General features: G+C 60.0%; 48 protein-coding genes (1 of these 48 running past the window's edge). 19 read left to right on the forward strand and 29 right to left on the reverse strand.

Translation table 11 applies throughout. From position 1 onward, the window contains the following. A partial coding sequence (locus HKD21_RS00005; protein WP_265588968.1) for a LysR substrate-binding domain-containing protein occupies positions 1-324 on the forward strand: 324 nt, incomplete at its 5' end. Between the two features lie 154 nt (positions 325-478). Here the strand turns inward: HKD21_RS00005 and HKD21_RS00010 are convergent. The 7 genes from HKD21_RS00010 to HKD21_RS00040 form a co-directional block, all read right to left on the reverse strand. Beyond that, positions 479-1282: a YdcF family protein gene (locus HKD21_RS00010; RefSeq protein WP_194253655.1), complete on the reverse strand. Its 804-nt coding sequence runs from the start codon at positions 1280-1282 to the stop codon at positions 479-481. Between the two features lie 29 nt (positions 1283-1311). Next, complete coding sequence (gene bla / locus HKD21_RS00015; RefSeq protein WP_228120751.1) at positions 1312-2130, reverse strand: class A beta-lactamase; 819 nt, start codon at positions 2128-2130, stop codon at positions 1312-1314. Between the two features lie 162 nt (positions 2131-2292). Further along, on the reverse strand, positions 2293-3555 hold the full coding sequence (locus tag HKD21_RS00020; RefSeq protein ID WP_194253657.1) for a cation:proton antiporter: 1263 nt from the start codon (positions 3553-3555) through the stop codon (positions 2293-2295). Positions 3556-3757: 202 nt separating this feature from the next. Then, the gene (gene nagB / locus HKD21_RS00025) at positions 3758-4501 is read right to left on the reverse strand and encodes a glucosamine-6-phosphate deaminase (RefSeq protein ID WP_194253658.1); all 744 of its coding nucleotides are present in this window, start codon (positions 4499-4501) and stop codon (positions 3758-3760) included. Beyond that, positions 4498-5607, reverse strand: a complete 1110-nt coding sequence (gene nagA, locus HKD21_RS00030; protein WP_194253659.1) for an N-acetylglucosamine-6-phosphate deacetylase — start codon at positions 5605-5607, stop codon at positions 4498-4500. The genes nagB and nagA overlap by 4 nt, the downstream gene beginning before the upstream one ends. Then, positions 5604-6893 (reverse strand): glucose/galactose MFS transporter, encoded by a 1290-nt coding sequence (gene gluP / locus HKD21_RS00035; RefSeq protein ID WP_322782880.1) that lies wholly within the window; start codon positions 6891-6893, stop codon positions 5604-5606. The genes nagA and gluP overlap by 4 nt, the downstream gene beginning before the upstream one ends. Continuing rightward, entirely contained in the window at positions 6890-7906 is a 1017-nt protein-coding gene (locus HKD21_RS00040; RefSeq protein WP_194253660.1) for an N-acetylglucosamine kinase, read from the reverse strand. Before HKD21_RS00040 ends, gluP begins: the two co-directional genes overlap by 4 nt. A gap of 362 nt (positions 7907-8268) precedes the next feature. Between HKD21_RS00040 and HKD21_RS00045 the strand changes: the two genes are divergently transcribed. Then, positions 8269-10422 carry a TonB-dependent receptor gene (locus tag HKD21_RS00045; RefSeq protein WP_228120633.1) on the forward strand — a complete coding sequence of 718 codons (2154 nt, stop codon included), beginning with the start codon at positions 8269-8271 and terminating at the stop codon, positions 10420-10422. 20 nt (positions 10423-10442) lie between these two features. Here the strand turns inward: HKD21_RS00045 and HKD21_RS00050 are convergent, their stop codons facing one another. The 3 genes from HKD21_RS00050 to HKD21_RS00060 form a co-directional block, all read right to left on the reverse strand. Continuing rightward, on the reverse strand, positions 10443-11666 hold the full coding sequence (locus tag HKD21_RS00050; RefSeq protein WP_194253662.1) for a DUF1501 domain-containing protein: 1224 nt from the start codon (positions 11664-11666) through the stop codon (positions 10443-10445). Positions 11667-11669: 3 nt separating this feature from the next. Beyond that, complete coding sequence (locus tag HKD21_RS00055; protein ID WP_194253663.1) at positions 11670-12977, reverse strand: DUF1800 domain-containing protein; 1308 nt, start codon at positions 12975-12977, stop codon at positions 11670-11672. A 157-nt stretch (positions 12978-13134) separates the two neighbouring features. Beyond that, positions 13135-13926, reverse strand: a complete 792-nt coding sequence (locus tag HKD21_RS00060) for a deaminated glutathione amidase (protein WP_228120634.1) — start codon at positions 13924-13926, stop codon at positions 13135-13137. A gap of 452 nt (positions 13927-14378) precedes the next feature. Between HKD21_RS00060 and HKD21_RS00065 the strand changes: the two genes are divergently transcribed. Continuing rightward, positions 14379-16343, forward strand: a complete 1965-nt coding sequence (locus tag HKD21_RS00065) for a hypothetical protein (RefSeq protein WP_407646511.1) — start codon at positions 14379-14381, stop codon at positions 16341-16343. Between the two features lie 22 nt (positions 16344-16365). On the opposite strand, the gene HKD21_RS00070 is transcribed toward HKD21_RS00065, so the two are convergent. From HKD21_RS00070 to HKD21_RS00080, 3 genes are read right to left on the reverse strand one after another with little or no spacing between them, the layout of a single operon-like run. Then, positions 16366-19443 carry an efflux RND transporter permease subunit gene (locus HKD21_RS00070; RefSeq protein WP_194253664.1) on the reverse strand — a complete coding sequence of 1026 codons (3078 nt, stop codon included), beginning with the start codon at positions 19441-19443 and terminating at the stop codon, positions 16366-16368. Positions 19444-19452: 9 nt separating this feature from the next. Then, a complete protein-coding gene (locus tag HKD21_RS00075; RefSeq protein ID WP_194253665.1) occupies positions 19453-20616 on the reverse strand; it encodes an efflux RND transporter periplasmic adaptor subunit in 1164 nt (387 codons plus the stop codon). Beyond that, entirely contained in the window at positions 20613-21785 is a 1173-nt protein-coding gene (locus HKD21_RS00080) for a TolC family protein (protein WP_407646512.1), read from the reverse strand. The genes HKD21_RS00075 and HKD21_RS00080 overlap by 4 nt, the downstream gene beginning before the upstream one ends. 307 nt (positions 21786-22092) lie before the next feature. On the opposite strand from HKD21_RS00080, the gene HKD21_RS00085 reads away from it, so the two are divergent. Together HKD21_RS00085 and HKD21_RS00090 are read left to right on the forward strand one after the other, a co-directional pair. Further along, on the forward strand, positions 22093-22776 hold the full coding sequence (locus HKD21_RS00085) for a Fe2+-dependent dioxygenase (RefSeq protein WP_194253667.1): 684 nt from the start codon (positions 22093-22095) through the stop codon (positions 22774-22776). A gap of 323 nt (positions 22777-23099) precedes the next feature. Beyond that, entirely contained in the window at positions 23100-24857 is a 1758-nt protein-coding gene (locus HKD21_RS00090) for a putative bifunctional diguanylate cyclase/phosphodiesterase (RefSeq protein WP_194254049.1), read from the forward strand. 54 nt (positions 24858-24911) lie between these two features. Here the strand turns inward: HKD21_RS00090 and HKD21_RS00095 are convergent, their stop codons facing one another. Further along, positions 24912-27218, reverse strand: a complete 2307-nt coding sequence (locus HKD21_RS00095; RefSeq protein WP_194253668.1) for a TonB-dependent receptor — start codon at positions 27216-27218, stop codon at positions 24912-24914. Positions 27219-27453: 235 nt separating this feature from the next. On the opposite strand from HKD21_RS00095, the gene HKD21_RS00100 reads away from it, so the two are divergent. Further along, positions 27454-29778, forward strand: coding sequence for a TonB-dependent receptor (locus HKD21_RS00100; protein WP_194253669.1), 2325 nt, complete (start codon positions 27454-27456; stop codon positions 29776-29778). A 15-nt stretch (positions 29779-29793) separates the two neighbouring features. On the opposite strand, the gene HKD21_RS00105 is transcribed toward HKD21_RS00100, so the two are convergent. Continuing rightward, a complete protein-coding gene (locus HKD21_RS00105) occupies positions 29794-30447 on the reverse strand; it encodes a TetR/AcrR family transcriptional regulator (protein WP_194253670.1) in 654 nt (217 codons plus the stop codon). 129 nt (positions 30448-30576) lie between these two features. After that, a complete protein-coding gene (locus HKD21_RS00110; protein WP_228120635.1) occupies positions 30577-31050 on the reverse strand; it encodes a c-type cytochrome in 474 nt (157 codons plus the stop codon). 176 nt (positions 31051-31226) lie between these two features. Between HKD21_RS00110 and petA the strand changes: the two genes are divergently transcribed. The 3 genes from petA to HKD21_RS00125 are packed head-to-tail and all read left to right on the forward strand — an operon-like array spanning position 31227 to position 33736. Beyond that, complete coding sequence (gene petA / locus HKD21_RS00115; RefSeq protein ID WP_194253671.1) at positions 31227-31859, forward strand: ubiquinol-cytochrome c reductase iron-sulfur subunit; 633 nt, start codon at positions 31227-31229, stop codon at positions 31857-31859. Between the two features lie 12 nt (positions 31860-31871). Next, entirely contained in the window at positions 31872-33035 is a 1164-nt protein-coding gene (locus HKD21_RS00120) for a cytochrome b (protein ID WP_194253672.1), read from the forward strand. Then, on the forward strand, positions 33032-33736 hold the full coding sequence (locus HKD21_RS00125) for a cytochrome c1 (RefSeq protein WP_194253673.1): 705 nt from the start codon (positions 33032-33034) through the stop codon (positions 33734-33736). The genes HKD21_RS00120 and HKD21_RS00125 overlap by 4 nt, the downstream gene beginning before the upstream one ends. Positions 33737-33751: 15 nt before the next feature. Here HKD21_RS00125 and HKD21_RS00130 read toward each other — a convergent pair whose 3' ends face one another. Next, on the reverse strand, positions 33752-34174 hold the full coding sequence (locus HKD21_RS00130) for a hypothetical protein (RefSeq protein ID WP_194253674.1): 423 nt from the start codon (positions 34172-34174) through the stop codon (positions 33752-33754). A 122-nt stretch (positions 34175-34296) separates the two neighbouring features. Beyond that, positions 34297-34839 (reverse strand): cupin domain-containing protein, encoded by a 543-nt coding sequence (locus tag HKD21_RS00135; protein WP_194253675.1) that lies wholly within the window; start codon positions 34837-34839, stop codon positions 34297-34299. Positions 34840-35093: 254 nt separating this feature from the next. Here HKD21_RS00135 and HKD21_RS00140 point away from each other — a divergent pair, with 254 nt between their 5' ends. Beyond that, positions 35094-35444, forward strand: a complete 351-nt coding sequence (locus tag HKD21_RS00140) for a hypothetical protein (RefSeq protein ID WP_194253676.1) — start codon at positions 35094-35096, stop codon at positions 35442-35444. A gap of 12 nt (positions 35445-35456) precedes the next feature. Here HKD21_RS00140 and HKD21_RS00145 read toward each other — a convergent pair whose 3' ends face one another. The 3 genes from HKD21_RS00145 to HKD21_RS00155 are packed head-to-tail and all read right to left on the reverse strand — an operon-like array spanning position 35457 to position 38902. After that, a complete protein-coding gene (locus HKD21_RS00145) occupies positions 35457-36251 on the reverse strand; it encodes a sulfite exporter TauE/SafE family protein (protein ID WP_194253677.1) in 795 nt (264 codons plus the stop codon). Then, positions 36232-37920, reverse strand: coding sequence for a bifunctional protein tyrosine phosphatase family protein/NAD(P)/FAD-dependent oxidoreductase (locus tag HKD21_RS00150; protein ID WP_194253678.1), 1689 nt, complete (start codon positions 37918-37920; stop codon positions 36232-36234). The genes HKD21_RS00145 and HKD21_RS00150 overlap by 20 nt, the downstream gene beginning before the upstream one ends. Positions 37921-37975: 55 nt before the next feature. Continuing rightward, positions 37976-38902 (reverse strand): MBL fold metallo-hydrolase, encoded by a 927-nt coding sequence (locus tag HKD21_RS00155; RefSeq protein ID WP_194253679.1) that lies wholly within the window; start codon positions 38900-38902, stop codon positions 37976-37978. A gap of 108 nt (positions 38903-39010) precedes the next feature. Between HKD21_RS00155 and HKD21_RS00160 the strand changes: the two genes are divergently transcribed. The 4 genes from HKD21_RS00160 (at position 39011) to HKD21_RS00175 (ending at position 41699) form a co-directional block, all read left to right on the forward strand. Then, positions 39011-39658, forward strand: coding sequence for a peroxiredoxin (locus HKD21_RS00160; RefSeq protein WP_194253680.1), 648 nt, complete (start codon positions 39011-39013; stop codon positions 39656-39658). Then, positions 39655-40038, forward strand: a complete 384-nt coding sequence (locus HKD21_RS00165; protein WP_194253681.1) for an ArsR/SmtB family transcription factor — start codon at positions 39655-39657, stop codon at positions 40036-40038. Before HKD21_RS00160 ends, HKD21_RS00165 begins: the two co-directional genes overlap by 4 nt. A 127-nt stretch (positions 40039-40165) precedes the next feature. Beyond that, the gene (locus HKD21_RS00170) at positions 40166-40423 is read left to right on the forward strand and encodes a hypothetical protein (protein ID WP_194253682.1); all 258 of its coding nucleotides are present in this window, start codon (positions 40166-40168) and stop codon (positions 40421-40423) included. A 202-nt stretch (positions 40424-40625) separates the two neighbouring features. Next, the gene (locus tag HKD21_RS00175) at positions 40626-41699 is read left to right on the forward strand and encodes a LacI family DNA-binding transcriptional regulator (RefSeq protein ID WP_194253683.1); all 1074 of its coding nucleotides are present in this window, start codon (positions 40626-40628) and stop codon (positions 41697-41699) included. Between the two features lie 15 nt (positions 41700-41714). Here the strand turns inward: HKD21_RS00175 and HKD21_RS00180 are convergent, their stop codons facing one another. From HKD21_RS00180 to HKD21_RS00200, 5 genes are read right to left on the reverse strand one after another with little or no spacing between them, the layout of a single operon-like run. After that, a complete protein-coding gene (locus tag HKD21_RS00180; protein ID WP_194253684.1) occupies positions 41715-42380 on the reverse strand; it encodes an HAD family hydrolase in 666 nt (221 codons plus the stop codon). 53 nt (positions 42381-42433) lie between these two features. Then, complete coding sequence (locus HKD21_RS00185) at positions 42434-44599, reverse strand: family 20 glycosylhydrolase (protein WP_194253685.1); 2166 nt, start codon at positions 44597-44599, stop codon at positions 42434-42436. Between the two features lie 25 nt (positions 44600-44624). Further along, positions 44625-45635, reverse strand: coding sequence for an ABC transporter substrate-binding protein (locus HKD21_RS00190; RefSeq protein WP_194253686.1), 1011 nt, complete (start codon positions 45633-45635; stop codon positions 44625-44627). Further along, positions 45632-46414 (reverse strand): ABC transporter ATP-binding protein, encoded by a 783-nt coding sequence (locus HKD21_RS00195; protein WP_194253687.1) that lies wholly within the window; start codon positions 46412-46414, stop codon positions 45632-45634. Before HKD21_RS00195 ends, HKD21_RS00190 begins: the two co-directional genes overlap by 4 nt. Further along, positions 46411-47469 (reverse strand): FecCD family ABC transporter permease, encoded by a 1059-nt coding sequence (locus HKD21_RS00200; RefSeq protein ID WP_194253688.1) that lies wholly within the window; start codon positions 47467-47469, stop codon positions 46411-46413. The genes HKD21_RS00195 and HKD21_RS00200 overlap by 4 nt, the downstream gene beginning before the upstream one ends. Before the next feature lie 429 nt (positions 47470-47898). Here HKD21_RS00200 and HKD21_RS00205 point away from each other — a divergent pair, with 429 nt between their 5' ends. The 4 genes from HKD21_RS00205 to HKD21_RS00220 all read left to right on the forward strand — a co-directional run bounded on the left by HKD21_RS00205 (position 47899) and on the right by HKD21_RS00220 (position 52825). Beyond that, on the forward strand, positions 47899-49233 hold the full coding sequence (locus HKD21_RS00205; protein ID WP_194253689.1) for a cytochrome c: 1335 nt from the start codon (positions 47899-47901) through the stop codon (positions 49231-49233). 26 nt (positions 49234-49259) lie between these two features. Beyond that, the gene (locus tag HKD21_RS00210; protein ID WP_062031771.1) at positions 49260-49736 is read left to right on the forward strand and encodes a (2Fe-2S)-binding protein; all 477 of its coding nucleotides are present in this window, start codon (positions 49260-49262) and stop codon (positions 49734-49736) included. Further along, the gene (locus HKD21_RS00215) at positions 49729-52044 is read left to right on the forward strand and encodes a xanthine dehydrogenase family protein molybdopterin-binding subunit (RefSeq protein WP_194253690.1); all 2316 of its coding nucleotides are present in this window, start codon (positions 49729-49731) and stop codon (positions 52042-52044) included. Before HKD21_RS00210 ends, HKD21_RS00215 begins: the two co-directional genes overlap by 8 nt. A gap of 187 nt (positions 52045-52231) precedes the next feature. Next, a complete protein-coding gene (locus HKD21_RS00220) occupies positions 52232-52825 on the forward strand; it encodes a DUF4339 domain-containing protein (protein ID WP_194253691.1) in 594 nt (197 codons plus the stop codon). 3 nt (positions 52826-52828) lie between these two features. Here HKD21_RS00220 and HKD21_RS00225 read toward each other — a convergent pair whose 3' ends face one another. Together HKD21_RS00225 and HKD21_RS00230 are read right to left on the reverse strand one after the other, a co-directional pair. Then, the gene (locus HKD21_RS00225; protein WP_194253692.1) at positions 52829-53869 is read right to left on the reverse strand and encodes a glycosyltransferase; all 1041 of its coding nucleotides are present in this window, start codon (positions 53867-53869) and stop codon (positions 52829-52831) included. Positions 53870-53908: 39 nt separating this feature from the next. Further along, positions 53909-54448 (reverse strand): hypothetical protein, encoded by a 540-nt coding sequence (locus HKD21_RS00230; protein WP_194253693.1) that lies wholly within the window; start codon positions 54446-54448, stop codon positions 53909-53911. Between the two features lie 164 nt (positions 54449-54612). Here HKD21_RS00230 and HKD21_RS00235 point away from each other — a divergent pair, with 164 nt between their 5' ends. Next, positions 54613-57312 carry a M16 family metallopeptidase gene (locus tag HKD21_RS00235; RefSeq protein ID WP_194253694.1) on the forward strand — a complete coding sequence of 900 codons (2700 nt, stop codon included), beginning with the start codon at positions 54613-54615 and terminating at the stop codon, positions 57310-57312. 75 nt (positions 57313-57387) lie between these two features. Here the strand turns inward: HKD21_RS00235 and HKD21_RS00240 are convergent, their stop codons facing one another. After that, positions 57388-57671, reverse strand: the 3' portion of a protein-coding gene (locus HKD21_RS00240) for a CgeB family protein (protein ID WP_194254050.1). The gene runs 685 nt beyond the window's last position; the window shows 284 of its 969 coding nt (coding positions 686-969); its start codon lies beyond the right edge, outside the window; it ends in the stop codon at positions 57388-57390.

Raw genomic sequence — 57671 nt, forward strand, 5'->3', positions numbered from 1 at the left:
AACGGACGATTAGGTGATGGACGTATCTATCAGTGGGAATTCGAAGGACCTGACGGTGAATTTTCGATACCAGTCCCGACCCAGTTTGTCATGAATGACCGTCCCACGATGCTGGCCATGACATTGGCAGGCACCGGCCTTATGTATTGCGTCGAGCCGGTATTTGCCCCCTACCTAAAAAGCGGCGAGCTTCAGATTGTACTCGAAGAATGGGCCGCCCGGGGCGAAGGATATCAAATCTACTATTCCAGCCGGAGACAGGTCCCGCTGGGTTTGCGCCTGTTGATTGATCTGATTCGAGAAGTTCGTCCGTTAGGTTTGTAATTTATCTGGAGATTCATATTTTTCTATTCCACCAGGCAGCGCCTGGAGGAGAATCCATCCAGTTATCATTTTCAGAACCAGGAAACCAAAACATTCCTTTCTACTCTCTCAGCAAGTCCGCTTCAGTGCGCGAGAGAAGAGAGATGCATCTCCATCATGTCAGGACGCGGTTCTTCGTTGTTTCATGGTTTTTCAAAATCTCACGAACATGCTGATACATCATTTCAATTTCATCAGGAACGTCGACATGTGGAATGAAGCCTCGTCCACATGGGCCGTAACCATTCTCATCGTCTCGCAACCGGGGGATTTCTCCCATGATCAGAGACAGAAATCGTTCTGGACTCCACAACCCGGAAGGTAGCTCTGAAGCATACGTCGTGATCCCGTCTTGTATTTGAAGACGAGGCACAAAGGTCGGACAGCTATAAAAAACCGCTTCGCAGGACGCTTCCTTCCAAGCCTTCTGGAAAGTCACAAAAGTTCGTAACTGCATGGCCGGATCTTGAAAAAGAATAATCGTCCGGGCTTTCTGCCCCAGTTCCGAAAGAAGCGCCTTCGTAAAGATCGCGTTCTCACCACAGTTGGTAGAACGTGTTTCCAAAATCAGTTTTTCTTTCGGAAAGCCCCAGACCTGAGAAGCCAAAGCACCAAAAATCTCAGCTTCTGACCTGTTTTCCAGGCTTTCTTCTGGCAACAGGTTTTCTGCTCTGACGCTCTCCACAAGGAGAGTAGTCGAGTGTCCAATTCCACCGGAAAAAACCAAAGGACAGTTTGCTTCCAGTGCTGCCTTGCAAGCGGCATGAGCTGTTTCAAGAATGGCATTTCCAGCATGAATCACCAGATCCACTGGCGCACTGCCAGGCTGCGGCATGTCATCGAGAGCCAGAAATGCTGATATTGCATTGACGGCATCAATATCGCTCTGCGTTTTCAAGCAGGTATTGAATTCAGACATCTGGGGCTCTTTTCTCGTCGAAGGCTGCACTAAACACGACATAACGTCTCAACCGCAATACGCGCGATTCCAGAAAATGCTTCAAAAAGCTGCGTTTCATCAGGTTGTCCACCGCGTGTATAAACGCAGACAATGAGTGGTGTTCCCTGTCTTGACCACGCGACGGCGATATCTCCGACGGCATCCCGCCCGTTGTTGCCAGTTTTGTCACCGACAACCCAGGTGGAAGGGAAACCTGCGCGCAATCTTTTACTGCCGGTGTGACAGTCTTTAATCCATCCTGTCAGCAAAGAGCAGGACTCTGCTGACAGAACATGACCCAGCACCAGATGTTGCAGTATGGCCGCCATAGCCGCAGGAGTTGTTGTATTGCGCAAACCACCTGGGGGCGTTCTGTTCAGGACGGGTTCCCAATCATCCAGGCGCGTTTCGTGCTCTCCGAGCGAGCGCCAGAACCGTGTCAGTGCAGCAGGACCGCCCACCCGTGCCAAAAGCATGTTGGCGCAGGCATTATCACTCCATTCCACAGCAGCCTGACACATGGCTTTGACGGATAGACCGCCTGCTTTGACGTTGGCTTTGGCCACCGGGGCATAGGCGTCTCCCAAATCTGACGCTGTATAGGGCACGAATGTTTCAAGGTTTTCTTTACCCTGATCCGCTCGGAGTAAGGTCAAAGCGGCGAGCGACGCCTTGAATGTGCTACACATGACGAACCGCTCGTTTTCTCGCCATGCCAGGCACTGTTTGGTTTTCAGATTCCGGGCATAAACCCCGATATGACCACCCGTTGCCTTTTCGTATTGCGACGTGATGGATGCCATTCGCGTGGCGGCACATGCTGGCATTGCCAAGAGAACGGAACTTCCGACCAAGAATTTTCGCCTGAACATCACTGGAATTTTATGCCCCTTATGTTGGCAGCCCGACCGATCAGTGCGGACAATTGCTGGCTGTTCCCAACTGAAGGTCCATTCTTCTCCACTTTATCTAAAGAGGTGAAAACGGTTTTACTGAGGCGAAGGCGTGAAGGGTGGATAAAGCCTGCGGACAACCCACTCCATGGTCAGTCCCTGCACGACGATGGTAAACACCACAACGCCGTAGCAGACTGGTAACAGCAGGTCCCGCAAGTCTCCGGGCGGCAATCCAAGCGCCAGAGAGACGGAGATCCCGCCACGCAGTCCGCCCCAGGTCAGGACACCGAGAACGCGGCCACGTTCCCAGTTCCGAAGATGAACAGGGAGCGTTGAAAACAGCACGCTCAATGCCCGCACGACAATGGACAGCGGGATTACGACAAGCGTCGCCAGCATCGCAAACAGATGCGGCGAAATCTCAAGAATTTCGAAACCGATCAGCATGAACAGAAACACGTTCAGCACTTCGTCGATAAGGGTCCATGCCACGTCAAGCTCCTTGCGGGACGCTGCATCGAAAACGGAATGACTATAGCTTGTTCCAAAGCATAACCCCGCTACGACGACGGCAATCGCACCTGACATGCCGAGGTGATTGGCGATGCTGAAGGTTCCGGTTGCCAGAGCCAGCGAGGTCAGCAGGTCGATATGCGGGTCCCGCTGCCTCTTAAGCACATACAGCGCAATCCACCCGGTCAGTGCGCCTAGCAGACCGCCACCGATTGCCTCCCGACAGAGGCTTAGAACAATCTCCGAGACACCCACTCCCTGACTGTCTCCGGTCGCCAGCCCAATCGTGACGCCGAAAATGACAACGCCCACGCCGTCATTGAACAGACTTTCACCCGCGAAAACGGCTTGAAGTGGTCCCGGCAGGCCCAAGCGTTTCAACATTCCCACGACCGAAACCGGGTCCGTGGGTGCGAGAATGGCACCGAGTACAATACACCATGTAAAGGGAACGGCGTGACCCAGCAGGGGAAAAACGGACCACGCTGCAACCGCCAGAAAAGCCACGGCCAGAACAGTCCCCAGAACCGAGAGCGTAGCCACGGAGGCAAGTTTTGCCCTTAGATGCCCGACATTGACCTGCATGGCTCCAGCAAACAGGAGGAGCGACAATGCCCCATTCAGAAGTGCCACAGGAAGATTGATAGCTCCCAATACAGATCGTGGAAGAGCCTGGAGGTCATAAGCCGGGATCAACGGGTTCAGAACCATGATCAGCAGGGAGGCCAGCAATGAAAAGACCAGCACGCCAATTGTCACAGGGACGCGAAGCGTGTGGTGATTGAGAATGCTGAAAGCAGCTGAAAGACTCAGAAGCAGGGCGAGGAGGCTGATGGTGTCCATGCCTCACCGCTGGCGTCTTCCGCTTCCTGCGTCAAGAAAAACTGGAGACGCTCTGCTATTGGAAATAGCCTGACAGTGCCGAGAAGGCAGACGGAGTTTTCATCGCATTCCTGCCAAAAGTATGGACCATTCGGACGGTGTTTCGCGTTCAAAGCCTCTTTTGGTTATGCAACCACAACGCATACCAAACGACCCGACTGACCTATTCTTTATTGCGGTGCCAGATCCGAGCGGCGACCTCATCCAGAATGACTGTCACATCGTCATGAAGCCGAATGGCCGTGGCACTGACAGCCTCGCTGATCGGACCGTTCAGCGCCTCGTCAACGATCGCCGCCTTGCCCTCACCAACAGCCACCAGCACAAGACGCCGCGCTTCAAGGATCGTCCCCACGCCCATCGTCAGAGCGCGTTCCGGCACACGCTCCGGATCATCGCCGAACATGCCGCTGTTCTGACGTCGCGTTACGTCATCCAGATGGACAACCCGCGTCCGGCTGTCGAACGCGGAAGGCGGCTCGTTGAAACCGATATGCCCCGTTTCGCCAATGCCCAGAAGCTGCAACCCAAGCCCACCAGCCGTGCGAATGGCGGCCTCATAGCGCGCGCACTCAGCCTCCAGATCCACAGCAACACCATTCGGAACATGCCCCTGCCCTGCGGGCATGTTCACATGCGAAAACAGATGCTCCTGCATGTAGTGGCTGTAAGAGTTCGGGTCCGTCGGCGGCAGACCAACATATTCGTCCAGATTGAACGATGTCGTGCCGGAAAAATCCAGCGTTCCCGCTTCATGCTGCTGCACCAGAAGCTGGTAAATATTCTCCATCGTGCGGCCCGTCGCCAGCCCCAGAACAGGCGCCTGAGACCCGCGGATTTCCTCCGCAATCATGTCTGCCGCGTGCTGAAACGCCTGACCGGATGTGTCCGCGACGATGATTTTCATACCCTGCGCTCCCCGTTGACCCAGACTTCGCTGACCTGAAACCTGTCATCAAGAACCGTGAAATCCGCAAGAAGATCCGGCGCAATGGCCCCCCGGTCCTGTAATCCGAGATAAGCGGCGGCATTTGTACTGACAAGACGCGCTGCCTTCGGAAGCGACATCCTGGCATCAAGGGCATTCCGCAACGCCTGATCCAGCGTCAGAATGCTCCCCGCAAGCGTGCCATCCGGCAGCCGGACCACACCGTCGCGGATCATCACGTCCTGGCCGCCAAGCTGGCTCGGACCATCAGCCTCACCCGTACCCCGCATGGCGTCCGTCACGAACAAAAGCCGCTGCCCCATCATCCGCTCCGCCAGCCGGAAACTGGCGGGATGAACATGATGCGTATCGAAGATCATCTCCCCATACGCCACATCACTGCACATCAGCGCCGTCACCGGACCGGGACGCCTCCCCTCAATCGCCGACATGGCATTGAACAGATGCGTCCCTCCGACGGTTCCCCCCGCGGCACAGACCAGACAGATCGCCCGCTCGGCACCCTCAAAATCCGTGATGGTATGTCCCAGACTGACCCGGACACCCGCCTGCGCAAAGGCCTTCATGGCCGTCGGCGCGTGGTCCAGCTCGGGCGCGATCGTCACAACACGCACACACCCCGTCGCGACAGATTCCGCCACCCGCTCGGCGGTCGGCTCGATATTGAACGGCGGCTGGGCCCCCAGCTTGTGCGGGCTGACAAACGGCCCTTCCAGATGCGCGCCATAAACGCGCGGCCCACCCTCTACGCCCCGATCACAAACTTCCGCCACCGCCCGCAACGCGTCCATAACCTCCGCCCAAGGCGCGGTGATCGTCGTCGGCAGGATCGTCGTGGTTCCGTGACCCAGATGAAAGCGCGAGAGCGTCTCAATGGCCGCAACCCCGTCCATCATATCGGCCCCACCGCCGCCATGGACATGACCGTCAATGAAGCCCGGCAGGATATAGCGCTCCGGCACTCCGGGCTGAGGCACGATCTCGCGGATATGACTGTCGAAATCCACCCGCCCCGAAACGATACGATCGCGCAGGACGATCCTGCCCTCAAGATGCGCCATCATGGCTCCTGATCCAGTGGTAAAAGCCCCGTCCGACCATAACGTCGGGCATATAGCAGCAATGCCAGATAAGACGGCAGAACCAGCAGCGCAAACATGCCCTGAAAGCCCACGAACGGCTTGAGAATGACGTAAATCTGCGGAATAATCGCCCCGCCACTATACGCCATGACCAACAGGGCAGATGCGAGCGGCGTCCACGCCCCGGCACCCCGAATGGCGATCGGGAAAATCGAGGGCATCAGCATGGCATTGGCCGCCCCCAGCAACGCCACGCACAGAACCGAAACATATCCCTGCGTCAGAAACGCCGCGACCGTCAGCCCCGCGCCCAGAAAACAGGCCAGTTCCATAAGCCGCTCCTGCGTCACGATCCGCGGCACGACCAGAAACCCGAGAATATATCCCCCCAGCATCCCGGCCAGCGTCAGAGACGTGAAAAAGCGCGTCTGGCTGAGCGGCAAACCAAAACCCTGCCCATAGGTTCCGATAGCGTCCCCGGCCATGACTTCCACGCCGACATACAGGAACATCACGACAATCCCGAACACCAGATGCGGCCGGAAAATACGCCGGCTCCCCTCCAGAGGCACCGGCAGCGCAGGCGCCTGCAAGTCCGGCAGCGGGCAGAGCGCCACGCCGATGGCCGTCAGCAGCAGAACAACAGCCATCGTCATATAAGGCGCGTAAATCGCCTGCACGAACCCCGACAGAAGCGCATTGCGCGCCACAGGGTCCGTCGTCTCCTGCGCCCGCTGGGACAGCGTTCCAATATCGCCCATCACCACAGTCGCCAGAACGATCGGGGCCAGAATCCCCGCGCATTTGTTGCACACGCCCATGATGGCAATGCGCTGCGACGCCCGTTCGGACGGCCCCAGCAGACTGACCAGCGGGTTAATCACCACCTGCATCAGCGACAGCCCGGCCCCCATCACCAGCAACCCGGTCAGGGCACCCCCATAAAGACGCATGGCAATGAACTGTCCGAACAGCGCCACGCCCGCCGCGCACAGTACGAGCGAAACCGCCAGTCCTCTGCGCAGACCCAGCTTCCGCGCCAGAAAAGACGCAGGCAGAGAGAACAGGAAATACGAAAAATAGAACACCATCGGCACGAGAAAGGCGCTCGTATCGCTCAGCTCGAACGCCACGCGCACGAACGAAATCAGCGGACCGTTCATCCAGGTCACAAAACCCATGATGAAGAAAATGGCCGCCGCCACACTCAGCGGTGCCAGTCCATAATCCCCGGTCAGCCCCCTGCCGGACTGGACAGGCGCCGTCACGACGTCAGCCCCGCATCACGCAGCGCGACAGAAACGCGCTCAATCCACGCATCATCCACGTCCCACCCTGCCAGACGCGCGGCATTGAGCAGTCCACCCCCAACCGGCGGAAGACGCGGCGGCACAGGCGCACCATGCCGAACAGCAACGCTTTCTCGAAGAAACCGGCTCTGGAACGTTCCTCCGGCATAACTCCATGACAGGGACGTTTGAGAAAAATGGCGCTGGGCCGCTTCGATATGGGCACAGAGATGATCCGCCGCATCACACATCAGCCGCCGAGCCGGTTCCAGCCCGTCCTCAGCCAGATCCGAAACAACCCGCGCCAGAGCTGCAACACTGGCCCTCGGATGACGAAGCGTCCCATACCATTCCAGAAGCGCCATCCCACACGCCTCTTTTTCAGTCGCAAGCCCCATTGCGGTTGCAAACGGCGCGAAAAACGCATGATCCGTCTGATTGCGTCCATCCAGAAGCGTCGTCAGCAGCGCCAGCGCCTGACGCCCGATCCAGAACCCACTGCCCTCGTCTCCAAACAATCCGCCCCAGCCACCAATCTTGACCTGACCGCCCCGACCATCCGTAGCCCATGCCACCGACCCAGTACCCGACAGAACCAGAACCCCCGCCTCTCCCGCGAAAGCCCCGGTACAGGCCATCTCCACATCGCTGCTGATGCTGAAAGGCCCTGCAAAGGCGTTCCCCACAACCTCGCTCTGTTCACGCCCCAAAACCCGCGTCTCCTCATACCCCGCAAGCCCCAGAGACAGCCCAGCCGTCGTGGCGGGAAGCTGCCCTATCAAGGACTGCAACACGTCCTGCCAGTCAGTCTTGTCAAACGGATTGGACCCTTTCCCTCGAAGCACAGGCCCCAGAGATCCGTCCCTGTCCACAACAGCCAGAAGCGTCTTGGTCCCCCCGCCATCAATGGCGGCAATGCAGGGAAGCATCGGAGAGAACGCCCCGTCAGCGAACTGGTGACGGGACTGTAGGGTCGGGGGAGAGACTGTCATGTTTTAACGTTTCGCTTAAGAAAACAAAGGCAGAGAAAAAAGACCCGTCACCATGGCGGAGGAATGGCCCCATATCCAGCGTCCCAATGTTTTTTACCGCTTTTCAGATCACCCTGACAGAGGGCTTTCAGCACCAGCCTCTTCTGATTTTCCGATCATTCCTCCCGCAACAGACCTTATGCTGATTGATATAGCATATTGCATATCATAACGCTGATGCTTTAAGTCTGACCCTGCCCCCTCATTCTTGGTGGCTGAACCCCACGCCTCAGGCCGCCCGTATGCACTCCAGCAGATATAGCAAATACTATACCATGATCAGTTTACTATCGTGCCGCAAATGCTTCCGGACCTGCGGTTTGATGGCCGTCAGCTTGACCCTCATCGGCACAGCTTTCGCAAACGACACCTCATCCAAACACAAATCCCGGACCGTCAAAAAAGCTGATCCTGCGAAAAAACCCGCCCCTTCCGAACACATCAGCGTCGTCGGGCATCTCAACAGCGAACGCGCCCGCATTTTCCCCGGTCTCGGCGCCGTGGACTACACCATCGACCAGCGCCAGATCGCGACCACACCCGGCGGCCAGAACGCCGCCTTCAGCCAGATCCTCCTCCGCGTCCCCGGCGTCGTTCTCGACAGCTATGGGGAAGTCCATGTCCGCGGCGAACATGGCGGCCTGACCTATCGCGTCAACGGCGTGCTCCTGCCGGAAGGGCTGAACGGTTTCGGACAGGAACTCGACACCCGCATCATCCAGTCCGTGGACCTGCTGACGGGCACGCTGCCCGCCCAGTTCGGCTTCCGCACCGCAGGCGTGGTGGACGTCACGACCAAGACTGGTGACAGCCTCAAGCACAATCAAGTCTCGCTGTATGGCGGCAGCTACAACACGTTCGTCCCGTCCGTGCAGTTTGGCGGCCAGCATGGAAAACTGGACTATTTCACCACTCTCTCCTTCACCCGCAACAATATCGGCATCGAAAACCCGAGCGACACGTTCCGCGCCATCCATGACGTGACCGAACAGGAAAAAGCCTTCGCGTATCTATCCTACCATCTTGACGATGCGAGCCGGATCACGCTGCTGACGAGCGCCTCCTACGCGGATTTCGAAATCCCCAACTCGTTCAAGACATTCGACACAACCAGCCCGGACTACACGACCCTGTACAACGTCGCAGGCGTCAATCCGCATGACCCGTCCATGAACTGGGCCAATCTGAACGACAGCCAGACCGAACAGAACTATTACGCCGTGCTGTCTTATCAGCGCACGACCGAAAAGCTGAACCTTCAGGTCTCACCCTATTTCCGCTACGGTCGGATCGACTACACTCCGGACCGGGACCGCGACCTGATCTATCAGGGCGTCTCGGAACACGAAGTTAACGACTTCACGACCGGCGGCATGCAGGCCGATCTGTCTTACGAGATCGCCCCCCATCACACCCTGCGGGCCGGTCTTCTGGGGCAGTACACGTCCGAACGTCTGGATACGAACACGCTGGCCTTCACCGTGGACGATGCCGGAAACCAGACATCCGACATCGCAAAACGCATGATCGACAATACCGGAAACTGGTCCGTCGAAGCGGGTGCCTATATTCAGGATGAGTACAGAATCACCCGCACCCTGACCTTCAATTACGGCATCCGCTACGACCGCTTCGCCTCGTCTTTCGACAATGAAGGACAATTAAGCCCGCGCGCGAACATGGTCTGGAAACCCACCCGCACCACAACGCTGCATCTCGGCTATTCGCGCTATTTCGCCCCGCCCTCTCCGCAATATGTCTACCCGTCCACGCTCGCGCGCTTTGCGGGCACCACCAATGCGGCTGCGAACACGATCAACAACGCCACCAAAGTCGAGAAATCGAATTACGTCGATGGCGGTATCCTCCAGCGCATCACACCCGAGTTCCAGATCACGCTCGATGCCTACGCCAAATGGGCGCATGACCTCACCGATCTCGGACAGTTCGGCCGCGCGGTCATCCTCGCCCCCTTCAGCTACAAACGCGGCCGCGTCTATGGCGCGGAATTCGGCAGCTCCTGGCGCCACGGCCCTTGGTCGATGTACGGCAACTTTTCCTACGTCAAAACCTCGGCCCGCGACATCAATTCGGCAGAGTACCAGTTCGATCTGGTCGAACTCGCCTATATCCGCAACCACGCAATCCAGCTCGACCATCAGGGCGAATTCACCGCCACCGCAGGCGCATCCTGGACCACGAAACACGACATGGCCTATGTCGATTTCGTCTATGGCTACGGCCTGCGCAGCGGCTTCGCCAATCTGGAAAAGCAACCGCAATACGACGTCTTCAACATCGGCTACCAGCACACCTTCACAAAGGTTCCGTTCGGACATGACCTCAAGATCCGCGCGGACGTCATGAACCTGTTCGACAAACGCTACCAGCTCCGCAACGGCAGCGGCGTCGGCATCTATCAGGCCCAGTACGGCCAGCGGCGCGGCACGTTTTTCTCAGTCGTTTCGGAGTTCTGAACGGATGTAAGAACCCGGCCTCACACCGGAACAACCAGCCCCCGTGCAGGTTCCACAGCCGTGCCCGGAAAGACCGTCCCCACCGCATGCTGCGGCAGATGCAGATGATCGCACAGCACCCCCGCCACGACCGACCGCAGATCGGTCGTCGGCGCAAGGTCCCGGTTCTCGAACAACTGCCCGGATCGCAGACCGGGCCAGGTCCCCCCAACCTTCCCGCCTGCAACCGCACCGCCTGCCAGAAATGCGACCGTCCCCGTCCCGTGATCCGTCCCCCCCGTGCCATTGATCCGCACGGTCCGCCCGAATTCCGTCAAAGCCAGAACCACGGTGCGGTTCCAGCTCTCGCCCAGCCCCTGACGCAGCGCCCCAATGCCGCGGTCAAGCTGCGCCAGCGGCCCGCCCAGCCGCCCGAGTTGCCCGGCATGCGTGTCCCACCCCCCGATTTCCAGCGCCGCCACACGCGGACCATGCGCCGTCGCCAACATCTCTCCCGCTGCCGTGGAAAGCTGCGTAAACGCGTCGATTTTCCGCGGCTTGCCCGCAGCATCCACACCCGGCGCAGCAGCCATGCCCCCTTGCGTCATGGCGGCATCCGAAAATCCCCGTGCTTTCAGAGCATTCCGCAACGCCGGTCCCGTCACCGGGTCGGACGCATTCAGCGCCAGAATCTGGCCATACAGATCCGCATCCGGATGCTGGCTCCCCGCAGGCGCATAACTTCCAACCCGCGCCGAACCACGCAGCAGAAGCGGTACCGTCAGCCCCATCGCCAGCCCATACCCATCTGGCCGGTTCGCCTTGCCCTGAAGGACGGAAACAGCCCGGTTCAGCCATCCGCTCCCCAGACGCTCATCCGCCCCGCTCTCCAGATAATCCTGCGCCTCGAAGTGCGACCGGCTGCGATAATGCCCCGCAACGGCGTGGATCGGCAGCATCTGCCCCTGCCCGTAAAGCCCGTGCAGCGTCACGAGAGATGGATGCAGCCCGTAAAACCCACCCAGATCGAGCAGCCCGCCCTCCTGCCCCGGCTCGGGCAGAACCAGCGCCCGGCGATACGACGCCAGATCCGGATCTCCATACGGCGTCACGGCCGACAATCCGTCGAGCGCACCGCGAAGCAGGATCACCACCAGACGCGGATCGTCCGGCCCACCAGAAGAGCCCGCAAAAGCAAGGGAAGACCGCCCGAGCGTCCACGCGGACGTCAGACCCAGCAGAGCGGTACGACGGGATATCATCATGGCTCAGCGCCTCTGGAATTCAGGGGAGGAAAACAGCAGGGCCAGCGCATCCTGACGCGACCCGGCATGATGCATGGCCGTGCGGGTCTGCGGTCGCAGGGCCGGACCAAGGGCAATATCGGCGACATCCATCGGATCACCGGTCCGGACATGCGCCGCCACGCGCCAGGCCCAGTCCGTCCGCGCCAGCATGTCCGCAGGCGCGGACCAGTCCGCCGCATCGTCGCTCCAGCCATTGGGCAGCGGCGCGGTCCAGAGCGGCTGCCCGAGCGACGCAAAACCCGAAACCAGCTGATGCGCCGGAGAATGCGGATCGCCCGGCTGGCTGGGCGCGCCCCCTACGGACAACGCCCGCAAAACTGCCGTGACATAATCCATGGGGGAGCGGAATTTGCCCCCGCCCAAAGCCGGTTCCGGCAATGCCCCCAGCGCCAGAGACGCCGCCCGCAGATCCCCGCCACTGGCCTGCAAAACACCCTCGACATGCCGTACGGAGGCTGGCGCTGGCGTATCCGAAACGAAATGTCGGACCATTTGCGTCGCGATATGACGGTAGGTCGCCGGATGCGTGCCCAGAAACTGCAACGCCTGCACGCCGCCCTCCTCGCCTTCGGGGAAAGCCTGTCCCATGAGCGTTTTCACACCCGGCTCATGCGCCTTTTCGCGGAACACGAACCCCGGTTCTTCGGCTTTCAGATCCACGCCCCATCCCGTCAGGATCGCGGCAAAAGACGTCACATCCGCCTGACTGTACCCGGAAGCAGGCGAGACGGTATGCAACTCCAGACATTCGCGGGCCAGATTTTCATTCAGTCCGCGATGGCTCCTGCGCCCCGCCACGCTGTCCGGCCCGATGGAGGACGCATTGTCCAGATACATCAGCATCGCCGGATGCCGCATGACCGCCAGCAGCATGTCCGAAAACCGCCCCGTCACATGCGGGCGGATCGCCTCGCGCATATAGGCGCCCACAACGGCACGCGTACTGCCCTGCCGCAGACTGACTGTGAAATGATTGAACCAGAACCAGACGAGCCGCTCCCGGAACGGCTGCTCCGTCAGCAGCAGATTGTCCATCTGTGTTGCGACTTCAGCCTGAAAGATCGGCTTGACCAGCGGATCGCCCTGCATCTTGGCCTTCCGCTGTTCCCGCAGCGCCACCAACCCGTCCGCACACGGCCCCACACCCGCAAACACGGCCCTGTCCGGCCCGGTCAACTGACCCGCCAGCCAGTCCTGAACGGACAGACCAGAACTGGAGCCATCCCGCTGGCCCCACCCAAACCTGTTAATTGCGCTGACTGATCGCATGGCATCCTCGCGAAACGGGGCGATAACGGGAGTCGATACCCTACAGAACGCTGATCCCCCGATGTGGCGAAAGATGGGCCGTCAGATGTGAAATTTTTTAGACTTTCCCCGAGACGGTTATCGGAGGTTTCCCCCCGACAGAAACCAGAAAAACACCTTAACGGTCAACCAGAACCGGGTCAGCGAAGCGGCGGTTTTCCAAAACAGGGAGTACGCGCCGCGCATGGGCAATCCGCTCGCGGTCCAGCGTGGCAAAACCCAGAGTGGGCAATTCACCCAGCGCAAGCGCAATCACGCCCAGCGGATCGATCACCATACTGGCGCCGCAGTTGCGCGCACCGCACTCCCCAACCGCCACGACATAACAGGTGTTCTCCAAAGCCCGCGCCACGGCCATGATTTCCCAGTGCCGTTCCTTCATCGGGCCTCTGACCCAGGCCGCGGGCAACAATATGGCCTCAGCCCCCGCCAGAGCGAGATGGCGCGCCAGTTCCGGGAAGCGCACATCATAGCAGGTCATCAGACCGACCTTCATGTCACCGATCTGCACCACCGGCGGCAGTTCCAGACCCGGCGATGTCCGCTGGGATTCCTTCATGCTGAACGCATCGTAGAGATGCAGCTTGCGGTACTGCGCAATGAACGCTCCGTCGCGCAAAACAAACTGCGTGTTGTAGAAGCGTCCGTGCCCGTCCGGCACATTCACACATCCTGCTACGGCAATCCCGTGACTGGCCGCGCGCAGCCCTTCCATGAACGGTCCGTCCAGCGGCTGGGCCGTCTGGGGCAGAAGCTCCGGATTGTTGATGTCCTGCGCCAGAATACCTTCCGGCAGAACAAGCAGTTCAGCGCCGCCCGCCTTTGCCTGTGCGATCAGATCCAGACATTGCCGCTGGTTGGTTTCCCAGTCCGGCGCCACAGCAAACTGTCCCAGAGCAACTTTCATCATCGCATTCCATTTTCCATAAGAGCGGACACTCGCCCACATCCAGTCTTCGTAGCATGGCCGCCCCAGAAAACATGGTGAAGATGCTGGAAGATAATAATTTTTATTATTAGGAGAAAATTCCTCAGAGAAAGAACCATTCAAGAAAAATTTTAATATAAATTAAGCACTAATTTACTAATATAGTATATCAATAATATTTATTATAGTTAATAAACAAAACATCAAACAATTTTATCAAAATTTACTGTAATTTTCTTTTCTATTACCCCCCGAACAGCATCTTCATTCTTAAAAAAGACTTCAAGATTCCGTTATAATGCTCATGAGGCATACCAAAATATTGTCATTTTCCCGCGCATCTCCGCGGCTTTCGGGCTTCTGACATTCTTCTGAAAATATTTTTAAAAGCTATCAAGCCCGAGTTCATGCACATGTTCGTGACATCTTTTGACATGGGGGATTACTTGATTCTGCTCACCTTCCGTATGCTGCGATCCCTGCGTTATTCGGGACGTGCATCCCTGTTTCTTGGAACAGCTCTGGGCGCTCTTTCACTCAGCACGCAGGCCCGGGCCGACGACGATATTGTTTCAAGAATGGAACAGGAAATGAGCCGTCTTCAGGCTGCTCAGGCTCATGTTCAGGAAGAGCAGCGTGCCATCAATCACGACATGGCCATTCTGAAAGCAGAAATCGCCCGACACCACGCTTCTGGCCCATCAACGGCCCGCGCAGACTCTCCCCATGCCGAACAGATCGCTTCGCAGGAAAGCCATTCCGGCCATATCGCCACTGCTTCTATGCGCCGTCACGGCATCAAAACGGTCGAGCCCACAGAAATCGCCGGCTCCGGACATGACATGACGGCCACGTCCGGTTCGGCGCCAATACATGGCGCTCACACACGACGCGACAGGGTGTCCCTCTCGCCAAGCGGACGCGACCTGATCGACACCGGCAAAGGCTCGGAACTTGCCGTCGTGGGCCATCGCGCCGAAGACGTTCTGGTTCATTTCGCAGAGAACGGCGTCGGCCCTCATCCGCGTGAAACTGTTGGCGCGCAGTCTGCGGGTGCGATTGGCGATCACGGCGTCTTCCATCTCGGCCCCGTAACACTCATGCTGGGTGGATTCGTTGATACTGCCGTCGTGCTTGAAAACCGCCATATCGCCTCGGACACATTCAATTACTGGCAGGACATGCCGTATCCGAACGAGCCGCGCTATCACACCAACAATTTCACGGGCGGCGCACGCTATAGCCGCCTGTCCCTTCTGGCGCGCGGGAATATTGATTCGGAATCGACGATTTCCGGTTTCTTTGAATCCGATTTCGGCGCAGGTGCGGTCACGACCGACCCCTACGAAAGCAACAGCTATTCCTTCCGTCTGCGTCAGGCCTATCTCGCCTATGACGACAACAAGGAAGGTTGGCATTTCCTCGGCGGTCAGGCCTGGAGCCTGCTGACGCCGGGCCGTGCGGGTATCGTCGCGCGGCAGGAAAGTCTTCCGGAAACGATCGAGGCTTCCATGCTCGCAGGCCAGACATGGTCGCGGCAATGGCAGGTCCGCATCGTGAAGGATTTCTTCCACCATCGCCTGTGGACAGGCCTTTCCATCGAAAATCCGGCCACGCTGTATGATACGACCGGCTTTTCTGCGAGCAATGGCGCTGTCTCCATGCCCAATGGCTCGACCGTCACGATCGGCGAGAACGGCGTTGGCCTGACGAACGACACGTCGATGTTCTCCAACGAAATCGCACCCGATGTCATCGGCAAAGTCGCCTACGACCCCATTTGGGGCCATTACGAAATGGAAGGTATCCTGCACTTCCCGCATGACCGCGTGACTATGGGCCATACCGGACATAACAACACCGCTGTGGGCGGGGGCGCGGGTGGCTCCATGATCCTGCCGCTGATTCCCGGCAAGGTCGAGCTGCGCATGGCCGGTCTCGCGGGCTGGGGCATCAACCGCTACGGGTCCGTGCTGTTGCCCGACGCTACAATCAAGGCCAGTGGCAGCCCCGATCCACTCTTTGGTATTCAGGCGCAGGCAGGCATTATCGCGCATCCCAATCCGCGGATTGATGTGTACGGCTATTTCGGCACACAGCGCGTCGGCCATTCCTATTTCAACGAAAATGGCGGAGCCTACGGCTACGGCAATCCGACTTATTCCAATGCAGGCTGCCTTCAGGAACTGTCTGCCCTGTCCTGCACCGCCAACACGCGCGGCGTGTCCGAAGTCACGATCGGCGGCTGGTGGCGCTTTTTCAAAGGCAAGTTCGGCACTGTCGAAGCAGGTACGCAGCTTGCTTATGCCCGGCGTCAGATCTGGTCCGGCATCGGTGGCGATCCGCATACCAGCATGAGCCAGATTTTCTTCGACTTCCGCTACCTGCCCTTCCAGTAAGAGCTCTTCGCACCGGACAGACTTAGCTCTGTTCCGGTGCACCGCGGTCGTCGCGGCCAAAGAAGCGGGCATAAAGCGTCGGCAGGACAAACAGCGTCAGCAGCGTGGAGGAAATCAGCCCTCCGATCACGACAGACGCCAGAGGCCGCTCCACTTCCGCGCCTGATCCGCCTGAAAACGCCATCGGAAAAAAGCCCAGACTGGCTACGGATGCCGTCGCCAGAACGGGCCGCAACCGGCTCCGGGCAGCCTGAAACGCGGCATCCGCTGCTGCCAGTCCCTCTTCCCGGAACACGCGGATCTGGCTGACCAGCACCACACCGTTCAGGATCGCCACGCCAAACAGGGCGATGAACCCGATCCCCGCCGCAATGCTGAACGGCAACCCACGCAGGGCCAGCATGAAAATGCCGCCCGTCGCCGCCATCGGCAGATTGGCAAACACCAGAGAGGCTGCGCCAAACGACCCCAAGGCCGCCACGAGCAGCAGGAAAATCAGCGCCAACGCTATCGGCACGACAATGAACAGACGGTGCAGTGCCGATTGCAGATTCCGGAACTGCCCGGCCCAGACCATCCGGTAGCCCTGCGGCAGTTTCACATTCTGCGCCACCGCTTTCTGCGCAGCCGCCACGAACGAACTGACGTCTCGCCCGCGGATATTAGCCTGCACGATCACCCGACGATGGATGTTGTCCCGATCAATGCGCGGCACACCATCCGACAGCACAATGTCCGCGACCTGTGACAGCAGAACCCAGCCTTTTCCATCGGCCCGGCGCACCTGCAGATGCCCGATCCTGTCCGGCGAACTGACCGCATCCGCCCGCAGACGCACCTGCGTGGGAATGATCGCGCCCTGCACCGTCACGGGCTTGCCAACATGCCCGCCCACGGCCTCCACCACTGCCAGGATGTCCGGCACCGCGACCCCGAGCCGGGCTGCCGCATCGCGGTTCACATCGATATGCAGGAACGGCACCGTCCCGCTTCCCTGCAACGCCACATCCGCCGCGCCCTGCACGGTTTGCAGCGTCGTGACAACCTGTCCGGCAATCCGGTTCAACTCCGCCAGGTCATCGCCGTAGATCGAAATTGCAAGCTGTGTCCTGACTCCGGCGAGCAGATCGTCCATTCGCATCTGAATCGGCTGCGACCACGAATACGCTGCATCTGGCAGCGTTTTCTGCAGGGCGTCATTGATTTTCGTGACCAGTTCCGTCTGGGTGGATGCCGTTTTCCACTCGTCGTGGGGTCTCAGGAAAACGAACGTATCGGTCTCGTTCGTTCCCATCGGATCGGTAGGGATTGCCGCCGTCCCCGTGCTGCTCACAACCGTCCGGACTTCGGGGAAAGAGCGCAGGATCTTTTCCTCCGCCGTCACACTGGCCAGCACTGTCTCCAGCGAGGCTCCGGGGAGGCGCGTCGAGGTCACGACCAGCGAGCCCTCTTCAAGCTGCGGTACGAACTCGCCCCCCAGCCGCCCGCCGATCAGCACCGCCGTGATAAATGCGACACCCGTGACGATCAGCAGCCGCCCACTATGGTGCTCGGTCCAGCGCAAAGCGGGCTCGTAATACCGACGCACAGTCCGGACAAACACGGTTTCCCGATCCGCCTGAACCTTGCGCATCAGCATTGCAGCAAGAACCGGCACACAGACGAAGCAGTAAATCAACGACGCCAGCAGGGCCATGATAACCGTCTGGGCCATCGGCCGGAACATCTTGCCCTCGATGCCCTGAAGCGTGAGCACCGGCAGATAGACCATGATGATAACGAAAATCGCGAAACTCACCGGCCGTATCACAGCGCGCGCCGCGTCCGCTGTCAGCGCGGCAAAAGGTTTCCCCTCCCGGTTCTCGCCGCGCTCGACCATGATGTGTTCCACCACGACAAGCGAGCTGTCCACGATCATCCCGAAATCGATCGCACCCAGACTCAGCAGATTGGCCGACACGCCAAACAGCCGCATCCCCGCCATCGCCGCAACCAGCGACGCCGGAATGACGGACACGATCACCAGCGCCGCCCGCCAGTCACCCAGAACGACCACCAGCACGAACAGCACCAGAGCCGCGCCAATCAGCAGGTTTTCCTTGACCGTATGGATGGTCTGACCCGTCAGATCCGCCCGGCTGTAGAAAGGCTCCAGTGTGACACCCGGCGGCAGGGACTGGCGGATGGTCGGCAGGGCACGCCGGATCGCATCCAGCGTCGCATTCGAACTCGCGCCGGTCCGCATCATCACAACGCCAATGACCGCCTCGCCCTTCCCGTCCCGCGTTACTGCCCCGAGCCGTGTGCGCGGTCCTGCGGACACAACACCCATGTCCCGCAGCCGGATCACATGACCATTCGCGCCAAGCTTCACGGGGATGGCGCCAAAATCCGCGAGACTGCCCACCAATGCGCGCCCGACCACGACATTCTGCTCGGCATGATGCGCAATCCAGCCACCACCCGACGAGGCGTTGTTCGTGTCCACGGCCTGAACGATATCGCCGATCGAAACCCCAAACGCCCGCATCCGCGCCGGATCGACGGACACCTGATATGTCTCGACCGATCCACCATTGACGTTGACATCCACCACGCCCGGCACCAGCCGGAGCTGCGGCACTACCGTCCAGGTCATGAGCCGGTTCAGCTCCATCAGCGACAGGCCACCGCCCCGGATCTGGAGCTGCATGATCTCGCCCATGCCGGTCGCAAGCGGCCCCATCGACACACTTACGCCCGGTAGCGTGATGCTGTCCCGTGCCGCCTGCAAACGCTCCGAAACCCGCGTCCGGTCCAGATCAATATCCGTCGCATCATCGAACTGGAGATAGACCGCCGACACCCCCGTCCGCGACACGGACCGTAGATCCGTCACGCCCGGGATTCCGGTCAGACTGGCTTCGACGGGAAAGGTGATAAGTTTTTCGACTTCTTCCGTCGCCAACCCCGGCGCCGTGACGGAGACCATGACCTGTTTAGGCGAAATATCCGGCACAGGCTCGACCGGCAGACCCGGCACGGTCATGATCCCGCCGATCATCAGCGCGACGAGCAGGCCCAGCAGGACAAAACGATTGGACTGAAAGAAACGCAGCATGAAACCCGCTCAGTCCGTATCCAGCCCGCTGACGAGCGACATGGATTTCAGGGCGAAACTGCCTTCCGTCACCACAGCGTCTCCCACCTTCAGATTACCCTGCACAACGGCACTCTCATCCGTAGCGAGCCGGACCCGGACCTCGCGCGGCGCATACCGGCCTTCCGACGTCTGGACATAGACAAGATCACGCCCCTCGATCGTCTGCACCGCATCGGCCGGGACGATCATGCCCTCAACAGCCTCGCTGGTTTCAAGGGTCGCATCCAGCATGACGCCGGGCCTCAGGAACGCCACAGGTCGGTCCACGACACACACAACCTTGACCAGCCCCGTCGCCGGGTCTGCAACGCCATCAATCGTCGTGATCTTCGCACGGAACGGCTCGACCCGCGCATTGCCCGAAGGCCGGACCGTCACGACACTTCCCAAACCCAGCCGGGACACCTCGTCCGGCCGCAGATCCGCAACGATCCAGACGCCTGACAGATCCACGACCGTCGCCACGGCCTGTCCCGGTGTAACGTCGGACGCCACAGAGGTCTGGATGGACTGGACCACACCTCGCACCGGCGAAATGAGCGTGGAGGCTTCATCCTGCACGATCTTCTCCGTCACGGAAGTGAACTCTTCCGTCAGGCGATGCTCGATCAGCCCGATATCCGCTTCCCGCGCCACGACCGTGCTGCGGGCCTGCTGCACCGCCGCCTGACGTCGCCGTACTTCCCCGACCGACACCGTACTGCCCACAAGCGCCTGCCCCCGGCGGTAGGCCAATTCGGCCTCTCCGAGCGTTGCCTTTGCCGAGGCCAGAGCTGCCTGATCCTGCTCCATCTGAAGATGCAGCACATGCAGCGAATGATCGGTGTAATCAATGAGTGCCTGCCCCGGCTCCACGGTCTGCCCCGGTGTCACCCTGACCGCCGTGACCTTGCCGTCTCCGCTCGCACGGATCACGACTGTCCGTGACAGATCTGCGCTCACCTGAGCCAGCGCCGACACCGTGTCATGCAGCGTCCCCTGTCGGACGGCCGCAGTCCGCAGATGCTCCGCATCCCGCGCCTGCGCCCCCAGTGTCAGGGGTTGCATCCAGCCCGGCGTTTCAGCCGCATGCGCACAATTCAGAGCACATGCAGCCACCCCGACAAGCAGAAAACGTGAAAAGCGGCTCATGGAATGGTTCCCGTCGCAATGCCCATCCGGATAACGGCCGCATGCCAGGCAATCTCCGCACGATTCAGATCCAGAAGCGCACGATACGCGTCCGTCCGGGCCCGCAGCGCCTCGATCAGCGGCGTCTCGCCCACCCGCCAGGACCGCTCCATCCCGTCCGCCCGGTGCAGCATGGAACTGGCTTCGATGCGGGCATTGGAGCGCGCGCCGGTCGCTGCCACCAGCCGCGCCCGGACCTGCGCCATTTCGTTGCGTACAGCCCGACGCGCCTCGACCTCCTGTCTTGTCGCAGCCGCCATGCGGTCCCGGGCCGCTGATTCCTGCGGCGTATTCGTTACTGCACTTGGCAAAGGCACCCGCAGATTGACGCCCACCTGCGTGTCCCACGGACTGCCGTACTGCCCCTGGTCAATCGCATCGACACCCACTTCGGGGTTGGGCATGAAGCTCCTGCGGACCAGCTTCATCTGGTTCTGCGCGGCAATCACGGCCTGATGCGTCGCCCGCACCCGTGGATCAATATCCTCGACCCAGCGTCCGTCATTCGCCCGTGTCAGCGCCAGCCAGTGGTCATCCGCCTGCGTGATGTCCGGCACCCCCGGCAAACCCGTCAGGGTTCGCAACTGGCTCGCGGTGGTTTCGATTTCCTCAGCGGCCATGTCGGCTTCGGTCCGGGCCTGAGCGAGCTGGGCCTCTACGGCCTGCTGGTCCGACATCGCCGTCTCGCCCGCATGTCCGGCCCGTTGCACATCCGCTTCGATCCGGCGCAAGGCGGTCACCGTGGCCAGTGCGGCGGTCTGCCGACGCATCGCCATAATCGCGGCCCCGGTTGCATCCACGACCCGCACTGCAACAGACATGCGCTCCACATCCAGGCGAACGGTCGCGGTTTTGGCTTCGGCCTTCGCGACATTCTCGGTCGCGGTTCCCTGCCCGGGCAGCCAGAGCGGCACCGAAACACCTCCCTGCCAGGTGATGTACCCGTGATTGTCCCCACTGATACGGTCATCGTAGTACTGGCCATTCAGCGTCGGGCCGCCCGCGAACCAGGATTGCGCCGCCTTCGCCCGCGCGTCCGCGGACTCCTGATTGGTCTCAAGCTCAATCCGGATGGGGTCGTTTTTCCAGGCTGCGGCAATCGCATCATGCATCGAAAGCGGTGCCGTCATACTCCCTTCGGCACGGCCATTTTCTGCGCCCGAAACGCAGATTACAGCCACAAATGCCACGCTAGCCAGCAGCCAGCGCGACCCTCCTGCACACCGCGCAACGCAAAGGGAATGAAATGCCATTCCCGTCTCATCCCTCGACCGGCAGAGCGTGTCAACGGACGGAAATGCGACTCTTTTCTCCCGCCCCGGATACGCCCCGCGGCTCCTCTGCCAATTGCTCCCCTTCTTAAAGAGCCTTATGTCTCAACGACTAAGAGTCATTCTCATTTAATAACTGTCCTTACTTCCATAAGGCCCTACACATATGCTGATCCATATTCCGAGTGTCCTTTCTCCCGAACAGGTCAGTCATTTCCGCAGCAGGCTGGAAGCGGCCGAATGGACGGATGGCCGCATCACTGCCGGAGAACAGTCCGCAAGAGCCAAGTTGAACCTCCAGATCCCGCAGGATTCTGCGGAATGCCGGGAACTCGGAGAAATTATCCTGCGCGCTCTGGGCCGAAATCCGACGTTTAACAGCGCGGCCCTGCCGTTGCGCGTCTATCCGCCGCTGTTCAACCGCTACGATACCGGCATGCATTTCGACGCCCATGTGGACAACGCCATCCGCCCCATTCCGGGGACCGGAATGCGCATCCGCACCGACGTCTCTTCCACGTTGTTCCTCACAGACCCAGAGGAATATGAAGGCGGAGAACTCGTCATTCAGGATACCTACGGCACCCAGAGCGTGAAACTTCCAGCCGGCGACATGGTACTTTACCCCTCGACCAGCCTGCACAGCGTCAATCGCATCACTCAAGGCAGCCGCTGGGCCTCCTTCTTCTGGTCCCAGTCCATGGTGCGTGATGACACAAAGCGCAGACTTCTCTACGACTTCGACTGCTCCATTATCGAAACCCGCAAAGCCCTGCCGGACAGTCACCCCGCCGTTCTGGGCCTGACATCGACCTATCACAACCTTCTCCGCCAATGGGCCGAACTCTGAACCCACAGAAAATTTTCATGAGAAGATACACTCCGACAGAGGTGTTTTTAACCAAAACAAGCACCTCTACGGACACATATAAAAATAGAAAAGCGGGTTCTCAATCGTGTGTCAGAGGCACTATGAAAGATCAGATTCCCTCACAGAAATGATGAAAAACATTCTCTCCAGAATAGGTTAAATAAAAACTGACATTATCTCCAAAAACATCCCCAAACATGTTCGGAGAAGATTGATACAAAAGACCCAGACAGCCTTTTAACGAACGTTTAATTATTGTAGGATACTAATCAGTTCTCCTATCGAGAGAGTCAATCCAGGTGATGGAAAAGCAAAAGGATGATTTCAGGAAAAGTCTGAATTCTGTCCAAAACTGGCCTCAAGGAGCCCGGGATGACTTTGTCCTTCACGCTCTGGACTGCTCCGCCATTGTTGCCATTACCGATACACGTGGTCGCATTCTTTCCGTTAACAGCCGCTTCGAGGAAATCAGCGGCTACACTCGTGAAGAGCTGATCGGAAACGACCACCGCATGCTGCGGTCGAAGCAGCATGACAAGAAATTCTTCCGCCAGATGTATCGCACAATTGCCTCAGGCAATGTCTGGCACGGCGAAATCTGTAACCGTCGCCAGGATGGTAGTCTTTACTGGGTCGATACCACAATTGTGCCCCATGTTTCAGACAATGGAAAAGTCACGAGCTACGTAGCCATTCGCTTTGACATAACAGATCGAAAACAAGCAGAAAATCATCTGAAATCAAGTCGCAAAAAATTACAGAAAGTCGTCAATACCGACTTTCTGACCAAGATTTCAAACCGGCTGCATTTCTCACATATTCTACGCAAAACCCTCCGCGCGAGCACCGCAAGCCATATCTGTCTGGCGCTGCTCGACGTGGACACCTTCAAGACAATCAATGATACTTCAGGGCATGATTCCGGCGATCGTCTGCTTCGTAAAGTTGCCGAGAAACTTCAAGCATTCGAAAACGACAACTGCTTTATCGCTCGCATTGGAGGAGACGAATTTGCGGTTCTCATGACAGGTGAAACACCAAGCCTGTTTGAAACGGTTCTTCTGGACATCCTGAAGCAGATGCGGTTCAGCCTTCGCAACAGAACCGTGACGCATGCCTGTACAGTCAGTATCGGTTATGTTTGCGTCCCTCTCTCCGGTGCGCGGGAAAAAACCCTTCTGAAATGCGCCGATCTGGCCCTTTATGCGGCCAAAACCGGCGGTCGGAACCGTGTCCGGGAATACCATCCCGCCATGGAAGAAAAGCTGGACCTCGCGGCGCGTCTGCGTCGTCGTGTCCAGACAGGATTACGCGACCAGAGCATCACGGTGTTCTATCAACCCATTTTTTCCCTGAGCGTCCCCGGACGTATTTCATTCGAAGCTCTCCTGCACTGGGACCACCCACAGCACAAAGTGCTTTCTCCGCAATATTTCCCGGAGGTTTTTGAAGATCACAGTCTGACCATGACCCTGAATACTTTCGTGACGCACAGGGTCATGGAAGATATGAGCAGACTGCGTGAACAGAACGTCCGTTTTGAGCGCATCGCCATCAACATCACATCCTGCGATTTCGAGAACACCGACTTTTTCCGAAAACTCGACAGCCTCGCGGACGACATGAATGTTCCGCTTAATTCCCTGGCGCTCGAAATTACCGAAAACATCTTCTCCCGGCCGCACCATCAGCAGGTCGAACGCGAACTCGATACCTTGCATCGCAAGGGAGTTCAGATTTCACTGGACGATTTCGGCACGGGATTTGCGTCCCTGACCCACCTCAAAACCATCACGTTCGATTACGTCAAGATCAACCGTGCGTTTGTGTCCGGACTGGAACGTCACGGTACGGATGCGGCAATTATCAGGGGCGTGATCGACATCGTCCACAGCCTTGGCCGCAAGGTTGTCGCCGAAGGCATCAGGAGCGCCTCGCAGGTTCGTGCGCTGCTGGAGATGGAATGTGATTTCGTGCAGGGAGATTTTCTGTGCGAAGCGGTGCCGGTCATGGACATCCCGGCCGCACTGGAAAAAATCCGCTACAAGGCACTTCTGTAAAGGCCTTGTAGCGGGAAAGTCTGGCGGGAACTTCAGCCCGTCAGGTCCTGTTATTCAGAAACGCTGGTCAATGCCGGTCAGGATCGTGCGACGCAGACCGTATTGCGGCGCGCCCACCCCGATGCCACTGCCATCACGCAGCAGATAGGTCCGGTCAAACAGATTGGTCACATCCAAACGAAGCTGGGTCCGTTTGAGGAAAGGAACGTGGAACAGATCCTTGAAGGACTGGACCAGCGACAGGTTGAATGTCGCGTACTGCGGAACCGAAGCCCCGTTGGGCGTCGCGCCATCAGCTCGCAGACCGCTGCCATAGACCATTGTTGCAGACAGACGCAGCGGATGACCGGTTCTGTGGAAGAAGGAATAGCTTCCCCCTGCCGAAGCGGTCCAGCGCTGATCGTGGTCAAGATGGATCCAGCGCTTGCTGGTATAGGCCAGATCGTCCGGGCTGAAGTTCCACTGGGCGGTCGTGATGTCCTTGCCGATAGCGCGGGACCAGGAGAAGTTGCCATAAACGCTAAATGCGCCGCGGGTATAGTCCGTCGCAAATTCATAACCATGAACCTGACCGCGACGATAATTGAACGCCGACAGGATCACCGGGGAGCCGAACTGCCCTTCATCAATCATGTTCTTGGCGAGCTTCACATAGGCATCAAAAGAGGCATGCCAGCCCGGCAGAATTGTCTGTGAGAAACCCGCATCAAAATAATGGTCACGCTCAGCCTTGACGTTGCTATTCAGGAACGTTCCTGGAGCTGCAGATGTATTAGCGAACTTGTTGAGCGATGTACCACCCACCAGCTCGAACGGCGGCGGCGTGAAGTAACGGGAGTATCCTGCATGGAACGTGCCACCGTGCCAAGGCTTGTAAACGATGTTCAGGCGTGGGCTGACCTGCTTGGCATGCGTGTATTCATCCACGCCATCAAAACGCAGACCATAATTGACTGTCAGATTCTTAAGCGGACGCCATTCATCCTGCGCATAGAGGCCATACATCCACCCCGTGCGGCCCGTACCATCATGAATGGTGAGTGGATTGTCGGAATAAATCGCGCCTCCATCGGCATCTTCGCCACTCTGAGGATAAACGGTTGAATCTGATTTGGAAACGTTACGTTCCACATAGATCTGATAACCGAAGCGGACAGTATGGTCCTTTGCGGCCTGCCATGTGGCATCGGACTGCGTTCCCGTCGAGAAGACAGAACGGGCCGCACGCTGTGCAATGCCGTTGTATACCAGATCGCCCAGCGGATCAGGCGAATAGCGCAGGGAGCTGTAACGCATTACGGCGGAGGTCTGGAAGCTCAGCTTGCCCATATCCTTTTGCAGGGACAGGATGCCGAAATCCGTGATTTCCTTCTGATGCTCGGTCAGGCTCGAACTGTCGCCATTCCCGTAAAGCTTCTGGGACAGGTCGCTGCCGGCAAAAGACGGGTTAGCAAACTGGCGCTGCAATCCCGGATTGTTGGGAAGCTGATATTCGGCGTTGGACACACCGGCCGTGAAGCTGATCCGGGTGTTTTCATCAACTGTGTAACGACCGTGACCGAGGAAATGATACTGGTTCGTCAGATCGTGCAGGGCGTTGAAGCTCGGCGTCGTGTTTTCGATACCGACACGGTTATGAACGAAATCACCCGTCGCAAACCAGTCCCACTTCCCGTGATGACCGCCGAACTGCACGGACGGAAAGAAGTAATCGCGCGCGCCGCCGTAAATCGAAACATCGCCGCCAGCATCCGAATAGCCGTTCTTGGTGGTGATATCGATCACGCCAGCCTGAAGAAACCCGTACTCGCTGGGAAGCGCGCCGGTCGTCAGTGACATGGAGTGGGCAAAGCGCGTCATGAGCGTCTGTCCGAACACGCTCATCCCTTCCGGAAGCGCTACGCCATCAAGACGGAACTGCACTTCGTTATGATCGCCGCGGATATGGATCTGTCCATAGCTGTCCTGCGCCACGCCTGGCGCCTGAAGCAGCAGGGCGTTCAGTGGCGCATTGTCGCCGCCCGGATTGGTCTCAATCGCCTGACGCGAGAAATTATAAACCGTGGCGCCTGTTGACGGCTGAAGTGCAGCGCGGGCGCGTTCGAGATGGGCATTGACGGTCACGTCATCCGAGCCTGCACGACTGATTTCCGTCGTGGTCGTTCCATGCTGGTCGTCGGCATGGCCGAAGCTGGAACGGGCGGCGGAAGCCTCATCGTCCGTCTGGGCATCGGCGGGGGCCGCAGTGGTCTGGGAAGACGTTGCAGACGGCGTTACCGACTGGGCAAACGCGGAATCGGCAAGGGCGGTGGTGCAGCCCAGCAGCAACAGAAATGAACGGGCAGACACGAAAGACGGCATGAAACCTCCGGACAGGGATGCAGGCAGAGACGAAGGATTGTCGGAGCGGACCTCTTATTATGTTATATCATAACGATTCAAGCGAAATCTGTCCCGCTGACCCACCACATGGCGTTGCGCGTTGGCGCTGTTGCACAAGTACAATATAAGCACCGTGAATTGCCGGCTTTGCTTGCGCTCTCAGGCAGACTGCCCCACGACTGACGCTGTCCTTTTCAGGAGCTCCGACCTTTCCATGACGCTTCGCAAGGCTCTTCTCCTGAGCGCCAGCCTCCTCGGTCCATCCCTCGCTCTCGCCGCCCCCACAGAGAAAGCGAAACCGCTGCACGGAAAAACCGGAGCGCCCCATCACACGAGTGCCCATCCGGCAGTTGCCCAACCAGCCCCGCGTAAAGCAGCCCCACAGTCCGTTCAGGCTCACGGTACCGAAACGATCGCCGTCACCGCACAACGCACGGATTTCGCCTTCGTCGCAGCACAGCATCTCCCCGATGCCGACACCCGCCTGAGTGCAGAACGCCTGATCCAGCGCGGCGTCGTCACCCTGCGCGGTCTGGAGCGTGTGGCACCCAACCTGACCATCCAGTCAATCAATGGCACGGCCTCCACCAATTTCTATCTGCGCGGCGTCGGCTTCAACGACTTCACCCAGAACAACATTCCCACCGTCATGACCTATTTCGATGACGTTCCGTTCGCGTTCTCGACTCTGTCGAGCGGGCTGATGTTCGATCTCGCGGACGTCACAGTCGCTCCCGGGCCGGTCGGGACCACACATGGCCAGTCTGATACCGGTGGTGAAATCCGCTTCCGCACCGCCGACCCGACCAGCACATGGCATTACGGCGCCAGTCAGGACATCGCGTCCTATGCGCGCAGCCGGAGCGAGGCCTATATTTCAGGCCCAATCGCCAAAGGGCTCGACTTCCGTCTGGCCGGACAGATCCGACAGGGTGGCGGCTGGCAGACCGATCCGCAGAACGGCGCGCATCTGGGCGATGCGGACTCCTACGCCCTGCGCGGCAAGCTGCGCTGGCATTCGGACGACAACCGCACCACGATCCTGCTGTCTGGACATTTCGTACAGGACAACAGCCAGGTCGTGACAAGTCAGGCCGTCCATCGCCTGATAGGTAAAACCGGGCTGCCCCATCTTGGTCAACGTGAGGCCGAATGGTCCATGCGTCCTCAATTTGCAGAACTAGTTGGACGCTCACCCGGCCTTAAACCCAGCGAACACAACCAGTTCTGGGGCTGGGATCTGCATATGGACCATGATTTCGGATTGGCTAAACTCACATCCGTCACCGCCTTCGAAACCGGACGACAAGGCGAATACACCGATCAGGACGGCACATCACGGGCCGAAGCCGACACCTACCGCACCATCAGCGCCAATGCCTTCACGCAGGAACTGCGTCTGGGCTCCAGCAATCCTGACAGCCGCCTGCAATGGGTCGTAGGCGCGTTCTATCAGCGCAGCCGGATGAAACAGCGCTTTTTCTTTGACTATACCGACTATGCGGCGCGCGGTTACATGATGGCGACGTCTTTTTCCATGAATCAGGAGAGCACGTCTGAATTCGGCCATGTCAGCTACCAGCTGCCCCATAATGTCACGCTGTTTGCGGGCTTGCTGCACGAAATCGACGACCGCAGCCTGCCGGGCCTGACATCTGAAATCTTCGGCGGCAAAACAACGGCTTTCCACGGCGAAAGCACGGCCGCGGCACAGTTTGCGGGCCAAGTCGGCGTCTCATGGCAGGCGACAAAAACCACGCTCGTCTATTACAAAATGAGCAAGGGCTTCAAACCCGGCGGCTTCAGTGCCAACAACACCCAGATCCAGGCCCAGCTCGACCCGTTCGGCCCCGAGACGGTTCTGACCTACGAATTCGGCTTCAAAAGCGATCCGATCCCCAATGTCCTGCGTCTGAATGGTGCCGCGTTCTATAACGACTTCCATGGCCAGCAGGTTGTCGGCACGGTCCTGATCCCGAATTACGGCCCGCTCAGCGAAATCACGAACGTCCCGAAATCTGAAAGCTGGGGCTTTGAAGGCACGGTCGAATTCCACCCCATACGCCATGTTTTCGTAACGCAGAACATTGGCTGGCAGCGTGGGAATTATCAGGACTTCCTGAACGTCAACCGCGCCGCCACGAATGCGGCCTACGCCAAAACGGGCGTCTGGCGGGCCGTCAACAGCAACTTTGCAGGCGTGGATAACGGCCAGCCCAAGCTGACCCTAAACGGTCAGGCGGAATGGCGACAGCCTCTGACATCGGCTCTCGGGCTCGATGTCGGGCCAGACTGGTCGTATCGCGGCAGTCAGGCCATCGCGGTCGGCGGCACGGGCTTTTATCGCCTGCCACCGTATTTTCTGCTCGGCGCCCATGCGACCCTGCGCCCCTCATCAGGGAAGTGGGAGGCCACTATTTACGCCTCCAACCTACTCAACCGCAGCTTTTTCGAAAGCGGCGGCATGGCGACGACGACCTATTTCTATATCCCCGGCCCGCCGCGCTTCATCGGCGGCCGGATCTCATACGGCTTCTGAAAGGCGTTTCTCCCCTCAGCAGGAAATCAGACACCGCGCGAGCGACTGGATTTCCCGCAGATTGCTCTGCGCGTCCATGGGCTCGCGCCCCAGCATGTTCATGGCGCGGAAATGGATCGTGCTGAGAAGCATGTCCAGAACCGTATCGGCATGCTGGCAGAAGACTTTCTCGCCCCGCCGGCTTGCGCGCTCAAGAAACAGCGCCATCTGCGCACGCGCCGGCACCACACTGACTTCCCACAAAACCTGACCGAACTCTGGATCATGCACGGCCTCACCCAGCAGAGTGCCGTAAGTCCGGCCCAGCGGGGTGGCGAGGAAGCGGATACGCGCGGCAATGAGTTCGTCTACATCCCCGGCAAAGCTTCCCGTATCAATCTGCGGCGTCAGATCATCGCGCCACAAACGGATCGCATCGAAGAACATCGCCTGTTTCGTGGGCCAGCGCCGATAGACCGTAGCGGTTGAAACGCCTGCGGCCTTGGCCACGCGACTGATGGTGAGGCCCTGATAGCCTTCTTCCGCCAGAACCTGCGCGATTGCCGCGAGGATATTGTCTTTCAGGCCAAGATTGATCGGCCGTCCCGGCGCACGGATCAACGCACGGTCCCGGACGGGAACATGAACAGGCTTTAGCGGTAAAGTATGTGTCACTGCGGTCTGCGACATGAGTATTTCCCTTCCTGACCATTTGATCGGTCGACATCATCTTTTGAGTTAACGCAGCTAGTCAGAGATAGACGCTTCGTTACAACACGCAATTGCGTTTATTTGATATCAAAAGATGTCCATTTTCCATCAGGGAATAACGTGACTCGCCTGAAGCGCCGTTCTTTTGGCCTGAACTGCCGCTGCATCCATCGGGACCGATCGGACGGATGCGACCTCCTGAGCGGAAATCCCGGACGACGATCCGCCTCCCAGCGTCGCTGCATAGCTCAGAACAGCGGCAATATCGTCATCGGAGAGCGCCTTAAACGACGGCATAAATCCCTTGTAGGACTGCCCTTCCACAAGAATCGGCCCATGCAGCCCGTTCACCAGAACCGCCGCAAGATATGCCTTCCCCTCGGGTGAAGAAGCGATGGCACCAACCCGCCCCGCAAGGGCCGGAAAAGTGCCGGGCCGCCCTGCGCCCGCAGGGCCGTGACACATCGCGCATTTTCCCGCGTAGAGCGCCGCACCATCCGCCGCCATCGCCGCAGACGCCACCAACGGTCCCATGCCAAGAAGCCCCGCCAGCATGATCCTGAACCCGTGTCTCATCATCATGGCCCGAAGCCCTCCGGCATATGCGTTGTCGTAGCAGTTTGAAACACACTACCCCCCGCTTCGTCTGAAAGCTACCGCTCCCGGCGAAGCAGCGTGTCTTTCTCGAAAGCGCAAATCCGCCTATCCTGCCGTCATCTTTCCTGCCGGAACTCCGGCACAGTCGGCAGAGGTTCCGCATGACCCAGAGTGAGACGCCCCCTCCCGAGGGCGGCACGAAACGGCGCGATCTGCTGACGACCGCAACCGTAACGCTGGGCTGCGCAGGGGCCTGCGCCCTTGCCGTTCCCTTTCTCAACAGCCTGAAAAACCCGGCGGCCACGACTTTGTCCGACAAGACGATCGAGGTCGATCTGTCCTCTCTCGCCCCCGGACAGGACATGACCGTACAATGGCAGGACTGGCCCATTTTCATCCAGCGCCGCACACCCCAGATGCTGGCCGCACTCCAGACCCCCGCACACATCGCCACCCTGCGCGACGCGAACTCAAAAATGTTGCAGCAGCCGAAAGATGCCACGAACTGGCACCGTTCGGTGCGTCCCGATTATGGGGTTCTGGTCGGGATCTGCACCCATCTGGGCTGCGTCCCGTCTTTCGAGAAACCCGGTTCCGCGCCCGAAGCGGCGGGAGGATATTTCTGCCCCTGTCACGGCTCAAATTTCGATGCTGCAGGTCGTGTCGCAGAACGCGCACCCGCGCCATATAATCTGCCCGTCCCACCTGTGACGTTCCTTTCCGACACGAAAATCCGCATCGGCCACAGCGCGGGCGATCCAGGGTTCAGCATGTCCGACATCCAGCAGATCTGAGGACCGGACCCCATGCCCGCACCCGAGAAAACTCCCGGATGGCTTGAACGCCGCCTGCCTGTCATGAGCGTGCTGCGGCGCGAATACATCGCGTTTCCGATGCCCCGGAATCTCAACGCCCTGTGGAGCTTCGGTGCGTTCCTGATGGTCACGATGGCCATCATGATTGCCAGTGGACTCTTCCTCGCCATCAACTACACCCCCGACATCACACAGGCCTTTGCCAGCGTCGAAGCGATCGACCGTCAGATCCCCTCAGGCTGGTTCCTGCGCAGCCTGCATATGGGCGGCGTGACGATGCTGTTCGCCTGCCTCTACATCCATATCGCGCGCAGCCTGTGGTACGGCTCCTACAAGGCTCCGCGCGAACTGCTCTGGCTGACAGGACTGGGCATGATGCTGATGGTGATGGTCACGGCCTTCGCCGGTTATGTCCTGCCCTGGGGACAGATGTCCTACTGGGGCGCCACGGTGGTCCTGAATGCCGCCCATACCATTCCCCTGATCGGCAAGCCGGTTTCCGAACTGCTTTTGGGCGGCGAAACGCTGGGGAATACGGCCCTGCACCGCCTGTTCGTGCTGCATTTCACAATGGCCTTTGCGATCCTCGCCGTCATCGCCCTGCATGTAATTGCGCTGCATGTGGTCAAACCGAACAATCCTTCCGGCATCGACCCCGTTAGCCCGAAACAGACCCTGCCGTTCCATCCGTATTACACCAGCCGGGACGGCTTCGCGCTCTGCCTGTTCCTGATGGTCTATGCCGGGCTGGTCTTTTTCCTGCCCGATCTGCTGACGCTTGCGGACAATTATGTTCAGGCCAATCCTCTCGTGACGCCGCGTGACATCCGGCCGGAATGGTATTTCGCACCGTTCTACGCGATCCTCCGCGCGGTACCGTCCCGGCTTGGCGGCCTGCTCCTTGCTGTCGGCAGTTTGGCCGTTCTGTTCGCCCTGCCCTCGTTGGACCGGTCGCCCACTCGTCCTGCGACACGCCGCCCTCTGGTGCGCCTGTCCCTGCCACTGGCTTTTCTATCGTTCATTCTGCTGGGCGTCGCAGGGATGCATCCCCCGACCGAAACATGGCTGATCGTCAGCCGTATGGCGATGGCATGGTGGTTCATCCATTTTCTGGTGGTCATGCCGCTCGTTTCGGAACGGGAGATCACATCATGAGCCGCCTGATCCGAAACTTCGTGCTTGCCGCCAGCCTTGCGCCCCTTCTCGCAGCCCTCCCCGCCTGCGCCAGTACACCCGCCCAGCGTGGCCTGATCGTCTTCCAGCATGTCTGCGCCGCCTGCCACGGCATGGAACACGTCGATTATGGAGATATGGCCGCCTTCGGACTCTCACCGGACGCCATTCACAATTGGGCTGCCGATCAGCAGCTTCCGAACGGCACGGACGACAATGGCGATCCAAAAACCCGTCCCGCTACGCCCACCGATCCCATTCTCTCGCCCTATCCCAACGAGGCCGTAGGACGGCTGGCCAATCACGGGCTGCTTCCGCCAGATCTCTCCCGACTGGCCATGACATTACCGGGGGGCGCAGAACAGATCCGGCGCATCCTTCTGTCCTATGCCCCCACACCTGCGGGTGTGAAACTCGATGACGGCCGTTATTACAACACCGCCCTGAAATGGAAGCATATCGGCATGCCCCCGCCCCTTCAGGATGGCATGCTGACCTATCCGGATGGCACAAAATCCACCACCCAACAGATGGCGACCGACGTTTCGGCCTTCCTTAACGACGTCGCACATCCGCACGTAGCGGAACGCAGACGGATTGGCGTCTATGTTCTTGCATATCTCGTCCTGATGGCGGTTCTGACTTTCGTGCTCCAACGCCGGATCTGGAAATCGCGCCCCTGATGACTGGCGTGAAACCTACAGACGCGAGGCGCGATCCATGCGATGCGCTTCGCGGTAGGTCAGCGGCATGACCGTCAGACCCTGAACCGTTTCGATCACGTCCAGCTCCGCATTCCCCAGCAGACGCACCAGCGCATCCCGAGGTGTATAGAACCCTCTGACGGGCACACTGCTCCCATCCTGCAAAAGCGCATCATCCATCAATACCGGACATTGCGTTTTGCGCTCCAGTTCCGCGACGGCCACTCCAAGGGCCTTCGTGTCGATCTGCAAGACTGCTTTGCGAACCGGACAGATGTCGGGCGTCCGCGTCACGGTTTTGCCCGAGACCGACATCCCTAGAATGCACACGCACACCAGCACGCGCAGCCCCATCCGCACAGATCCGGATGCCAGACGACGCCATTTGAAACGTTCAGGATACGGACGATCTCGCATGCCCGTGACTCTCCCCTGGGCACACCCATCTCATACGTCTGACAGGACCGCCAGACGATAGAACGCCACAGCCGGAAGGATGCCTTACTCCTCCCGTTCTTTTGAAGAGCAGAACGAAAGACCTAAAATGTCGGCGGCGTACAGGCGCTGATGATCTCGCATCCTTCAGAGCTCAGGCATCGGAACCGGTGCGGCTGGCTGCTGTTGAAATGATACGCATCTCCCGGCTCAAGGATTTCCTGCTGTTCCCCGACCGTGATCTCCACGCGCCCCTGCAAGACGAAACCACCTTCTTCGCCTTCATGGGCATAAACCGCAGCCCCGGTATCGGCACCAAACGCATAGTTTTCCCGCAAAATCTGGAGCGTTCGCCTACAGGACGGCACCCCCACCTGCCGGAACACCACACCGTCCTGCTCAAACGTCAGCAGTTCATCCGCCCGATAGAAGATTTTCTCATCCCCCTCCGGCACGAGACTGAAAAACTCGCCAAGCGTTACGGGGATGCCATCCAGAACCCGCTTGAGCGTCCCGACCGAAGGATTCATGCCCCCGGATTCGATCAGGGAAATTGTGGAATTGGTGACGCCGGTCCGCTTGGCCAGTTCACGCTGGGACAGATTTCTGGCCGTCCGGACAAACCGCAGGCGCGCTCCCAGATCCATCCTGCCCCATGCCCCCTATCCTGTTTCGTGTCATGAGTATGTCATATCGAAACAGAAAGGAAACCTCGAAAATCATCATACCTGTAGGTGGTATTTGTTTTTTATATCTCTGCTCCGACAAAGGGATGATGGTCTGGAACATATGGCTCGGAGCGCCGTTCTGGAGTAGACAAACAACCAGAATGGCGTGTGCGGACTTCCGGCTGTTCCAGTCACGGCTCCGCGACTTTAGGCAGAGACAGGATGGACGACTGATGCTGTATGCTTCGACAGGATGTTTCACTCTTACGGTGATCATGGGCGTGTGGCTCGCTATTTTCGCGGCCCGCTACAAGCGCCCTTTCAGCTTCCTCACACCCGTCCATGTCGGATCGGCGATTATAGGTGCCGTCTTTCTCGTCATCGCCATCAGCAATGGTGACAGGCGGCTCATGCTGAACGTGGCGCTCGCCGTCGCCATTGCGGCTTTCGGCGTTCTGATGGCTTTTTTCCGCAGGCGCGGGGCCATGATCGCACCGCTTTATATGTGCCATATCCTGCTGGCAGTAATGTTCTATTTCTCGATAGTCTGCTTCACGATTTTTCCGAATTTCGGCCTCGACTGACGCTCCTTACCCTTACAGCGCGGCGAGACTTTTCCAGATCATGTAAGCCGCAACTGTGAAAATGACACAGGCAAAGAACGTCGTTAGCGCGGGACCTGAACCTGAAAGACGTTTCGCAGCCCGGGTACCAAGGAAACTACCTACCACACCGCCCGCAACGAACAGCAGACCCATCACCCAGTCCACATAGCCTGACAGCATGTAACTCAGCGCCGTACTCGCGCCCAGCGCTGCCACTGCAACCAGCGAAGTCCCGACCGCATTGAGAATGGGCATCCGTGTGCAAGCAATCAGCGCCGGGACGATCAGAAACCCGCCGCCAATTCCGAAAAACCCGGAGAGCACTCCCGTCCCCGCCCCGGCCATCATAACGCGCGGCATGTTCTGACGGTTACATGCCGCTCCGGCCTCACCTTTGTTGCGACGTCCCCGCAGCATGAGCACACCGACCACAACCATCAGCAGCGCAAAACACAGCAACAGCTTTTCGCCATTAACCGCCTTGCCAAACGCCGCCCCGATGAACGCACCGGCCACCCCGCACGGTGCGAAAATGCCCGCACATTTCCATTTGACCGTCCCCGCGCGGGCATGGCTGACCAGTCCGGCCAGAGCGTTGACCGCCACCGCCATGGCGCTCGTTCCGATGGCGACATGGGCGTTTTTCACGCCAACGACATAGACCATCAGGGGAACGGCCAGAATGGACCCGCCGCCCCCGATCAGTCCCAGCGTAAACCCGATCAGAACACCGCAGGCCAATTCAAGGGCAATATGCACGATCTGCTCAGCCGCCCTTTTTCGCATTCAGGGGCTTGGGCGCGACCATAAGTTCACGCCCCTTGAGCATCCCGTCCCAGTACATCAGCGGCATGATGTATTTCTTGAGCCACCAGGCCAGACGCGTCGGCTTTTGCCCGTTAAGCAGCCATTTCGGCAGCGTCGGCGCCAGTTTGCCGCCATAGCTGAACTCGGCCAGCACGATCCGTCCGTTTTCCACCGTCAGCGGACAGGCACCATAGCCCTCATATTCCGAAACCGGCCCCTGATGCTTCAGAAACGCCAGCACATTGGTCGCCACCACAGGCGCCTGCACACGAACTGCCGCTGCTGTCTTGGCGCAAGACGTTCCAATCACATCTCCAAGGGCAAACACATCCGGGAAACGCACATGCTGCAACGTTGCAGGATTGACCTCGACGAACCCGTCCGATCCCGAGAGCGCGCTCTCGCGGATCACCTGAGGCGCGCTCTGCGGCGGCACGACATGCAACATGTCGAACGTCCGCTCAACCCGTTCCACATTATCTCCAACCTTGCGTTCGAAGACGGCCTTGCGGTTCGGACCATCCACTTCCACAAGCTTTGATCCGGTGTGCAATCCGACATGGTAGCGCTTGATGTACTCCATCAGCGGCGGCACGAAGTCCTTCACACCGAACAGTCCCGGTGTCGCGGTATCAAATTCGACCGAAATGCTATCCAGAACGCCACGACGCTTCCACGCATCACAGGACAGATATACGGCCTTCTGCGGCGCCCCCGCACATTTGATCGGCATGGGAGGCTGCGTGAAAATCGCCGTACCATTCTTGAGCTGCTGCACAAGCTGCCAGGTATAGGGCGCCAGATCGAAACGATAGTTCGAGGTCACGCCGTTCTTGCCCAGTGTCTCCGCCAGACCCGGAATGGCGTCCCAATTCAGCGTAATGCCCGTCGCCACGACCAGCGCGTCATAGGACACGACCGTGCCGTCCGTCAGCACCACTTCGCGCACATCCGGCCGAAACAGCTTTGCCGCCTGCTTTACCCAGACAACGTCCTTCGGCATGACATCCGCTTCCTTGCGGCGCGTTTGTGCGGCCTGAAAAACACCGCCACCCACAAGCGTCCAACCCGGCTGGTAGAAATGCTCGTTCGACGGCTCCACCACACCAATCGACAGATTCCGATTGCGCTTGAGCAGGCTTCCCGCAGTCGACAGACCACCCGCACCACCGCCGATGATCAGAACCTGAAAATGAGCTGCGTCCTTTCGCGGGGCCGCCGCCGGCGCGGCCACACGCTCGATCCGTGTCCGCAGACGGCTGATATCCACACCAGCCCGCTCCGTTGCCGCAAAGATTTCCGCGGCAGGGCGTTTGCCAGCCTCGGCCAGGGCCCAGATCTGCCCCGCCCGCGTGCCGGAGCGGCAATAGCCCACGACAGGCGCGGGCAGCGTTGCCAGAATCTGTCGCGTTTCGGCGATCTGGGCGTCGCTCGGCACCGTACCGGATTTCACCGGGATTGCAGCGAACGCCAGCCCTGCTTCCTTCGCGGCAGCCTCGATTACTTTCATTTCCGGCTGGTCCGGCGCTTCCCCATCAGGACGGAAGCAGAGGATTGTATGAAATCCCTCAGCCTTCAGATCGGCAATATCCTGCACGGCAATCTGGGGGGAAATGGCATAGCTGTCGGTCAGATGACGGGTTGGCATGGAAATTCACTCCAGAAACAATAAAGACGGCACAACCGTGCCGGATTGTTGGAATTCAAACGCGATTGACGGGGATCTTGATGTAGCTCACGCCGTCTGCTTCAGGTTCGGGGAGGTGCCCACCGCGCATATTGACCTGCACGGACGGCATCAGCAGACGGGGCATTGCAAGCGTGGCATCGCGCGCCGTGCGCATTTGCACGAACTCTTCTTCGCTCACACCATCATGAACATGAATATTGTAACCGCGCTCGTGTCCGACAGTCGTCAGCCAGACATACTCGTCCCGTCCCGGTGCCTTGTAGTCATGACACAGGAACAGCCGCGTCTCGACAGGAAGTGACAGGAGCCGACGGATGGAGCGAAACAACTGCCGCGGATCACCACCCGGAAAATCCGCCCGCGCCGTACCGAAATCCGGCATGAAGATCGTATCGCCCACGAAAGCCGCATCACCGATCACGAACGCCATATCCGCAGGTGTGTGACCCGGAACATGCAGCACCGTCACGGGAAGTTCCCCAATCTGGAACGTCTCGCCATCACGGAACAGACGGTCAAACTGCGACCCGTCCCGCGCAAACCGCGTTCCCGCGTTGAAGATCTTGCCGAACACAGCCTGAACCAGCGTGATATCCGCGCCGATCCCCAACTTGCCACCAATTTTTTCCTGCAACCACGGAGCAGCGGAGAGATGGTCCGCATGGGCATGCGTCTCAAGCTGCCAGTCCACAGTCAGGCCTTCGCGCCCGACATAATCGACAATTGCCTGCGCCGAACCATGCGACGTGCGTCCGGCCGCAGCGTCATAATCGAGGACACTGTCAATAACGGCAGCGTGCTTCGTGACAGGGCAATGGACCACATGCGTCGCGGTGTTCGTGGCTTCATCGAAAAACGTACAGACGACGGGAACGGGCGTCGCACCTTGCTCGGTTCGCCGGATCTGGCCGGTCGCGGCCTGAATTGCTGCATCGTGCATGGCGTTCACCTTCTGGCTGCGGAGTGTCTTTACGACACTTTCATTAACTGTTAAGTTAATATTGTAAGTGTTGCATGTCAAGCGCCCTGATGCTTTTGGAACCGGACCATGACCGTATCCCCTCCCGCTGAATCTTTTCTTCCGTCCCTACGCATCGGCGACCGCGCTCCTGATTTCAGCGCCCGGACCACGCATGGGGAGTTCATCATGAGCGCCCTGCGCGGACACTGGGTGCTGCTGTTTGCCCATCCGGCCGATTTCACACCTGTCTGCACCAGCGAATTCATCGCCCTGGCTCGTAGCGCGGAAGAGTTCCAGCAGCGGGATTGCGCGCTCCTCGGGATCTCCGCAGACAGCCTGCCCGCCCATCTGGCCTGGGTGAACGCAATCCGGACCCAGTTCGACGTTCACGTCCCCTTCCCCATCATCGAAGACCCGTCCCTCGCCGTCGCCAAGGCCTACGGTATGCTCGATAGCACGGCACAGGACAGCGCGACGGTCCGCTCCGTTTTCATGATTGACCCCACGGGCATCGTCCGGGCCATCCTGAACTACCCCGCCACGGTCGGGCGCTCCGTCCCGGAACTCCTGCGACTGCTCTGCGCCCTACAGGAAGTGGACCGTGCGGGCGCCCTCACGCCTGAAAGCTGGCAACCCGGACAGCGCACCATCGCTCCCCCACTCCAGACGCAGGCCGCCGTGGAAAAAGCCGGAGCCAAATGGTTCTTCCAGCCCATGCCCCGGGAGCGTTCATGACCGTCCTGCTTCCCCTTGAGAAAAGTCGCGAACTGGCGGAATGGTTGCGCATCCTCGCCCAGCCACAGCGACTCATGATCCTCTCAGCCCTGCTCGACAGCACCCATGCCGTCAGCGAAATCGAAACCATGACCGGCATCGGACAGCCGACACTGAGCCAGCATCTGGGCGCCCTCAGACGTGCAGGACTCATCGAATCCCAGCGTGAATCCCGCGCCATCCATTACTGCTGGGCCGATACTCCAGATGCCCGACGGGCGCGCGTTCTTCTGATGAGCCTGCAACCCGGAGCACTCCCGCCCGAGCTTCCTGCCCCCATTACTGACGTCGCACCCGGCCCGGCTGCCTCGGCGCGATTTGCTCGTATTCTTCATTCCTGACAGTCCTCAATCAGGAATTAAAGAGTCCTTATTAGGAAATATTTCACCCCTGTCGGGCCGATAAAGTTTCTTCAGACTGAAACTGTAAAAAGCCCCATACGCTTACCTAGCAATAAGGAGAAAACACATGATCCGTTATTGTATCGCTCTGGCCGGACTGACATTTGCACTCACGCACGGCGCTTCCGCCGCAACCCGTGAAGAACAGACGAAAGCCTGCAAGGGCGATGCGCTGCGCCTGTGCGCGCTGGCCATTCCCAACGAAGCCAAGATCACAGCCTGCATGCAGAAGAAGATCGACAAGCTTTCTCCGAAATGCCGTGCGATGTTCACATCTGCGCCCCAGACCAAAAAGGCTCCCGCCCCCAAGCCGAAACAGGACTGATCTCCAGTCGAAAAACGGTTTGACCGGTCCGTGATTGCGAAATCTATCATTTTCGCAATCCCTCCCGCGTCCGTGACTGGTTTCTATCCAGCAGACTGGATATGGTGCCACCAGTAGTTTTTAAGAGAAAACTGACATCATACCGCAGCCGTCAGGATCGGCCCTGACAGGTCTGGTGTCTTTTGCTGGACAGACCGGAACAATGACCCGACAGTATGACCGCCGCAAAGTAACCCTCAAAGACGTGGCAGCACAGGTCGGGGTTTCCCACACGACGGTCTCCAACGCCTATATCCGCCCCGGCCAGCTTTCAGCTGCCCTGCGTGAGAAAATCCTCGCTGCTGCGCAGGAGCTTGGGTATACCGGCCCCGATCCAGCCGCCAAACAGCTCGCCACGGGTCGCGCAGGCGCTCTGGGCTTCCTGTTCAGCGAAGACCTGCCCTACGCTTTTACCGATCCTGCGATCCTCAGCGTCCTCAACGGCGTCGCCCGGTCCTGCGATGATCTGGAAACCGATCTGGCTCTGATTTCTGCCGGCAGCAATCTACGGAACCGTGCCGCTCCCGTCTCGCTCGGCAATGCCGCCGTGGATGGTTACATCCTCTATTCGGTAGCCCCCGACAGCCGCTGCGTCCTCATGGCGCAGCAGCGTAATGTTCCGCTCGTCGTCGTGGACCAGCCCCGCCTTGATGGAGTGCCTTATGTCGGGATTGATGATCGCGGCTCCGCGTATCGTGCAGCCAAAACACTTCTTGATCTCGGACACCGGCATTTCGGCATCCTGTCGCTCAAGACGGCCCATGACGGCTATTTCGGCCCTCTGACGGCAAAGCGACGCGCCAATATCGCTCACAGCACCATCGCCATGCGCCTTGAAGGCTATCTTCTGGCTCTGCGGGAAGCCAAAATCGCCCCCGAAGATGTTCCTGCATGGGAAATCCCCATCAACTCCGAAGATATGGGAGCAGAAGGCGTCCGCCATCTGCTGAACCGCGCCCAACGCCCAACCGCCATTCTCGCCATGAGTGACCGCGTCGCCATCGGCGCCATGCAGACCATCCGCGCCCTTGGCCTGAACATCCCGCAGGACGTGTCGATTTTCGGCTTCGATGACATCCCCGCTGCCGAAGGCGCCGATCTGAGCACGATCCGCCAGCCTCACGAACGCAAGGGAACGGAAGCCGTGCGCCTGCTGAGTGCGGCCAGCGGCAGCGAGAACGTCATTCTCGATACCGAACTGGTCCTGCGCGGCAGCATCGGCCCCGCCGCGCCCTGACCAGACGGCGGCGTTTCAGTTCCGAAGTGCGGCGGGCAGGTCGCTGAAAGACCCGATCCGCAGATCCGGGTCCAGTGCCGCGCACTGAGTGGCCGATCCGTGGCCGTAACTGGCCCAGCATGAGGCGATGCCGGCATTGCGGGCAAACTGAAGGTCGGCCACGGTATCGCCCACCATCAAAAAGTCCGTACGCGACTGCTTCGGAAACAGCGGCACAATGCGCTCGTCCATCACGCGCGGATCAGGCTTGTGCGGAAAATGCGGTTCGGAAGCCACAACACCTGAAAAGAACGGCGTCAGGCCAAAGCGCGCGATGCTCGCACAGACGGTCGGCGCGTGTTTGTTGCTGAGAATGGCGAGAATGGTGCCCTGCTCTTTCAGCGCCGCCAACGTATCCACCACACCGTCGAACAGAACCGTCTCTTCCTCGTCTGCCGTCGAGTAGAACGCCCGGTAATGACGCACGAACGCCGCCGCATCCTGCTCGTCGCTTTTGGGAACGATCGCCTGAAACAGCGTCTGGAGCGTTCCGCCCCGCGTCAGTTCCTGTTTGAGCGCGTCCGATGTGGGCGCGGAGACACCCACGGCATCGAACGCCTCTTTCAGGCTGCGAAGAATGGCCGGCTGCGTTTCCGCCAGCGTGCCGTCATAATCGAGGAGGAGGATCGGAAAACGTGTCATGCTTCTCTTTTCCCCCGCCGCGCGGCAGAAATCCATCCCCAGAGACGAAACGCTTATTGCCCACCTGCCGCAAGAAGCGCCCTGATCCCCGGCAGGATCGCGATCAGCAATCCCCCCGGCGGTTGCGAGGCATGGGCAGAGGCCAACATACTGGCCGAATTCTCAAAAGCCGCTTCCTGATCCTGAAGCAGACGGGTGGCATCCATCCGCCATGTCGAGCCGCTCCGTCCGTTCAGAATACCCAGTCCGGCGCGGGACAACTGCCCTACGGCATGCGAGACAGGCACCACAGCCTCAAGCGCCGGGACACCTTTCGCACTGGCCACGAATGCCGCGTCATTATCAGCCCAGCCCTGAAGCATCTCCCGCAGCGGGCCCGCCAGCGCCGTCTCACCGTGCGCATAACGCTCCGCCATCGCATTAAACTGGGTCGCCACAAACGAATCAGGCTCCGCGACTGCCACAGGTGCCGACAGCATGGCCTCTCCGCTGGGGGCTGCAAGATGGTTGAGCGCATAATTGCGGACAGGAACCGTCACATCCGTCAGCACTGCCAGAGGCTCTGAACCTCTCGGCGCCATGGCTTCACGCAGGGCATTGCGATGCTGCGTGGCCTGTAATCCGGTCACTTCAAGCTCCGTCATCACGACGGGCAGACGTCGCTCCAGATCCGGAACATCCCGCACGTCCTGCGCGGACCAGAAACGCTCCGCCAGTGCCGCCATCCGGGGCCAGAGCCGCGAATCCAGCATCGGTTCGGACACCATTTCCGCCCAGAGCGTCCCTTCCGCTCCCAGCACCAGCTTTTTCTGTGCGTCATCCAGCGGCGCTGCCTGCGGGTCCAGCGTAAAAGGCACGTAGAAATCCGGATATTTTGGCGGGAATTTCGCCAGCTGATCCGCAGTAATGCCGTCCGCCCGCGTGTCAAACGGATCGACCGCATAATGCATGGCGGACGGGCGCAGCAGATCAAGATAATACCCTGCCGACACCACAACCGGATGTCCGGCGCGTGTGGCCGATCCCGTCCATTTCGACGCGCGCCATGGCTCGACGACCACGTTTTTCGGGATCGGAGCCTCGCTGACTTCGTCCCATCCCATCATCACATGCCCTTGTGAGGCGATGATGGCCGCGACCTGCCCCGTGAACGCAGCCTGAAGCGCTTCGGCCGTTTCGTAGCCATGCGCCTTCATATAGGCCGCGATCGCCGGATTTTTCGTCCACTGGGAGGACACAACTTCATCGCCGCCCGCATGGATATAACGGTCCGGGAAAAGGCGGCCCATCTCGCCATACAGAACCCGCACGAAGCGCAGCGTCTGCGGATTGGTCGGGTCGAGGGCCGCGTTATTGAGGTTCAGCCCTTTTGTGCTCATGTCCGGCAAAGGTTGCGCCGCCAGTTCCGGATAGGCGCGCAAGATTGCCAGCGCATGCCCCGGAACGTCGAACTCCGGCACAACACGAATGCCACGGTCGGCCGCATAGGACACGACTTCGCGGATCTGCACCTGCGTATAATACTGATCCGGGGCGATCATGGCCTGAAGCTGCGGATATGTGCGGCTCTCGACCCGGAAGGCCGTCCCGTCACTCAGATGCCAGTGCAAAACGTTGAGCTTGACCAGTTCCATCGCATCGAGCTGGCGCTTCACAGTTTCGACTGTATCGAAATGCCGCGCCACATCCAGCAGCAGACCGCGCCACGCAAACCGGGGCGCATCCTCGATATGGATACGAGCGACAACCGCACCATCCGGAGTGGCGTGGACAAGCTGGAGCAGCGTTGCCAGACCGTGAATGACCCCCGCAGGGCCATCGGCCTCCAGCCGAGCACCCGTGGCGGCAGTCGTGAGCGCATAACGCTCCTTTTCATCCACACTCAGATAAGCCCGGTCCGGCCCGGCGGACACATGCAGCACGTACGGATCACCCTGCCCCGCAGGCCCGGCGATGGCCGCAAGGCGCGTCGTGAACCGCGCAACCGCCCGCTGCAGCAGGGGCGAAGGCCGTGTGTCCCACACAATCTGCATTCCGCCACTGATTGGTGCCACACCATTGGATACCGAAACGCTCTGCGGAACGGGCAAAAGGCTTTCTTCCGCCCGCGCTTTACCAACAGAAATCCCGGCCAGAACGCTTCCCGCAAGGAGCAGCCCCACCGCACCACGAACCCCGCGGCGAACAATCCGGCCGCATTGTGAAGCTGTCTGCGTCATCTGAAGCTGTCCCTGAATATGAATTTCAGTGCGTATCGGGCGCGGGAGGGCGCGCATCAAGCATAAGCTCCGCATCCCCGGCAGAGAGCGCAATACCATAGAACTCGTGATAGAAAGAGCGGACAGACCGGATCATCGCAGGCCGATCCACCTGCCCTGTCTGAACGATCTGCCGCGACCAGAGAACCTGAAGCAAAAGCTCCGGCCCATAACGGTCCCACGGAAACAGCCCGGTCGGATTGCGATAGACGCGCCCGGACTGCACGGCCTTGACCTTCGACCAGACCGGGTCCTGCGTCAGTGACGCCGGATCGCCCGCATTGGCACCGATAATGACGATCTCCGGGTTCCACGACAGGACCTGTTCGATTGAAACGGGCTGTTTGTTCCCATGAATGCCCTGTGCGGCATTCCGCCCACCCGCACTGCGGATCCACTGGTCGATGATACTGGCATCGCCATCCACCCTGAGCGGTTTGAAGGACTCTACATGCAGCACGCGCGGCCCCTGCGGATTGGTCGGAGCCTGCGAGATGGCCTGAAGAAACGCCAGGCGATAGGCCTGCGCCCGCTTTGTCGCCAAAGGCGTCTGAAGCAGGGTCGCGGTTCCGTCTACGCAGTCGAGCATCGAATCAAACCGGTCAAACCCTTCAGGCACCACGTTCAGCCCGGCCCGCGTCAGGGCATCGGCGGAATGGCCCGAAGCCGTCACGAACACCAGATCCGGATGCAACGCCAGAAGCTCTTCCGCATTCAGATTGCCGGGGTCCAGCGTCTCGGCTCTGGACAGCGACGGCACCAGCTTGAACATCCAGGGCAGCATCGCCGGGCGCGCCACAGTTCCCACAATCCGGTTCTGCGCGCCCATCATGATGAGCATCGCATTATGGGCGTACCAGCCTTCCACGATCCGGGTGGGAGGCGCCGCGTGTGCGGCCGGCCCCCGAAGTGCAACCGCCCCCAGCAAAGCCGTCCCCAGAAATGTCAGGGCCGAAAACCGCTTCAGGGTCCGTGACAATGTCAGTCCCAGTGTCATTTCTCGTTCCTTTCCTGATGGAAAAAGCGGTTTCCGGCATGATCCATCTGCATCAGAGGCATCCCGTAAAGCGCCGACATCCGTTGAGCCGTCACGACATCCTGTGGCGGCCCGTCGGCTTCGATCCGGCCATGATCCAGAACCAGCACCCGGCTGGCATGCGCATAAAGCTCTTCCGGTCGGTGCGACGTGAGCATAACAAGCCGCCCCTCCTGCGCAAGTTCCGCCAGCAGCGCCATCAGCCGCAGTTGATAGCCGTAATCCAGACCCGCCATAGGCTCATCAAGCAGCAGACCCCGCGCATCCTGCGCAATAGCCCGCGCCAGAACGACCCGCTGACGCTCGCCACCGGACAGCTCCGTGACGGGACGATCAGCAAAGCGCTCCAGTCCCATTCGCTCCAATGCTGCCGCCACGGCCATCTGGTCCTGCGGAGACAAACGTCCCGTCAGGCCGGAATGCGGCACCCGTCCAAGCTCCACCATCCGCCGCACCGTATAAGGAAACGTCGCCACATGGCTCTGCGGCATATAGGCCAGGTGCCGCGCAATGGCAGAAGCAGGCCACGCCCGCAGAGATCGCTCCTCAAGAAAGACCTCTCCGGTCGAGGGCACGAGAAAACCCATCAAAAGCCGAAGCAGGGTACTTTTGCCCGCACCGTTCAGGCCCAGAAGCCCAACCAGTTCGCCTTCCCGGAACGAAAGATCGATATCCTCCAGCACAAACCCGGTCTGCCGTGGCTGTCGGAAACCAAGATTGCGGCACGACAGCAACGTCATGCCATCCCGCCCCGCAGTCGCCGCAGCACCAGCACGAAAGCCAGAGCGCCAAACAGTTGCGTGACGATCCCAAGCGGAACCTCGCCCGTTGTGAGACTACGTGCGCAGGTATCGGCCAGCACCAGCCCCCCCGCCCCCAGCAGCGCCGTCACTGGCATCATGTTCCGATGTTCCGCTCCGACAAGAAGGCGCGCCACATGCGGCACCAGAAGCCCGATCCAACCGATAATTCCGGCCATCGAAATCGTCATGGCACAAGCCAGCGTCGCCAGAACGATCAGCGCCGGACGCATCACCCGCACTGACACACCCAGACTGCGCGCTTCGTCATCTCCGAGCGACAGCACATCCAGAACGGGCGCACACAAAACAAGCACCACTGTCAGCACGATGAGCGGACCAGACACCCACGCCAGTTCGTGCCACCCACTTGGCGCCAGGCTCCCCAGAAGCCAGTCCACAATGGCCGGAAGCTGATCCATCGGGTCGGCCAGATATTTCACCAAAGACAATAAGGCCGTGAAAATCGCGTTCCCGATCAGGCCGCCCAGAAGCAGGGCTAAAACCCCGCCCCCCGGCAGGGTTCTGCTGATCAGAAGCCCACACCCAACCGCCAGCAACCCACCTCCGAACGCGCCCATCTGCACAACAAACGCCGATCCGCCACTGACGATCGCAAGCGCCGCCCCAAACGCCGCACCACTCAGAACGCCCAGAAGATCCGGCGAGACCAGTGGGTTACGGAACACAGCCTGATAGGTCGCGCCGCCACAGGACAGCGCACCTCCAACCAGCAACGCCGCCAGAATACGCGGCAATCGCGCCTGCATCACTACCACCTGCGCAAGCGGATCGCCCCCCGCGGACAGATGTAGCAAATGCCCGAACACTCCAAATACCCGCAGCGGAGACAACGGATAACGCCCCAGACAGAGGGCGCACAACACGCTCAGAACCGCACCCGTCAGGGCAACGGCACGGATCAGGGCAGGACGGACAGAAATGGCAGGTCCTCTCGGCAGAACGGCAGACAAAACCTGCCGCAGGAAAACCATAAGCCAAGCTCCCCTATGCCGCCAGAATCCCCGCACAGTGATCTCAACTCATAGTTTCCATCCGTATCCTTCACCTGAAATGCCCCAAAAGCATAGGATTTTTTGACACCCGGTGTCATAATAATTGTCATAAAACATACTTCCGTTTAGAGGAATTGTAACAGGATCTCGAACAATCTCCCCAGTATCACCGTTATCCTCCATAAGATTTTCATCCGGAAATACTATAATCAGGACTGAAACAGTCCCGGATTTACGCGGCAACGCCCGAAAACCTGTGTTATTTTCATGACTCTGATTGCATTTATTTTAGGAAACGCACGCTTTTGAGATAGCGCAATCTTCCCTTTCATGGTCCCGTGCCTTAGGTTGCACGCAACAGCCGCCTTTTGTGGCAAATGATTTCAATCCTTCCGGGACAGTTCAACCATGCTCAAACGGATAGCTGCCGCTGTCATTGGCCTTGGTGCAGTGGGAGGCATCGGCTTTCTTGCCTATGCCTGGTACCCCGCCATCGCTCCGATCCCCCGGCCAGCCGCCTCGTCGTTCTCCGCTGACGCCATCAAACGTGGTGCCATTGTCGCGAATGGCGGCTACTGTGCGGAATGCCACACCCGCGTAGATGGCACCCCCGGCCCCGAAATGGCTGGCGACTTCAAAATGGCCACGCCTTTTGGCGACATCTTCTCGTCCAACATCACTCCGGACGAGCAGTGGGGAATCGGCAACTGGTCGCTGGCCGCGTTCAAGCGCGCCATGAACAAGGGCATCGCCCGCGACGGTTCACAGCTCTATCCGGCCTTCCCTTTCGACCATTTTACGAAGGTCAACGATCAGGACGTCTCGGATCTGTACGCGTATCTGATGACGCAGCCCGCCGTTCACATGAAGCCGCGTGACAACACGGTCCCTTTCCCGATCAACATCCGCCTGATCGGACAGGGCTTCTGGAAGCTGCTGTTCTTCACGCCGGGCCGCTATCAGAACGATCCGAAGCATGATGCCCAGTGGAACCGCGGCGCCTATCTCGCCGAAGGTAACGAACACTGCGGCGCCTGCCACACGCCGCGTAATCTTCTCGGCGCCGAAAAGATGAGCAAGGTCTATGACGGCGCAGTCATCGACGGCTGGATCGCGCCGCCCCTGAACGACCATAACCCGACGCCGGTCGTCTGGACCGAAGACGAGCTGTTCCAGTATCTGCGCTTTGGCGTGGCTCCGCTGCACGGTTCGGCCGCAGGCCCGATGTCCCCCGTGCCGCATCGCTTCCTGTCGAAAATCCCCGAGGAAGACGTACGCGCCATCGCTCATTATTATGCAGATGTGGACAAGGCCGCACAGCGCAGCGGCGGCGATCAGGCCGCGATTGCCCGCGCCATGCACATGTCCGGCATCAACCTGACCGGCCCGCTGACGCAGGATCCCGATGCCCGTCTGTATCAGGCCGCCTGTGGCGCCTGCCACTACAACTCCGGCCCGAACCCCGTGCTCGGCCGCCCGGAACTCGCCCTGAACAACGCGCTGTGGCTGGATGAGCCGAACAACCTCTATCAGGTCATGCTGCATGGCATCACCGCAGAGGAAGGTCAGGATCACATCTCGATGCCGAGCTTCTATTCCGGCCTGTCCGATCATGACATGGCCCGCATCGCCGCGTATCTGCGTCGCACACGCACCACGCTTCCCCCCTGGACGGATCTGGAAAAGAAGGCCGCCAGCGCGCGCGCCACGCTTGAAGCTCCGCCCATCACCGCTTCGCACTGATCCGGGCAGGACTGGGAATACAGGACATGACCACGAAATTTGAACTCAACGGACAGCCCGTTACGGTCGACGCCCCGGCAGACACCCCCCTGCTCTGGGTCATCCGTGACGACCTGAACATGACCGGCACCAAGTTCGGCTGCGGCATCGGCGAATGCGGTGCCTGCACCGTCCATGTCGGAGGACGCGCCACACGCTCCTGCATCACGCCGCTTTCCGCCGTGGAAGGCGCTTCGATCACCACGATCGAAGGGCTCGACCCGGAAGGCAACCACGTCGTGCAGGTCGCCTGGCGGGACCAGCAGGTGCCGCAGTGTGGCTACTGCCAGTCCGGTCAGATCATGCAGGCCGCAAGCCTCCTGAAGGACTATCCGAACCCGACGGACGATCAGATCGACGGCGTGATGGGCGGCAGCCTCTGTCGCTGCATGACCTATATCCGCATTCGCAAGGCCATCAAGGAAGCTGCTTCCAAGCAGCAGGAAGGCGCCAACAATGGCTAAAATCGAACAGATTGCGAAAAAGAGCGACGCCGCGCGCCTCTCCCGCCGCAACTTCCTGATGACGGCCGCTGGCGGTGGACTGATGTTCGGTTTCGCCCGCAAGGCCGGTGCCGCCGTAACACTGCCGTCCCCCATGCCGCCGGAAGCCGCATTCGAGCCGAACATCTGGTGCGCCATCGCCCCTGACGGCGCAATCAACGTCAACATTGTGCGCGCCGAAATGGGCCAGCATGTCGGCACCGCGCTCGCCCGCATCATCGCGGACGAAATGGACGCGAGCTGGGACAAGATCAAGATCACCGAGGTCGACACCGCGCCCAAATGGGCCGGGAAATACGTCACCGGTGGGTCCTGGTCCGTCTGGGACACATGGGACACCTTCCGTCAGGCCGGTGCCGCAGCCCGCAGCGTAATGCTTGAAGAAGGTGCCAAGCTCCTCGGCACGACGCCGGAACGCTGCACCGTCAGCGAAAGCGTTGTTTCTGCTGGCGGCAAGAGCGTTTCCTTCGGCGACATCGTGGCCCGCGCCAAGCCGACCCGGACCTTCACGCCCGAAGACATGGCGAAGCTGCCGCTCAAGCCAGTCGCGGACCGCCGCCTCATCAGCAAGCCGGTTCCGGCGCTCGATATCCCGGACAAAACGACCGGCAAGGCCATTTACGGCATCGACGTTAAACTGGACGGCATGCTGTATGGCCGCCCGAAAATGCCACCGACGCGCTATGCCTCGAAGGTCGTCTCCGTGGACGACAGCGCCGCGAAGAAAATTCCCGGCTACGAGCGCTATGTGGTTCTGGACGATCCGTCCGGAATCGTTCCGGGCTGGGTCGTGGCGCTGGCCAAGACCTATCCCGCCGCAATCCGCGCCGCCGACGCACTGAAAGTGCAGTGGAATCCCGGCCCGACGATCCATGTCTCCGAAGCGGACATCATCGAACATGGCCGCAAGCTGACGCTCAATCCGAAGAACGGCGCCTGCGTCTTCAACGATAAGGGCGTGGACGAAGCGCTTGCGATCCATCCCAATCAGGTCTTCGAACGCAGCTATACCTGCGCATCCGTCGCGCATTACCAGCTTGAGCCGGTCAATGCCGTGGCGCGTCATATCGACGGCATGTGGGAAATCCATACCGGCAACCAGTGGCAGTCCCTTATTCTGCCGCAGCTCGCCAAGTCGCTTCAGGTTCCCGAAGAGCAGGTCGTCATGCGGACCTATATGCTCGGCGGTGGCTTCGGGCGGCGTCTGAACGGCGATTACTGCATCCCGGCCGCTCTGGCCTCCAAGGCCATCGGTGGCGCGCCGGTCAAGCTGATCCTGACGCGCTCCGACGACATGGAGCTGGACTCCATCCGCTCGCCGTCCTTTCAGAACATCAAGGTCGCGCTCGACAACGATCGCAAGAAGATCACGACCATGGACTATGTCGCGGTCGCGGGCTGGCCGACGCAGGTGATGGCTCCGGCCTTCCTCGCCACGGCTGAAGACGGGAAGAAATACGATCCGTTCGCCATCGCAGGTGCGGATCACTGGTACGACACAGGCCCGACGCGCGTCCGCGCCGTCAGCAACGATCTTGCCAACGCCACCTTCCGTCCCGGCTGGCTGCGCTCGGTCAGCGCTGGTTGGACACCTTGGGCGCTGGAATGCTTCCTCGACGAGGTTGCTCATTCCACGAAGCAGGACCCGCTCGAATTCCGTTTGTCCATGTTCACGGCGCAGGGCCGTAACGCCGGTCAGGCTCCGAACTCCGTGGGCGGCGCCAAGCGTCAGGCCGCCGTACTCCAGCGCCTGGCCGACAAGATCGGCTATGGTAAGGAACAGCTTCCCGACGATACGGCCATCGGCATCGCCACCAGCTTCGGTCAGGAACGCGGTATGCCGACCTGGACGGCCGGTGCGGCGCAGGTTCATGTCGATCGCAAGACCGGCGTCGTCACCTGCCAGAAGCTCTGGCTTGTGCTGGATGCCGGAATTATCGTTGATCCGGGCGGGGCACTTGCCCAGACCGAAGGCGCGGCGCTCTGGGGCCTCAGCATGGCGATGTTCGAGGGCACCGAAATCGTCGATGGCACGATCAAGGATCGCAACCTCAACACCTACACCCCGCTGCGCCTCCCCGACGTGCCGGAGATGGACATCGAGTTCGTCCAGAACACCGAAAAGCCCACGGGCCTTGGTGAGCCGGGTGTTACGGTTGTCGCCCCCGCCATTGGCAACGCGATCTTCAACGCCGTCGGCGTCCGCCTTCGGCACCTGCCGATGCGTCCAGCCGATGTGCGCCGCGAACTGCAACAGCACCCACGCTAAGCCGTCAGCCAATCAGGAAAAGGCCGTAGCCCCAGCCGGGACTACGGCCTTTTTCATACAGGACCACAGGCCCGAACCCGTCATCCGGGCAGGAGGGTCTTGCCAAGCCCCCCGAAAGTCGTGACAGACTGCAGTGTTCTGGACCCAACAGGCCCCGAACGATGCGCCGCCGGGAAAAGGACAAACTGTGAGCTGGTTTTACGAAGACCATGGCACCCGCAAGGGACCGGTGTCCGCAGACGGCATGAAAGCCCTCGTGACCGAAGGCATCATCGGGCATTCCACCCTGTGCTGGACCGAGGATTTCGGCGGTGAATGGCACCCTGCCGGAAGCTGCGTCTTCTGGCCTCCTCAACCCGAAGGGGTTCCTCCGGCCCTCCCGGCCAGCCTGATCTCGAACCGCTGGCTGTGGCTCAGTCTGGTTGGGCCGTTTTTCGGCAGCATGGCGGTCAGTATCCTTCAGGGTTTCGGATTCATCCCCGATTTCGCCAGCAATTTCGCGTCCATGATCGTGAGCATCGGCATTTTCTACATGGCTCTCGTCATGGACCGTCGCAGCCTGCTCGCTGCGGGTTTCCGCCCCGGCACGATCCTGTGGATCCTGCTGCCACCGCTTTATTTCTGGCGCCGCATCCAGAGTGTCGGACACGGTATGCTGCTCTTTTTCCTGTCGGTTCTGGTGTTTCTCTGCGAGTTCGTTCCCGCGCTCACCACGGGGTGGCACATCTTCCCGGATGTCGGCCTGTCGGATTACGTCTCCCGCCGGTACTACGAACTGTAAGGTTCAGCAGTACCGGCGGTAAAAAGCCTCGACACTACTGGCCGCCGTGGCGATCCGGTAACGGGACATATCCCACTGACGCGGCGCCGCAGCTTCAAGACGCCGCAACCCGGCCGTCAGGGCCTCCAGACAACCGGACGGCAGCAAACATTCCGGTGCATCTGCCAGAATATCCTTTACCCCACCCGCCGCCGTCGCACAGACCGGCAACCCAGCCTCCATGGCTTCCAGCAGCACCAGCCCGAACGGTTCGTGACGTGAGGGCACGACGAACGCATCAAACGCGGTCAGAAGATCGGGCATGTCCGTGCGATAGCCGGTAAAAAGAATATCCGTCTGGCCCTGCGCCGCTTTTTGCAGCGCACACCGCTCCGGGCCATCCCCGACCAGAACCAGCCGGGTCTCGGGTCTGAGACCGGCCTGTTTCCACGCCTTTATCAGAAGCTGGAAATTCTTTTCCTCCACCATCCGCCCAGCGGCCCCGATCACGACCCCACCCTCGGGAATACGCCATTCAAGCCGCATCCGTTCCCGCAAAGCCGCACGACATGCCGCCGTAGATTGGGGAGGAACCGTCCAGTTGGGGATCAGCGCACAGGCTTCGCGTTGTCGTTCTGGCAGAACATCGCGCTGCCAGGACGCGATGCAGACCAGCCCGTCATGCGTGCCATAGCTGCGACCGCGATAGGAGGTGTGCAACGTCGCAACGACAGGCACCGACCCCGCAAGCCCCGCCCGGCGCAGCCAGCTCGCCCGGGCAGAGGCCCGCCCGAGATGGGTATGAACAATATCGTGCCGCCCACTGCGAAGCTCCGCAGCCAATGCGGGCAGATAACCCGCGCGCCCAGCCCGCACGATTTTCACGTCAGGACACAGAAACCCCTGAATGTCCCCGCCCGTGCGCGCATCGGTCGTCCTGCGTTCCAGAAGCAGCGTGACATCATGGCTCCGCGCCTGAATGGCGGAGAGTTCCGCAAGATGTCGCTCCGTTCCCGCAAATTCCCGGGTCGAGAGACAATGCAGAATTCGCAGTCGGGATGTCACGCGCGTGTTCCTTGATGGGCGTGGCGAGGAAACGGGATGTCAGGAGTTCAACCGGCCCCCGGCCGTGCCCCAGACGCCTTCGATGATCGGGCCGCTACGGCTGGACATGCGCTGCAAGGGCGGCCGCGGCTGACAGGCCACGAGGTAGAGGCCAATGGTAAAGAGAAGCTGGGAAATCGTCGTCAGCTGCGTCACCAGCCAGACGAAATCGGGTGCCCCCAGCCCCCGGAAAAGCTGATACGCCAGAAAGGCCAGCGACAGCAGCCGCATGGCCCGAAGCAGCGGTCGCAGCGGATTGAGCATTCCGGGCCGCACCATCGGCGCGGAACGCCGCATCCCCAGAAAGAACGCCAGACTGACGCACCAGATCAGCGCACTGTCGATCATGTTGCCCAGACTGGCACCGAACAGCAGCATCGGCAGCACAAGAGACAGCCCATCCAGCATCAGCGCCCCGAGCTGACAGCTCAGGCCGAGATGGAGCGGCGTCAGGCGATCGGGAAGGCGGTCCGCCAGAGGCTGGAACAGCCGGTCGAGCAGCCAGTCATCCACTTGGGCAATGCGTTCAGGTAAAGTCATCACACATCCTTTATCCGCCTCTCCGCTCTGCTGCACATAATTTTTTCTTCATCCTACCGTCAGATACAGGGCTTCAGACACGGGTTACACATGGTGGACAGAAACCGGCGCAACAGCTTTACTCTTTTGTGAAGATACGTTTCTCCTCAGGAAGATCTGAACCGATGTCCGCACTCTCCCGTCTCTCCCGCCTCTCCCTGCTGGCAGCCACCATGCTCGCCCCTCCGGTTCTGGCGGGAGCTCACGCCGCACCTGAAGCGACCCAGACGGCGAGTGCAGCTCCAGCGACGGTTACCCGTGCCACGCTCTCAAACGGATTGCGGGTGATCGTGGTGCGCGACACGCTCGCTCCGGTCGTGCAGACCATGCTGAATTACGAGACAGGTTCCGTGAATGCGCCGAAAGGCTTTCCCGGCACGGCCCATGCGCTTGAGCACATGATGTTCAACGGCTCGAAGGCCCTCTCGCGCGACCAGCTCTCCACCATCAGCGCGCAACTCGGCAATAACGACAACGCGGACACGACCTCGGACGTCACACAATATTACTTCAAGGCCCCCGCCAGCGATCTCGACGTTTTGCTGAAAATCGAGGCCGGACGGATGCGCGGCCTGAACATTACCGAAGCCGAATGGGCGCATGAAAAAGGCGCGATCGAACAGGAAGTCTCGCGCGATCTCTCCAGCCCGATCTACCGCTATCTCTCGCAGATCCGCGCCGCCCTTTACGCTGGCACACCCTACGAACACGATGCCCTCGGCACGCGCCCGTCCTTTGACGCCACCACCGCCCCGCTGCTGAAAAAATTCTATGACACATGGTACACGCCCAACAACGCCGTGCTGGTCATCACCGGCGACGTGGACCCGCAGGAAACGCTGAAAAAGGTCGAGGCTGCTTTCGGCAGCATTCCGGCCAACACCCTTCCCGAACGCGGCACCGTCTCCCCTACTCCGGCCAAGGCCCAGAGCATTTCCCTCGACACCGACCTGCCGATTGGTCTCGTGACGATGGCATGGCGGATGCCGGGACAGCGCGACCCCGATTATGCGGCGACAACCCTGCTCGCAGACGCCATCAGCAGCCAGCGCGCGGCCCTGTTCGCCCTCGTGCCTGAAGGCAAGGCACTCGATACGGGCTTCATGTATGATCCCGATGCACAGGCCGGGCTGGGCGTCGTATATGCCGGCTTCCCCAAGGGGGCCAATCCCGACGCACTGCGGACAGCCGTTGCGGCCATCATGGAAAATTTCCGCACCCACGGCATCCCGGCCGAACTGATCGAAGCCGCCCGCCGCAAGGAAATCGCAGCGCTTGAGTTCAACGCCAACAGCATTTCCGGCCTCGCCGAAAGCTGGTCGCAGGCCGTTGCCATCCAGCATCTGAACGATCCGCAAGACATGCTCGCCGCTTTCCGCAGCGTCACGAAGGAACAGGTCGACGCGCTGGCGAAAAAACTGCTCGACCCGGCTCATGCCATCAGCGCGACCCTGACGCCAAGCGCTTCGGGCAAACCTGTGGGCCAGAAGGGCTTTGGCGGTGCGGAATCCTTCAATACCCCTCCTGCGGGCAAAGTCACCCTCCCGGACTGGGCGCAGCAGGCTCTTGCCCGTCTAACGATCCCTGCCGCAGCCCCACTTCCCACGACATACACGCTACCAAACGGGCTGCATCTTCTCGTCCAGCCCGAACATGTCAGCCATACGGTCGAGTTGATCGGCAGCATTCGCCAGAACGCGGACCTCGAACAGCCTGCCGGTCAGGAAGGCGTGGCCGACGTCACACAGCAGATGTTCCTCTACGGCAGCAAGACGCATGACCGTCTGGCCCTCGCCCGTGCGCTCGATGACCTTTCGGCAGACGAAGAAGCCGGTCCGTCCTTCTCGCTGAGCACGCTGACGCCAAACTTCGAGAAGGGCCTCGTCCTGCTGGCCGATCATGAACTGAACCCGGCCTTCCCGGAAAAAGCGTTCCGCGTCACCCAGCTACAGGCCGCGCAGGCACAGGCTGGTGAGCTTCAGTCGCCCGGCTACCGCTTTGGCCGCGCCACCCGCAAGGCGCTCGTCCCCCCGCAGGACCCGACCCTGCGTGAAACCAAGCCTGCCACGATCAGCAAGCTCACACTGGCCGACGTTCAGGCCTATTACGCCCACACTTACCGCCCCGACCTGACCACCATCGTGATCGTCGGCGACATTACCCCCGAGGCCGCAAAAGCAGACGTCGAAAAGGCGTTCGGCCTCTGGAAAGCCGTGGGCCCCAAGCCCAACGTCGATCTGCCCGCAATTCCCCTCAGCCGCGCCTCTCAGGCCGTGGTAGCAGACCCGGGCCGCTCGCAGGACGAGGTCAAGCTCGTCGAGACCATCGGCATGAAAGTAACCGACCCAGACCGTCACGCGCTTGCCGTCGGCAACACGATCCTCGGAGACGGGTTCTCCTCGCGGCTGATGCAGGATCTGCGCGTCAAGACGGGCTATGTTTACGGTGCAGGAAGCGGTTTCAATTATTCCCGAACCCGCAGCGGCTTCGGTATTACCTTCGGCGCTGATCCGGACAAGGTCAGCAAGGCCCGGGCGCTTGCCGTCAAGGATGTCGAGAACATGCGGACCACTCCCGTCTCGCAGGAAAGCCTCGACCTCGCCAAGGCCACCCTTCTGCGCAGTCAGCCCATGTCACGTGCCAGCTTCAGCGCCCTGGCCGGAAGCTATCTGTCCCTGATCGCGCTGAACCTGCCGCTCGACAGTCAGGCCAAGGCCGCGCAGGCCATCTATGACATGACCCCGCAGCAGGTGCAGGCTGCTTTCCGCAAATGGGTCCGTCCGACCGATCTCGCCCAGATCGTCATGGGGCCGCAGCCGAACTGAACCGGCTTTCACACACACAAAAGGCCGCGGAACTGCTTCCGCGGCCTTTTTTATGAGGGTCGTCCTGAACGAGGGTCAGTCGATCAGGCCCTCGTCTTTCAGAACACGCAGCGCATACTGAATGCGATGCCGGTACAGATGCTCGGCCTGCGTCCGCGCCTGCGCCTTGCGTGCCATTTTCACCCGCAGGTCATTGTTGTCGAGATAGGTCGCGACAAGCCGCTCAAAATCGACACGGTTTGAGAAGACCGGGATTTCATCCGCCGAATAATAGCGACGGATTTCATGGGTATCCTCGTGGAATACCTGAAACGCCCCGGCCAGCGCAGCCTCGAACGTCCGTGGTCCCGGCGTGGAAG

This window comes from Gluconobacter cerevisiae (assembly GCF_015244675.1).
GTDB lineage: Bacteria > Pseudomonadota > Alphaproteobacteria > Acetobacterales > Acetobacteraceae > Gluconobacter > Gluconobacter cerevisiae.

Excerpts from the sequence above, each read along its gene's own strand:
- HKD21_RS00055 (WP_194253663.1), bottom strand. The coding sequence starts at position 12,977 with ATGCGATCAGTCAGCGCAATTAACAGGTTTGGGTGGGGCCAGCGGGAT.
- HKD21_RS00200 (WP_194253688.1), bottom strand. The coding sequence starts at position 47,469 with ATGGTTTTCCTGCGGCAGGTTTTGTCTGCCGTTCTGCCGAGAGGACCT.
- HKD21_RS00185 (WP_194253685.1), bottom strand. The coding sequence starts at position 44,599 with ATGACGCAGACAGCTTCACAATGCGGCCGGATTGTTCGCCGCGGGGTT.
- HKD21_RS00215 (WP_194253690.1), top strand. The coding sequence starts at position 49,729 with ATGGCTAAAATCGAACAGATTGCGAAAAAGAGCGACGCCGCGCGCCTC.
- HKD21_RS00065 (WP_407646511.1), top strand. The coding sequence starts at position 14,379 with ATGGGGGATTACTTGATTCTGCTCACCTTCCGTATGCTGCGATCCCTG.
- HKD21_RS00010 (WP_194253655.1), bottom strand. The coding sequence starts at position 1,282 with ATGTCTGAATTCAATACCTGCTTGAAAACGCAGAGCGATATTGATGCC.
- HKD21_RS00150 (WP_194253678.1), bottom strand. The coding sequence starts at position 37,920 with ATGCCAACCCGTCATCTGACCGACAGCTATGCCATTTCCCCCCAGATT.
- HKD21_RS00110 (WP_228120635.1), bottom strand. The coding sequence starts at position 31,050 with ATGATGATGAGACACGGGTTCAGGATCATGCTGGCGGGGCTTCTTGGC.
- HKD21_RS00165 (WP_194253681.1), top strand. The coding sequence starts at position 39,655 with ATGACCGTCCTGCTTCCCCTTGAGAAAAGTCGCGAACTGGCGGAATGG.
- HKD21_RS00140 (WP_194253676.1), top strand. The coding sequence starts at position 35,094 with ATGCTGTATGCTTCGACAGGATGTTTCACTCTTACGGTGATCATGGGC.
- HKD21_RS00095 (WP_194253668.1), bottom strand. The coding sequence starts at position 27,218 with ATGCCGTCTTTCGTGTCTGCCCGTTCATTTCTGTTGCTGCTGGGCTGC.
- HKD21_RS00210 (WP_062031771.1), top strand. The coding sequence starts at position 49,260 with ATGACCACGAAATTTGAACTCAACGGACAGCCCGTTACGGTCGACGCC.
- HKD21_RS00050 (WP_194253662.1), bottom strand. The coding sequence starts at position 11,666 with ATGATGATATCCCGTCGTACCGCTCTGCTGGGTCTGACGTCCGCGTGG.
- HKD21_RS00230 (WP_194253693.1), bottom strand. The coding sequence starts at position 54,448 with ATGACTTTACCTGAACGCATTGCCCAAGTGGATGACTGGCTGCTCGAC.
- HKD21_RS00205 (WP_194253689.1), top strand. The coding sequence starts at position 47,899 with ATGCTCAAACGGATAGCTGCCGCTGTCATTGGCCTTGGTGCAGTGGGA.
- nagB (WP_194253658.1), bottom strand. The coding sequence starts at position 4,501 with ATGAAAATCATCGTCGCGGACACATCCGGTCAGGCGTTTCAGCACGCG.
- HKD21_RS00085 (WP_194253667.1), top strand. The coding sequence starts at position 22,093 with ATGCTGATCCATATTCCGAGTGTCCTTTCTCCCGAACAGGTCAGTCAT.
- HKD21_RS00090 (WP_194254049.1), top strand. The coding sequence starts at position 23,100 with ATGGAAAAGCAAAAGGATGATTTCAGGAAAAGTCTGAATTCTGTCCAA.
- HKD21_RS00130 (WP_194253674.1), bottom strand. The coding sequence starts at position 34,174 with ATGCGAGATCGTCCGTATCCTGAACGTTTCAAATGGCGTCGTCTGGCA.
- HKD21_RS00125 (WP_194253673.1), top strand. The coding sequence starts at position 33,032 with ATGAGCCGCCTGATCCGAAACTTCGTGCTTGCCGCCAGCCTTGCGCCC.
- HKD21_RS00190 (WP_194253686.1), bottom strand. The coding sequence starts at position 45,635 with ATGACACTGGGACTGACATTGTCACGGACCCTGAAGCGGTTTTCGGCC.
- nagA (WP_194253659.1), bottom strand. The coding sequence starts at position 5,607 with ATGATGGCGCATCTTGAGGGCAGGATCGTCCTGCGCGATCGTATCGTT.
- HKD21_RS00195 (WP_194253687.1), bottom strand. The coding sequence starts at position 46,414 with ATGACGTTGCTGTCGTGCCGCAATCTTGGTTTCCGACAGCCACGGCAG.
- HKD21_RS00135 (WP_194253675.1), bottom strand. The coding sequence starts at position 34,839 with ATGGATCTGGGAGCGCGCCTGCGGTTTGTCCGGACGGCCAGAAATCTG.
- HKD21_RS00040 (WP_194253660.1), bottom strand. The coding sequence starts at position 7,906 with ATGACAGTCTCTCCCCCGACCCTACAGTCCCGTCACCAGTTCGCTGAC.
- HKD21_RS00120 (WP_194253672.1), top strand. The coding sequence starts at position 31,872 with ATGCCCGCACCCGAGAAAACTCCCGGATGGCTTGAACGCCGCCTGCCT.
- petA (WP_194253671.1), top strand. The coding sequence starts at position 31,227 with ATGACCCAGAGTGAGACGCCCCCTCCCGAGGGCGGCACGAAACGGCGC.
- HKD21_RS00235 (WP_194253694.1), top strand. The coding sequence starts at position 54,613 with ATGTCCGCACTCTCCCGTCTCTCCCGCCTCTCCCTGCTGGCAGCCACC.
- HKD21_RS00160 (WP_194253680.1), top strand. The coding sequence starts at position 39,011 with ATGACCGTATCCCCTCCCGCTGAATCTTTTCTTCCGTCCCTACGCATC.
- HKD21_RS00170 (WP_194253682.1), top strand. The coding sequence starts at position 40,166 with ATGATCCGTTATTGTATCGCTCTGGCCGGACTGACATTTGCACTCACG.
- HKD21_RS00075 (WP_194253665.1), bottom strand. The coding sequence starts at position 20,616 with ATGAGCCGCTTTTCACGTTTTCTGCTTGTCGGGGTGGCTGCATGTGCT.
- HKD21_RS00180 (WP_194253684.1), bottom strand. The coding sequence starts at position 42,380 with ATGACACGTTTTCCGATCCTCCTCCTCGATTATGACGGCACGCTGGCG.
- HKD21_RS00155 (WP_194253679.1), bottom strand. The coding sequence starts at position 38,902 with ATGCACGATGCAGCAATTCAGGCCGCGACCGGCCAGATCCGGCGAACC.
- HKD21_RS00080 (WP_407646512.1), bottom strand. The coding sequence starts at position 21,785 with ATGACGGCACCGCTTTCGATGCATGATGCGATTGCCGCAGCCTGGAAA.
- HKD21_RS00145 (WP_194253677.1), bottom strand. The coding sequence starts at position 36,251 with ATGCGAAAAAGGGCGGCTGAGCAGATCGTGCATATTGCCCTTGAATTG.
- HKD21_RS00045 (WP_228120633.1), top strand. The coding sequence starts at position 8,269 with ATGGCCGTCAGCTTGACCCTCATCGGCACAGCTTTCGCAAACGACACC.
- HKD21_RS00100 (WP_194253669.1), top strand. The coding sequence starts at position 27,454 with ATGACGCTTCGCAAGGCTCTTCTCCTGAGCGCCAGCCTCCTCGGTCCA.
- HKD21_RS00070 (WP_194253664.1), bottom strand. The coding sequence starts at position 19,443 with ATGCTGCGTTTCTTTCAGTCCAATCGTTTTGTCCTGCTGGGCCTGCTC.
- HKD21_RS00175 (WP_194253683.1), top strand. The coding sequence starts at position 40,626 with ATGACCCGACAGTATGACCGCCGCAAAGTAACCCTCAAAGACGTGGCA.
- bla (WP_228120751.1), bottom strand. The coding sequence starts at position 2,130 with ATGCCAGCATGTGCCGCCACGCGAATGGCATCCATCACGTCGCAATAC.
- HKD21_RS00105 (WP_194253670.1), bottom strand. The coding sequence starts at position 30,447 with ATGTCGCAGACCGCAGTGACACATACTTTACCGCTAAAGCCTGTTCAT.
- HKD21_RS00060 (WP_228120634.1), bottom strand. The coding sequence starts at position 13,926 with ATGATGAAAGTTGCTCTGGGACAGTTTGCTGTGGCGCCGGACTGGGAA.
- HKD21_RS00020 (WP_194253657.1), bottom strand. The coding sequence starts at position 3,555 with ATGGACACCATCAGCCTCCTCGCCCTGCTTCTGAGTCTTTCAGCTGCT.